At 70.6% G+C, this 47520-nt stretch carries 43 protein-coding genes (1 of these 43 cut by a window edge); 17 read left to right on the top strand and 26 right to left on the bottom strand.

Features of this window, described 5'->3' with window-relative positions; all coding sequences use genetic code 11:
* Positions 1-179: 179 nt before the first annotated feature.
* From fliJ to fliF, 5 genes are all read right to left on the bottom strand, one after another.
* Positions 180-632: a flagellar export protein FliJ gene (gene fliJ / locus NYP07_RS17825; RefSeq protein WP_268152840.1), complete on the bottom strand. Its 453-nt coding sequence runs from the start codon at positions 630-632 to the stop codon at positions 180-182.
* Positions 633-703: 71 nt separating this feature from the next.
* Complete coding sequence (fliI, locus tag NYP07_RS17820) at positions 704-2131, bottom strand: flagellar protein export ATPase FliI (RefSeq protein WP_268152838.1); 1428 nt, start codon at positions 2129-2131, stop codon at positions 704-706.
* Positions 2121-2912, bottom strand: a complete 792-nt coding sequence (locus NYP07_RS17815) for a FliH/SctL family protein (RefSeq protein ID WP_268152836.1) — start codon at positions 2910-2912, stop codon at positions 2121-2123. The genes fliI and NYP07_RS17815 overlap by 11 nt, the downstream gene beginning before the upstream one ends.
* A gap of 117 nt (positions 2913-3029) precedes the next feature.
* Positions 3030-4025 carry a flagellar motor switch protein FliG gene (gene fliG, locus NYP07_RS17810; protein ID WP_268152834.1) on the bottom strand — a complete coding sequence of 332 codons (996 nt, stop codon included), beginning with the start codon at positions 4023-4025 and terminating at the stop codon, positions 3030-3032.
* A gap of 14 nt (positions 4026-4039) precedes the next feature.
* A complete protein-coding gene (gene fliF / locus NYP07_RS17805) occupies positions 4040-5737 on the bottom strand; it encodes a flagellar basal-body MS-ring/collar protein FliF (protein ID WP_268152832.1) in 1698 nt (565 codons plus the stop codon).
* A gap of 147 nt (positions 5738-5884) precedes the next feature.
* Here fliF and fliE point away from each other — a divergent pair, with 147 nt between their 5' ends.
* Positions 5885-6211, top strand: a complete 327-nt coding sequence (gene fliE, locus NYP07_RS17800; RefSeq protein WP_268152830.1) for a flagellar hook-basal body complex protein FliE — start codon at positions 5885-5887, stop codon at positions 6209-6211.
* Between the two features lie 31 nt (positions 6212-6242).
* Here fliE and NYP07_RS17795 read toward each other — a convergent pair whose 3' ends face one another.
* The 8 genes from NYP07_RS17795 to NYP07_RS17760 all read right to left on the bottom strand — a co-directional run bounded on the left by NYP07_RS17795 (position 6243) and on the right by NYP07_RS17760 (position 13487).
* The gene (locus tag NYP07_RS17795; RefSeq protein WP_268152828.1) at positions 6243-6734 is read right to left on the bottom strand and encodes a pilus assembly FimT family protein; all 492 of its coding nucleotides are present in this window, start codon (positions 6732-6734) and stop codon (positions 6243-6245) included.
* Positions 6731-7471, bottom strand: coding sequence for a flagellar brake protein (locus NYP07_RS17790; RefSeq protein WP_268152826.1), 741 nt, complete (start codon positions 7469-7471; stop codon positions 6731-6733). The genes NYP07_RS17795 and NYP07_RS17790 overlap by 4 nt, the downstream gene beginning before the upstream one ends.
* A 72-nt stretch (positions 7472-7543) precedes the next feature.
* Positions 7544-7819, bottom strand: coding sequence for a hypothetical protein (locus NYP07_RS17785; RefSeq protein WP_268152824.1), 276 nt, complete (start codon positions 7817-7819; stop codon positions 7544-7546).
* 142 nt (positions 7820-7961) lie between these two features.
* Positions 7962-8261 (bottom strand): flagellar protein FliT, encoded by a 300-nt coding sequence (locus NYP07_RS17780; protein ID WP_268152822.1) that lies wholly within the window; start codon positions 8259-8261, stop codon positions 7962-7964.
* Position 8262: 1 nt separating this feature from the next.
* The gene (gene fliS / locus NYP07_RS17775; protein ID WP_268152820.1) at positions 8263-8715 is read right to left on the bottom strand and encodes a flagellar export chaperone FliS; all 453 of its coding nucleotides are present in this window, start codon (positions 8713-8715) and stop codon (positions 8263-8265) included.
* Positions 8716-8809: 94 nt separating this feature from the next.
* Positions 8810-10264, bottom strand: a complete 1455-nt coding sequence (gene fliD / locus NYP07_RS17770; RefSeq protein WP_268152818.1) for a flagellar filament capping protein FliD — start codon at positions 10262-10264, stop codon at positions 8810-8812.
* Between the two features lie 110 nt (positions 10265-10374).
* A complete protein-coding gene (locus tag NYP07_RS17765) occupies positions 10375-11811 on the bottom strand; it encodes a flagellin N-terminal helical domain-containing protein (RefSeq protein ID WP_268152816.1) in 1437 nt (478 codons plus the stop codon).
* 242 nt (positions 11812-12053) lie between these two features.
* Entirely contained in the window at positions 12054-13487 is a 1434-nt protein-coding gene (locus NYP07_RS17760; RefSeq protein WP_268152814.1) for a flagellin N-terminal helical domain-containing protein, read from the bottom strand.
* A gap of 493 nt (positions 13488-13980) precedes the next feature.
* Between NYP07_RS17760 and flhD the strand changes: the two genes are divergently transcribed.
* The 8 genes from flhD to NYP07_RS17720 all read left to right on the top strand — a co-directional run bounded on the left by flhD (position 13981) and on the right by NYP07_RS17720 (position 20223).
* Entirely contained in the window at positions 13981-14298 is a 318-nt protein-coding gene (gene flhD / locus NYP07_RS17755) for a flagellar transcriptional regulator FlhD (protein WP_268152811.1), read from the top strand.
* A 27-nt stretch (positions 14299-14325) separates the two neighbouring features.
* Positions 14326-14862 carry a flagellar transcriptional regulator FlhC gene (gene flhC, locus NYP07_RS17750; RefSeq protein WP_268152809.1) on the top strand — a complete coding sequence of 179 codons (537 nt, stop codon included), beginning with the start codon at positions 14326-14328 and terminating at the stop codon, positions 14860-14862.
* A 26-nt stretch (positions 14863-14888) separates the two neighbouring features.
* Entirely contained in the window at positions 14889-15641 is a 753-nt protein-coding gene (locus tag NYP07_RS17745) for a class I SAM-dependent methyltransferase (protein ID WP_268152807.1), read from the top strand.
* 89 nt (positions 15642-15730) lie between these two features.
* Complete coding sequence (gene motA, locus NYP07_RS17740; protein WP_268152805.1) at positions 15731-16588, top strand: flagellar motor stator protein MotA; 858 nt, start codon at positions 15731-15733, stop codon at positions 16586-16588.
* A gap of 117 nt (positions 16589-16705) precedes the next feature.
* Complete coding sequence (gene motB, locus NYP07_RS17735; protein ID WP_268152803.1) at positions 16706-17665, top strand: flagellar motor protein MotB; 960 nt, start codon at positions 16706-16708, stop codon at positions 17663-17665.
* Positions 17666-17820: 155 nt separating this feature from the next.
* A complete protein-coding gene (gene cheY / locus NYP07_RS17730; RefSeq protein ID WP_268152801.1) occupies positions 17821-18213 on the top strand; it encodes a chemotaxis response regulator CheY in 393 nt (130 codons plus the stop codon).
* A 25-nt stretch (positions 18214-18238) separates the two neighbouring features.
* A complete protein-coding gene (locus tag NYP07_RS17725) occupies positions 18239-18874 on the top strand; it encodes a protein phosphatase CheZ (RefSeq protein ID WP_378990306.1) in 636 nt (211 codons plus the stop codon).
* Positions 18875-19044: 170 nt separating this feature from the next.
* Complete coding sequence (locus tag NYP07_RS17720) at positions 19045-20223, top strand: EscU/YscU/HrcU family type III secretion system export apparatus switch protein (protein ID WP_268152799.1); 1179 nt, start codon at positions 19045-19047, stop codon at positions 20221-20223.
* A 6-nt stretch (positions 20224-20229) separates the two neighbouring features.
* On the opposite strand, the gene NYP07_RS17715 is transcribed toward NYP07_RS17720, so the two are convergent.
* The 3 genes from NYP07_RS17715 to NYP07_RS17705 all read right to left on the bottom strand — a co-directional run bounded on the left by NYP07_RS17715 (position 20230) and on the right by NYP07_RS17705 (position 22842).
* Positions 20230-21207, bottom strand: a complete 978-nt coding sequence (locus tag NYP07_RS17715; protein WP_268152797.1) for an NADPH:quinone oxidoreductase family protein — start codon at positions 21205-21207, stop codon at positions 20230-20232.
* 1 nt (position 21208) lies between these two features.
* Positions 21209-21673, bottom strand: a complete 465-nt coding sequence (locus NYP07_RS17710; protein ID WP_268152795.1) for a PaaI family thioesterase — start codon at positions 21671-21673, stop codon at positions 21209-21211.
* Between the two features lie 104 nt (positions 21674-21777).
* Positions 21778-22842 carry an alpha/beta fold hydrolase gene (locus tag NYP07_RS17705; RefSeq protein WP_268152793.1) on the bottom strand — a complete coding sequence of 355 codons (1065 nt, stop codon included), beginning with the start codon at positions 22840-22842 and terminating at the stop codon, positions 21778-21780.
* 181 nt (positions 22843-23023) lie between these two features.
* On the opposite strand from NYP07_RS17705, the gene flhA reads away from it, so the two are divergent.
* The 5 genes from flhA to NYP07_RS17680 all read left to right on the top strand — a co-directional run bounded on the left by flhA (position 23024) and on the right by NYP07_RS17680 (position 29744).
* Complete coding sequence (gene flhA / locus NYP07_RS17700) at positions 23024-25114, top strand: flagellar biosynthesis protein FlhA (RefSeq protein ID WP_268152791.1); 2091 nt, start codon at positions 23024-23026, stop codon at positions 25112-25114.
* 79 nt (positions 25115-25193) lie between these two features.
* On the top strand, positions 25194-26825 hold the full coding sequence (gene flhF, locus NYP07_RS17695) for a flagellar biosynthesis GTPase FlhF (RefSeq protein WP_268152789.1): 1632 nt from the start codon (positions 25194-25196) through the stop codon (positions 26823-26825).
* A gap of 9 nt (positions 26826-26834) precedes the next feature.
* Complete coding sequence (locus NYP07_RS17690; protein ID WP_268152787.1) at positions 26835-27614, top strand: MinD/ParA family ATP-binding protein; 780 nt, start codon at positions 26835-26837, stop codon at positions 27612-27614.
* A gap of 16 nt (positions 27615-27630) precedes the next feature.
* A complete protein-coding gene (locus NYP07_RS17685; protein ID WP_268152785.1) occupies positions 27631-28344 on the top strand; it encodes an RNA polymerase sigma factor FliA in 714 nt (237 codons plus the stop codon).
* A 53-nt stretch (positions 28345-28397) separates the two neighbouring features.
* Positions 28398-29744: a methyl-accepting chemotaxis protein gene (locus NYP07_RS17680; protein ID WP_268152783.1), complete on the top strand. Its 1347-nt coding sequence runs from the start codon at positions 28398-28400 to the stop codon at positions 29742-29744.
* A 61-nt stretch (positions 29745-29805) separates the two neighbouring features.
* On the opposite strand, the gene NYP07_RS17675 is transcribed toward NYP07_RS17680, so the two are convergent.
* From NYP07_RS17675 to NYP07_RS17665, 3 genes are read right to left on the bottom strand one after another with little or no spacing between them, the layout of a single operon-like run.
* A complete protein-coding gene (locus NYP07_RS17675; RefSeq protein WP_268152781.1) occupies positions 29806-31632 on the bottom strand; it encodes a GGDEF domain-containing protein in 1827 nt (608 codons plus the stop codon).
* Positions 31632-33854, bottom strand: coding sequence for a putative bifunctional diguanylate cyclase/phosphodiesterase (locus tag NYP07_RS17670; RefSeq protein WP_268152779.1), 2223 nt, complete (start codon positions 33852-33854; stop codon positions 31632-31634). Before NYP07_RS17670 ends, NYP07_RS17675 begins: the two co-directional genes overlap by 1 nt.
* A 10-nt stretch (positions 33855-33864) precedes the next feature.
* Positions 33865-34233, bottom strand: a complete 369-nt coding sequence (locus tag NYP07_RS17665) for an Hpt domain-containing protein (protein WP_268152777.1) — start codon at positions 34231-34233, stop codon at positions 33865-33867.
* Between the two features lie 140 nt (positions 34234-34373).
* Here NYP07_RS17665 and NYP07_RS17660 point away from each other — a divergent pair, with 140 nt between their 5' ends.
* A complete protein-coding gene (locus NYP07_RS17660) occupies positions 34374-35696 on the top strand; it encodes a sensor histidine kinase (protein WP_268152775.1) in 1323 nt (440 codons plus the stop codon).
* Between the two features lie 169 nt (positions 35697-35865).
* Here the strand turns inward: NYP07_RS17660 and NYP07_RS17655 are convergent, their stop codons facing one another.
* From NYP07_RS17655 to NYP07_RS17625, 7 genes are all read right to left on the bottom strand, one after another.
* Positions 35866-36450: a response regulator gene (locus tag NYP07_RS17655; protein WP_268152773.1), complete on the bottom strand. Its 585-nt coding sequence runs from the start codon at positions 36448-36450 to the stop codon at positions 35866-35868.
* A gap of 13 nt (positions 36451-36463) precedes the next feature.
* Positions 36464-38908, bottom strand: a complete 2445-nt coding sequence (locus NYP07_RS17650; RefSeq protein WP_268152772.1) for a PAS domain-containing sensor histidine kinase — start codon at positions 38906-38908, stop codon at positions 36464-36466.
* 22 nt (positions 38909-38930) lie between these two features.
* Positions 38931-40115 carry an EAL and HDOD domain-containing protein gene (locus NYP07_RS17645; RefSeq protein WP_268152771.1) on the bottom strand — a complete coding sequence of 395 codons (1185 nt, stop codon included), beginning with the start codon at positions 40113-40115 and terminating at the stop codon, positions 38931-38933.
* Between the two features lie 129 nt (positions 40116-40244).
* Entirely contained in the window at positions 40245-41468 is a 1224-nt protein-coding gene (flgL, locus tag NYP07_RS17640; protein WP_268152769.1) for a flagellar hook-associated protein FlgL, read from the bottom strand.
* A gap of 16 nt (positions 41469-41484) precedes the next feature.
* Positions 41485-43470: a flagellar hook-associated protein FlgK gene (flgK, locus tag NYP07_RS17635; RefSeq protein ID WP_268152767.1), complete on the bottom strand. Its 1986-nt coding sequence runs from the start codon at positions 43468-43470 to the stop codon at positions 41485-41487.
* Positions 43471-43484: 14 nt separating this feature from the next.
* Positions 43485-44357 (bottom strand): flagellar assembly peptidoglycan hydrolase FlgJ, encoded by an 873-nt coding sequence (gene flgJ, locus NYP07_RS17630; protein ID WP_268152766.1) that lies wholly within the window; start codon positions 44355-44357, stop codon positions 43485-43487.
* Positions 44357-45457 carry a flagellar basal body P-ring protein FlgI gene (locus tag NYP07_RS17625; protein ID WP_268152764.1) on the bottom strand — a complete coding sequence of 367 codons (1101 nt, stop codon included), beginning with the start codon at positions 45455-45457 and terminating at the stop codon, positions 44357-44359. Before NYP07_RS17625 ends, flgJ begins: the two co-directional genes overlap by 1 nt.
* A gap of 365 nt (positions 45458-45822) precedes the next feature.
* Here NYP07_RS17625 and NYP07_RS17620 point away from each other — a divergent pair, with 365 nt between their 5' ends.
* Positions 45823-46899, top strand: a complete 1077-nt coding sequence (locus NYP07_RS17620; RefSeq protein ID WP_268152763.1) for a glycosyltransferase — start codon at positions 45823-45825, stop codon at positions 46897-46899.
* A gap of 5 nt (positions 46900-46904) precedes the next feature.
* On the top strand, positions 46905-47520 hold the 5' portion of the coding sequence (locus tag NYP07_RS17615; protein ID WP_268152762.1) for a glucosamine inositolphosphorylceramide transferase family protein. Its footprint extends 305 nt past the window's final position; 616 of the gene's 921 nt are visible here — the first part of the coding sequence; it begins with the start codon at positions 46905-46907; its stop codon lies beyond the right edge, outside the window.

The raw sequence follows: 47520 nt of genomic DNA, 5'->3' as shown, positions 1-47520 counted from the left end.
GCCGCGGCGGCAGACGGCTTGGGGGCCGTGGCCGGCTGGGGCGCGGCGGGCGGCGGCGCCTGCACGGTCAGCATCTGCGCGAAGCTCGGGCCGGCGCCGGCGCGCGGCGCGGCGGGCGGGGGCAGGGCGGGCAGGGCGGGCTTGTTCGCGTTGGCGGCGGCTTGCGGGCTCAGCATGGCTCAGGCGTGGGCGTGGAGGCTGCGGTGCAGATGGGCGCGGGCCGCGAATTCGTCGGCGATGCGCTGCTCGCGGCGGTCGGCGGCGGCCTTGGCCTCGGCCTCGCGGCGCTTGATGAGCTGGCGCAGCGCGGCCACGCGCATCTCGGCCTGGCGCAGCGCGTCGCGGGCGCGCTCCTCGCGCTGGTCGGCGTGCTGGGCGACGTGGCCCTGCGTGTCCACGGCCTGGTTCAGGCGCTGGCCGAAGCTCTGGTAGCAGGCGACGATGTCCATCGCCGTCGCGCGCGCGAACTGCTCCGTCCAGCGCTGCTGGTATTCCTGGCGGTAGCCGGACAGCTCGCCATGCTGGGCGCGCGCGGCCTGGGCCTGCGCGTTGGCCGCATGCAGGGCCTGGGCGGCGGCGTCGCGCTCGGCTTCGGCGCGTTCGAGCAGCAGGCTCAGCGTGGATGCACTCATTCAAAACTCCAGCGTGCGCACGGGCCGGCGACCCGGCGCTCAGTCGTTATCGGCGCGCCCGACCCGGGGGTTTAGGCGCCCTGGACCACGGCCTGCAATTGGCTGACGCTGGCGTGAAGAAGTGCCGGGCTGTGCATGTCCTGCTGCAGCAGCCGCGTCATGTCGGCATGCAGGCGCACGGCCAGATCCAGCTCGGGGTCCGCGCCCGGGGCGTAGGCGCCGAGCTGGATCAGGTCGCGGGCCTTGTTGTATTTCGCCAGAAGCTGGCGGAATCGACGCGCGGAATCGACCTGGTTTTGGGGTGCAACACTGGCCATCACCCGCGACACGGAGCGCTCGATGTCGATGGCCGGGTAGTGGCCGGCCTCGGCCAGCTCGCGGCTGAGCACGATATGGCCGTCCAGGATGCCGCGCGCCGCGTCGGCGATCGGGTCCTGCGGGTCGTCGCCCTCGGTCAGCACGGTGTAGAAGGCCGTGATCGAGCCCTCGCCGGGCAGGCCGTTGCCGCTGCGCTCGACGAGCTGGGGCAGCTTGGCGAAGCAGCTCGGCGGATAGCCCTTGGTGGCCGGCGGCTCGCCGATCGCGAGGGCGATCTCGCGCTGGGCCATCGCGTAGCGGGTCAGCGAGTCCATCAGCAGCAGCACGTGCCGCCCCTGGTCGCGGAAGTATTCGGCGATGGCCGTCGCGTAGTGGGCGCCCTGCATGCGCATCAGCGGTGGCGCGTCGGCCGGCGCGGCGACGACGACGCTGCGCTGGCGGCCCTCGTCGCCGAGGATGTCCTCGATGAATTCCTTGACCTCGCGGCCGCGCTCGCCGATGAGGCCGACGACGATGACGTCGGCCTGGGTGAAGCGCGCCATCATGCCCAGCAGCACCGACTTGCCGACGCCCGTGCCGGCGAACAGGCCCAGGCGCTGGCCGCGGCCAACGGTCAGCAGCGCGTTGATCGCGCGCACGCCGGTGTCCAGCGGCGTGCGCACGGGGTCGCGGTCCATCGCGTTGATGGGGCGGCGCACCATGGGCTCGTTGTGGATGTTGCCGAGTTCGCCGCCGCGGTCCAGCGGATGGCCGTGCGGGTCGACGACGCGGCCGAGCAGGCCGTCGCCCATCGGCAGGTGCAGGCCGCGGTCCTCGCCGCGGCGCCAGGGGTGCAGGGGCTGGCCCAGCTGCGGCGCCAGCGGCGGCAGGTGGCGCGGCACGACGGTGGCGCCACTGGACAGGCCCTGCACCTCGTCGGTGGGCATCAGATAGGCGCGGTCGCCCGAGAAGCCGACGACCTCGGCGTTCACCGGCGCCAGGCCGCGGCGCGGCGCATTGCCGCTGCTGGGCATCTGGATGCGGCAGACCGAGCCCAGCGGCACGCGGATGCCGGTGGCCTCCAGCACCAGGCCGGCCACGCGCACCAGCTTGCCCTGGGATTCCAGCGGCGCGGCATTGCCGGCCAGCGTCTCCAGGTCGGCCAGATAGCGCTGCCAGCGCTCGGTGAGTTCAGTCGTCATCACCGTCACCTTCGCGGCGGTCTTCCCAGATGGACTTCTGGCCGATCGCCGACACGGCCTGCTGCCAGCGCGCGGCCAGCGTCGCGTCGACGCTGGCGATGTCGGCATCGACCTTCACGCCGCCGCGCGGTACGTCCGGGTCGGGCACGAGCTGGGCCTCGCGGGCCTGCATCTCGTTGCCGGCGCCCGCCTGCACGAGGGGGTAGTCGTCGGGGTGCACGCGCACGCGCACATGGCGGGCCGACAGCTGCAGGGCCTCGACCGCGTCATGGGCGACGCGCGCGATCAGCTCGGGGCGCTGCTCGATCTCGCTGCGCACGACCTGGCGGGCCAGCTCGACGGCGATGCGCGCGACGGACTGGGCCATCTCGCCCTCCAGCGCCTGCAGCTCGGCATCGAAGGTCTTCACCAGCATGCCGAGCTGGGCGCTGATCTGCTGCGCGAAGCTGTGCTTGAACGCATCCAGCGCGGCCATGCCGTCGCGGTAGCCGTCCTGGTAGCCGGCCTGGCGCGCGGCGTGCAGCTGCTCGTGCAGATCGGGTTGCGGGGCCGGCGCGGGCGGCTCCGCCGGTGCCGTGGCGGCGGGCGCGGGCGTCGCGGGCATGCCCGGGCGCATCGGCGCGAACGGCGACGGCGCGGTGTCGCCCAGGTTGTCGAGGTTCCAGGCCTTGGCGCCCTGGACTTCCTCGCCGGGGATGAAGCGCGCATAGCTGCCGCGGCGCTCGCCCTCGCGGCGGTCGGGCGGCGGCACCTGCCGCGGCGGTTGACGACTGGTGGCCATGTCGAATTTCAAATGCAACCACAGAGGCACAGAGACACAGAGAAACAGCCAAGCGTCTTGGCTTTGAATTCCTCTGTGTCTCTGTGCCTCTGTGGTTGCATTTCAGTCATTCGCGGTTCACACAAACTGGTCGTCACCGCCGCCGGCGAGCACGATCTGGCCTTCGTCGACGAGGCGGCGCACGATCTTGAGCATTTCCTTCTGCTCGGCCTCGACCTCGGACAGGCGCACCGGGCCGCGGGTCTCGAGGTCCTCGCGCAGCGTCTCGGCGGCGCGGGTGGACATGTTGCGGAAGATCTTCTCGCGCAGCTCGGGGCCGGCGCCCTTGAGCGCGACGACGAGGCTCTCGGTCTGCACTTCCTTCAGCACGGCCTGGATGCCCTTGTCGTCGATCTTGTTCACGTCGTCGAACGTGAACATGTTGTCCATGATCTTCTGGGCCAGGTCGGCGTCCGCCTCGCGCACATAGTCCAGCACCGAGGCCTCGACGCTGGAGCCCATCATGTTGATGATCTCGGCCGCCGTCTTGGCGCCGCCCAGCGAGCTCTTCTTCATGCGCTCGCCGCCGGCCAGGATCTGGCTCATGACCTCGTTGAGGTCCTTCAGCGCGGTCGGCTGGATGCCGTCCAGCGTCGCGATGCGGATCAGCACCTCGTTGCGGCCGCGCTCGGTGAAGAGCTTGAGCACCGAGGCGGTCTGGTCGAAGTCCAGGTGGGCCAGGATGGCCGCGATGATCTGCGGGTGCTCGTTGCGCAGCAGCTCGGCCACGCTGGCGGCGTCCATCCACTTCAGGCTCTCGATGGAGGAGACGTCGCTGCCCTGCAGGATGCGGTCGAGCAGCAGGTTGGCCTTGTCCTCGCCGAGGGCCTTGCGCAGCACGGCGCGCACGTATTCGTCGGTGTCGGTGACCAGGGTGCTCTGGGTCTCGGCGACGGCGTCGAACTTGTCGAGCACGGTCTCGACCTGGGCGCGCTTGATGACCTTGAGCTTGGCGATGGTCTCGCCCAGCGCCTGCACTTCCTTGGGCGACAGATGCTTGAAGACCTCGCTGGCCTCTTCCTCGCCCAGCGACATCAACAGGATTGCGGCGTTCTCTATGCCCTTGTCGTCCATGGTTCAGCTCTGAATCAGATCGTCTCTCCGGCCATCCAGTCGCGCACGATGTTGGCGACGGCGACCGGATTGTCGCGTGCCAGCGCGCGGGCGCGGTCCAGCTTTTCGCTGCGCACCGGGGCTTCGAGCTTGGGCATGCCGTCGGGGCCGGGCAGCAGTTCGGCGTCGTCCACGATCTCGTCCACGGTCTCGGGCTTCTCGGGCGGGGGCGGCGGGGCGGCGGCCTTGATGGCCGGGCGGATCATGCCGAACACCGCGATCAGCGCGATCAGCACGCAGGCCGCGGGCACGAGGGCGCTGCGCAGCAGGTCGGTCAGCCAGGGCTGCTTCCACAGCGGCAGGTCGGCGGGCTCGGTCTTGTCGACGACGAAGGGCGCGCTGACGACCTTGACCGAATCGCCGCGTTCGCTGCTGAAGCCCATGGCCTCCTTGACGAGCTCGGTCAGGCGGGTGATCTCCTCGTCCGGCACGGGCTGGGTCGTCGTCTTGCCCTTCGCGTCGGTCACCGTGCGCTGGTTGACGACGATGGCCGCGCTGAGCCGCTTGACGTTGCCGACCGCGCCGCGCGTGACGCGCACCGTCTTGTCGAGCTCGTAGTTGGTGACCTGCTCGCGGCGGTTGCCGTTCGTGCCGGCGCTGCCCTGGGCGGCCTGCAGCGGCGCGCTGGCGCCGTTGACGGGGGCCGTGGCCGGCACCGGCGGCTGGTTGGTGGCTGCGCCCGGCACGCCGGTGGGCTGGGCGGCGTTGGCATTGGTCTGCTCGCTGCTCTGGCTGGAGCGCACCGAGGCCTGGGTGTTGGCGCCCTGGTTGGGGCGGTATTCCTCGGCGGTGGCCTCGGTCTGCGAGAAGTCGACGTCGGCCGTCACCGTGGCGCGCAGGTTGTCGCGGCCGACGACGGGCTCCAGCAGTTCGAGGATGCGCTTGTTGTAGCCGGCCTCGACCTGCTGCTTGTACTGCAGCTGCTGGCTGTCCAGGCCGGTGGCGCCGTCGGCGCCGGCCTGGGAGAGCAGGGCGCCGGTCTGGTCGAGCACGCTGACGGCCTTGGGCGACAGCTCGGGCACGCTGCTGGACACGAGGTGGACGATGCCGGCGATCTGGGCGCGATCCAGCGTGCGGCCGCCGCGCAGCGTCAGCATCACGCTGGCGCTGGGCTTCTGCTGCTCGCGGAAGAAGCCGTTCTGCTGCGGGATGGCCAGGTGCACGCGCGCGTCGGCCACGTCGGACATGGCCGTGATGGTGCGCGTCAGCTCGCCCTCGAGGGCGCGCTGGAAGTTCAGCCTCTCGTTGAACTGGGTCTGGCCGATGCTGGACTTGTCCATCAGCTCGAAGCCGACCGTCCCGCCGCTGCCGCCTCCACTTGATTTGGGCAGGCCTTGCGCCGCGAGCTTCATGCGCAGCTCGTAGACCTGGCCGGCCGGCACGAGGATGGTGCCGCCGGCCTCGTGCTTGTAGGGCACGTTCATCGCGGCGAGCTGGCCGATGACGGCACCGCCGTCCTTGTCGGCCAGGCCGGTGAACAGCGGGCGGTAGTCGCCCTGGCTGGACCACAGCGTGATGGCCAGCACCGCGCCGGCCAGGGCCAGCAGGCCTGCGCCCATGGCCAGCTTGCTGCGCAGCGGCAGGCCGTTGATGCGCTGGACGAGGTTGGGCGCCTCGACGGGGGCGACCATCACCGGGGCTGCTGCTGCGGGGGCGCTCAGGGCTGTGTCCATGGAGGCGGCAAGGAACGGGAGGGGCCGGGAATCGGCCGATGGCGCAAATTATTCGTGCCGCCCCCCTCAAGAAAGCGTCGAAGTGGCCGACCGCGCCCGCGCATCTCCAGGCTTCGCGCCCGCGGCTTGCTGCCAAAGTGCCGCTCCATGGACATGAAGCTGCGCCCCTTCGACTTCGCCCAGGCCGCCGCGCGCGCGGGCCTGGCGGTCAACGGCCAGCCGCTTGCGCCCAAGCCGGCCGCCCCGGCGGGCGCGAGCTTCGGCGACGCGATGACGCAGGCGCTGAAGAACGTCAGCGCCCAGCAGAACGAGGCGACGCGGCTGCAGCGCGAGGTGCAGCTCGACAACCCCACCGTCAGCCTCGAAGAGACCATGGTCTCGATGCAGAAGGCCCAGATCGGCTTCCAGGCCACGCTGCAGGTGCGCAACCGCCTGGTCTCGGCCTATTCCGAGATCATGAACATGCAGATCTGAGCCTTGGGCTCGGCCCCGTCGGGCCTCTCGCTCAGCATCCGCTGCGCGAGTCGGCGCCGCAGATCTGTGGCCGGCCGAGTGGCCCCAGGTCCAGGTAGAGCTGCTGGTTCTGGTCGTTGGAGATGCCGATGCGCGTCCAGCCCTGGGCTCGGCCCAGGCCGGCTTCGAAGGTGACGCCGCGGCCGGCCTGCAGCAGCGTGCCCTTGTGCTCGTGCGCGTCGATGCCGCCGAGCTCGCAGCGCGGCTGGCCGGTGACGCAGTCGCAGGCGGACTGGCGGCTCGAACCCCAGCACCATTGCCGGCCGCTCTGGAAGCTCATGTAGACGCTGCGCCCCTCCTCGACGCTGAGGGTGCGGGCATGGCGCAGATCCTGCTCCAGCAGCTCGGCGACGTGGCGCAGGCGCTGGCGGGCCAGGTAGTGGGAATAGCTGGGCACGGCCGCGGCCAGGATGATGGCCAGCACGGCCATCGTGAAGACGGCCTCCAGCAATGTGAAGCCCGATGTCCGGCGGGACTTTTTCATAGGTCCAGCTTCAGCAGGCGGCGGCGCTTCTGCGTCTGGTCCACATAGACCTGCAGCGAGCGGCCGGCCGCGGCGTCGAGGTCGACGAAGGCGCAGCCGAGCTGGCGCGTGCCGGTGGCGTCGCCACTGATCGGGCTGTCGTGATGAGGCAGCAGGGCCACGCGCAGCGCGGTGAGGCGGTCCAGCTCCAGCACCAGGTCGGCGGCGACATGGCCGATCGGCAGCGGGGCCGGGTCCGCGTCGGTGGGCAGGGCCAGAGCCAGGCCGCCGATGCTGATGTCCAGCACGCGCAGCGCGCGCCCGGGCTGGGCACCGCCCGGCACGAGGACGCGCGGATAGACGCTGCCGGCCGGCTGCACGCGGAAGGACTGGCGGCGCTGGAAGCGGTAGAGCCGCGTCGGCAGCGTCGTGCGCAGCACGGCGCCCTGCTCGCCGCTGACGATGACGGGGGCTTCGAGCTCGAACTGCAGCTTGATCGTGCCGAGGTAGGCGACGGCGGTGATCTCGCCGCCGGCCACCAGGGCCTGGCTGATGCCTTCGGGATCGGTGCCGATTTCAAGGCCGAGCAGATCGGCCGCGGGGTCCAGCGCGACGATGCGGCTGGACAGGCTCGCACCGGGCGGCCCGCTGAGCGTCAGGCCAGCGCCTTCACGCTGCAGCTGCTGCAGGTAGGCGGTGATTTCGGCGGGGGAGGAAACGCGCAGCTCTTCGGGTGCGGTCTGTGTTGGGGCGGACATGCGGACGATGGTAGTGCAGCCATGCCGGTCAGGCCGGCGCTTCGCCATACACGCGTGGCCGCCGCGGGCGGGTCAGGCTGTCTTGTCGATGTGGTTGCCCAGTGTCGACGTGGGTGGGAACGTCGGCCGCTGCTTGGCGGCCGCTTCCAGCTCGGCCGTGAGCCGGCTCAACCAAGGGAAGCGGGGGACGATCGGCTGCTGCGTGAACTGGTCAATCTGGACAGTCAGGGTCGTGGTGAGCTCGGTCTTGCGCGCCAGGGAGGTTGCGTCCGGGATCGAATTGCTACGTGCATCCAAGTAATCCACCTTGTAGGAGGTGCCGGCTCCCACTCCGTTGATGCTGTTCATCAGAATCCCCTTCAGCCCAAATTGAAGGTCTCTCACGGCCCTATCGGCAGTTTGGCAAAGAACTTTAGGCCCCGAAACGTGACAAGCATCACGCTCGGGGGCCGGCGATTGTAGTTCTGCGCGACGTGGGCGAGCGGCCGTGTCAGTGCATCAGCTTGGTGTTGCCGGCCAATACGCGGTCGAGATCTTCGAGCCAGGGCTCGGCGAGATGGCGAATCTCGGCGTCGTTGATCAGGATGCGCTGCATGATGCGCGCCTTCAGCGTGGATTCGCCGGGGGCGAGCGACCCCTGATTTGCGGCGGCCTTGAGCTGGCAGATCAGCAGCACGCAGGCGCCCTCCAGCCGGACCACTTCATCCCAATTGCCGTTGCGGGCCGCCGACAGCATGTCGGCACTGGCCCGTTCGATCGCTTCGTAGTAGTTGAGCAGGGGGGCGTCCATATCAACCTGCGTCGGTAGCGGGGGCGGCCTGTGCGCCGGCATGCACCTGCGCGGCGATGCCCTCCCAGCCGTCCTTCATGGTGTCGACCAGCCCGGCGCATTCGGCCAGGGCAGCTTCGTCGTTGTGCAGGTTGGCGATGGTGAGGCGACGCACCAGGTAGTCGTAGAGAGCGGCGAGGCGCTCGGCGATTTCGCCGCCGCGCGGCATGTCGAGGACGCCGGCCAGGCCTTCGTCGACGATGCGCACGGCGCGGCTGATCGCCCGGGCCTTGGCAGGCATGTCGCCTCGCCGGATGGCGCCGCGAGCCGTATGGATGTCGCTCAGCACCGTGCTGTAGAGCAGTCCGATGAGCTTGTGGGGGCTGGCGTCGTCGGTCGCGGTGCTGGCGCCGATGTCGGCGTAGGCATTGGTGCGGGGGCGGTGTCCGCCGAAGGACTGGGGCATGCTGAACATCACGCTGGACTCCGGTTCACTTGTCCTTGTTTTCGGCCTTTGCGGCCGGTTCTTGAACCGGGATTGGCGCGTCAAACGCCATTACTTAACGCCGTCAGCTGCTCCTCTGGTTGTTCCAGAGCGTGATCTGCTGGTTCACGTACTTGGACAGCGCGTTGGCCTTCGACATCGTCGAATCCAGTGCGGAGTACTGGTCACGCAGCCGTTTTTCGGTCAGGCTCAGCCGGACCTGGAAGGCATCCTGATCCTTCTGGTTTGAAGCGACGCCCTTTTGCAGAGACTGCTGTATCGTCGGCAGCGAGCCCGTCGTGCCCAGCGCAATGGCCTCCCAGTCGGAGAGCTTCTTGAAGAAGCCGTTGTTGACCGGGCTGGTGAGGTCGACGTTGGACAGCGCCTTCTTCAGCTCGGTCGGGTTCTGTACGGCGGCGCTCAGCGCGGTGTCGTCCACCTGCAGCGAGCCGTCCTTCTGGAAGCGCAGGCCGATCGAGCTGAGGGTGTTGAACGTCGACGAGGCCGAACCGAAGCCGCCCAGGAGGTTGCGCAACTGGGTCTGCAGGCTCAGCGTGGTGCGGTCGCCCTGCAGCAACGCGCCTTGCTTGGCGACGGGGTCGTACTTGGTCGAGTCGCTGATGAAGCCGTTGAGTGCGTTGTAGGCGGCGGCGAAACTCTTCACCATCGCCTTCAGCGCATCGGTATTGGCGCTGACCGTCACCTGCACGGGCGCCGTCGTCACCTTGCCGAGGGTGAGGGTCAGGCCCTGGATGACGTTGCTCAGCGTCGTGCTGGAACTCGTGATCGCGATGCCGTTGACCGTCGCCTGGGTGTCGGCGGCCGCCGTGGTCTGCGTCATCTGCCTGATGTTGACCGAGGGGTCGAACGCGAGGCGCCCCAGGCCGGCCGCGCCGGTCTCCGTGACCGCCACCTTGAAGCCGTTGACGGCGCCCGTGCTGCTCGACTGCAGGGCCAGGCGGGAGCCGGTCGAGTCGGTGACGATGGTCGCCGTCACGCCGGCATTGGCCGCGTTGATCTTGTCGCGGACGCCGGCCAGCGTGTTGCTGGTCGAGTCGATCGTGATGCTGACCGACTGGGCGCCGGTCTTGGGCGTGAAGGCCGTCTGCCCGGCGTTCCAGCTGCCCAGGCTGATGGTCAGCGTGCCGGTGCCGACGATGTCGGTGGTCGCCGCGAACTGGCCGCTGGCGCTGACCAGGGTCTGCGACGCCGCCAGCGCGCTCACCGAGACGGCGTAATTGCCCGCGACCGCGCCGGTCGTCGTGGCAACGCCGACACTTGAGACGTCGGATGACGCGGCGGTCGTGAGCGAGTAGTTGGTGCTGGTCAGCAGCGGCGTCGTGGCGTCCTGCAGCGCCGATACCAGAGACTGCATCTTGCCGTAGGCCGACAGCTGCGTCTGCATCTTCTGCGCCGCTATCTGCATGAGCTTCAGCGGCTGGGATTCAACCGCCATCAGCTGCGTGACGATGCTGCTGACGTCGAGCCCGCTGCCGATGCCCGGGGACGACATGGTCGAGGTGCCGGTGATGGAGGTCATGGTCCTTCGTTTATCGGTCGACGCTGCCGAAATCTTAGGCGCTTTACCTTTTTGAAACCGCGATGGATTTCACGTTCTCGGGCGCGGCGGCGTGGCCGGCCCTCGCGGCCTCAGCCCTTCAGCAGCGACAGCACCTGCTGCGGCAACTGGTTGGCCTGGGCGATCATCGCCGTGCCGGCCTGCTGCAGCACCTGGGCGCGGCTCAGGTTGGCGGTTTCGGCCGCGAAGTCGGCGTCCTGGATGCGGCTGCGCGAGGCCGACAGGTTGTTGCTGGCCGTCGTCAGGTTGTCGATGGTCGAGCTGAAGCGGTTCTGGATGGCACCCAGCGTCGCGCGGTTGCTGTTCACCGTGGCCAGCGCGGCGTCGACGGCCGACAGCGCGGCGTTGGCGCCGCCCACCGTCGAGATGTCGATGGCGTTGACGGCCGTGCCGGTGGAGGCGATGGCGTTCGTCGAGTTGAGGCCGCCGGTCTGGGCGAACACGACGCTGCCGGATACGCCGGAAGGGGCGACATAGTTGATGTTGATCGTGCCGCCGTAGGTCGTGCCCGAGGTGGCGCCGATACCGAAGTCGGTCAGGCTGGAGCCGGTGAAGCCGCCGGCCGCGTAAGTGACGGTGATGTTGCGCCCGTCGGCGGCGGTCAGCGACACGCCGGTGCCCGTGTCGGTGGCCATCACGCCGGTGGCGGCCGACTGCGCGTTCAGCGCGGCGACGACGTTGGCACGGTTGGTGGACTGGGCACCGGCACCATTGACGCCGTTGACGTTGATGGCCACGCCGTTGACGGTGATCGTCGCCGCGCCGGAGGCGGTGGCGGCGTTGGTCTGGGCTGCGGCCGCGACGGTGGTGGCGTTGGCGGTGGCGGTCAGGCCGGCGATATTGCCGGAGGTGATCGCGGCGGCCTGGGCCTTGGCATCGACGGCGACCGTGCCGAGCGCGACGGCGCCGGCGCCGCCAACGTTGACGGTCAGCGCTGCGGCCGTGTTGCTCGCGGTGCCGATGGACTGGCTGGTGGCCGTGAAGCCCTGGTAGACGCCGAGGGCGCTGGCGCGGGAGCTGGCGATGTTGGCGACCGTGATGGTCTGGCCGGCGTTGGCGCCGACCTGGAACTGCTGGGCGGCGAAGCTGCCGTCCAGCAGGTTCAGGCCGTTGAACTGGGTCTGGGTCGCGACGCGGTCGATTTCGGCGGCGAGCTGGAGCACTTCCTGCTGCAGCGCGGCGCGGTCCGTGGCGCTGTTGGTCGCGTTGGCGGACTGCACGGCCAGCTGGCGCATGCGCTGCAGGTTGGCGCCGACCGAGCCCAGGCCGCCTTCGGCCACCTGGGCCAGCGAGATGCCGTCGTTGGCGTTGCGCGCGGCCTGGTTGAGGCCGTTGATCTGGGCGGTGAAGCGCTCGCTGATCGCAAGGCCGGCGGCATCGTCCTTGGCGCTGTTGATGCGCAGTCCGGAGGACAGGCGTGCAATCGCGGTGCTCAGGTCGTTCTGCGTCTTGCTGGCATTGCGCTGGGCAGTCAGCGACGACAGATTGGTGTTGATGGTCTGCGACATGAAATCTCTCCGTGAAAGCCTTGCATTCCTGGATCGATCTCGTCGATCCGAACGCCAAATGCCGAGCCGGGATTTGGTGTCCGAATTCTTCCGAGTGCGGCCGATCGGCCTAGCCCGGATAAGCGGCGGCTTTCGCGGTCAATTCAGCCTCGCCAAAAGCGGCGGGCCGGCCTCCTCGGAAGTCCCGAGGAGGGCCGGCCCGCCGGCGCCGCGCGTTGCGCGCGGCGTTTCAGGTGCGCGGATTAACGCAGCAGCGTCAGCACCTGCTGCGGCTGCTGGTTGGCCTGGGCGACCATGGCCGTGCCGGCCTGCTGCAGCACCTGGGCGCGGCTCAGGTTGGCGGTTTCGGCCGCGAAGTCGGCGTCCTGGATGCGGCTGCGCGAGGCCGCCAGGTTGTTGCTCGTGGTCGACAGGTTGTTGATGGTCGAGCTGAAGCGGTTCTGGATGGCGCCGAGGTTGGCGCGGCTGCTGTTGACCGAAGCCAGCGCGGCGTCGATGGCCGACAGCGCGGAGTTGGCGTTAGTCACCGTCGAGATGTCGATGGCGCTGACGGCCGTGCCGGTGGCGGCGATGGCGGTCGTCGAGTTCAGGCCGGCCGTTTGGGCGAACACCACGCTGCCGGACACGCCGGACGGAGCGGAGTAGCTGATGTTGAGCGTGCCGCCGTAGGTCGTGGCCGACGTGGCGCCGATGCCGAAGTCGGTCAGGCTGGAGCCGGTGAAAGTGCCGGCCGCGTAGGTGGCCGTGATGTTGCGGCCATCGGCGGCGGACAGCGAGACGCCAGAGCCGGTGTCCGAAGCGGTCACGCCGGTGGCGGCCGACTGCGCGTTCAGCGCGGAGACGACGGCGGCGCGGTTGGTGGACTGGGCGCCGGCACCGTTGACGCCGGCGACGTTGATGGCGACGCCGTTGACAGTGATCGTCGCCGTGCCGGAGGCGGTGGCGGCGTTGGTTTGCGCCGCGGCAGCGATCGTCGTCGCGTTGGCGGTGGCGGTCAGGCCGGCGACGTTGCCGGAGTTGATCGCCGCGGCCTGGGCCTTGGCGTCGACGGCCACGGAACCGAGCGAGACGGCCGGGCCGCCGCCGACGGTGACGGTCAGGGCCGCGGCCGTGTTGCTGGCCGTGCCGATGGACTGGTTGGTCAGCGAGAAGCCCTGGTACTGGCCGAGGGCGCTGCCGCGGGCGCTGGCGATGCTCGCGACCGTGATGGTCTGGCCGGCGTTGGCGCCGACCTGGAACTGCTGGGCGGTGAAGCTGCCGTCCAGCAGGTTCAGGCCGTTGAACTGGGTCTGCGTCGCGACGCGGTCGATTTCGGCGGCGAGCTGGGTGACTTCCTGCTGCAGCGCGGCGCGGTCGCTGGCGCTGTTGGTCGCGTTGGCCGACTGCACGGCGAGCTGGCGCATGCGCTGCAGGTTGGCGCCGACCGAGGACAGGCCGCCTTCAGCGGTCTGCGCCAGCGAGATGCCGTCGTTGGCATTGCGGGCGGCCTGGTTCAGACCGTTGATCTGGGCCGAGAAGCGCTCGGAAATCGCGAGGCCGGCGGCGTCGTCCTTGGCGCTGTTGATGCGCAGGCCGGAGGACAGGCGCGCGATCGCGGTGCTCAGGTCGTTCTGCGTGTTGCTGGAATTGCGCTGGGCGGTCAGCGAATTCAGGTTGGTGTTGATCTGCATGGCCATGAAAAACTCCTTCGATTTGAAGTGACTTCCGGCAAGAGCGCCGGCATCGCCGGAGCCTCGGGAGTCGGACGGACCTTCCCTGGGGCTCCAATCTGCCGCAGAGGGGCTGCCCCGCTCCGCTGCGCCCGGCGTGAGTCACCTCGGTGACGGTGCCGCATGGCACCGTCCGTCGGCCGCTTACTCCGGACCACGGTGCCGATTCCTCGGCCGCCGTTGGAGCGTTTATCGGAGGGGTGGCAGAGAACTTGAACCCTTTGTCGCAGGCTTCGCTCGGCAAGTGCGAAATCGCACGCCGAATTCGGTCGTTCGTGAACTTTGTCGCAGGGCAGGCTTCCCGGGCGGGTGCAGCGGGGCTTGTCGGGCAAATTCCTACAAGGGGGGTGGAATTAACGGGACTCAAGTTGCCGAAATGGCCTGATCCACGCCGCTAATCCGGCTCTCCACAATCCGTCGCACGTCGATACATCGCCTGACCTGCTGCCACGGAGCCCCCATGAAAGTCGAACAGATCCTTGCCGAAATCCGCGAAGCCAACCTGTCCTATCTGATGCTGGCCCAGGGCCTGATCCGGGCCGACCGCGAGCAGGCGCTCTACCGCCTGGGCATCAACGAGGAGACGGCGCTGTTGATCGAGACGCTCAGCCCGGCGCAGATCCTGAAGATCGCTTCGGGCAACACGCTGCTGTGCAGCTTCCGCATGTCGGACGATCTGGTCTGGGGCCTGCTCACGGGGCATGGCAAGACCGCGGGGGACGGGGTGGGCCGGCTGCACGCCGCCATCCTGATGGCCGGCCGCCACGAGCACGCCTGATCGCCCCGTTCTCAGCCGGAGTCCACCATGCGTGTGAAGAGCATCCTGACCGAAGCGAAGCAGATCGAGCGTGCCATCCAGTTGATCCACCTCGGCGCCCGCCTGCAGGTGCTGGAGTCGGAGACCGACCTGTCCTACGAGCGCCTGCTGCGCCTGTACAAGGAGGTGTCCGGCAGGTCGCCGTCCAAGGGGCAGCTGCCGTTCTCGACGGACTGGTTCATGACCTGGCAGCCGAACATCCATGCCAGCCTGTTCCTGAACATCCACGAGTACCTGAACAAGGCGGCCGAGATGGAGGAGATCGATACCGTCATCAAGGCCTACCAGCTCTATCAGGAGCAGGCCCAGGCCCAGGGCCTGGAAGCCATGCTGTCGGTCACCCGGGCCTGGCGTCTCGTGAAGTTCGTCGACAACGGCATGCTGACGCTGACCAAATGCTCGCGTTGCAACGGCCAGTTCGTGACGCATCCGCACGAGATCGCCCGCCACTTCGTCTGCGGCCTGTGCAACCCGCCGGCCCGCGCCGGCAAAGGGCGGGCCCAGGGCTCGATCCAGCTGCATTGAGGCCCGGCGCCGCTACGCTGCGCGGCATGTGGCTCTCGCGCTGGCCGTTGTCGGCCCTGTGGAGTTGGCTGGCGGCCTGGCTGGGCTATTCGGCATCGCTCGCGGCCGGCCTGACGGCGGGCCCGGCCTTCGCGCTGGGCGTTGCCATCGGGTGGGCTCTGAGTCGGCTGCAGCGCGAGCGCTGGCGCCGCCTGTTCGTTGTGCTGGGGTTCCCGGTCTCCGTGCCGGCGCTGGGCTGGCAGGGCGAGGCGTCCGGCCTGCTGTGGCTGGTGCCGCTGGCCTTGCTGTGGTGGCTCTACCCGCGTCGCAGCTGGACCGAGGCGCCCTTTTTCCCGACCCCGGCCGGTGCGCTGGAGCGGCTGCCCGCGCTGGCGCCTCTGCCGCCCCGGGCGCGCGTGCTGGATGCCGGCTGCGGTGCGGGCGATGGCCTGCGCGAGCTGTGCCGCGTCTACCCGCAGGCCTGCGTCGAGGGTGTGGAGTGGAGCCGGCCGCTGGCCTGGATCGCGCGCTGGCGCGCCCGCGGTGCGCGCGTGAGGCGCGGCGATCTGTGGGCCGACGACTGGGCGCCGTTTGCGCTGGTCTATGTCTTCCAGCGGCCCGAGTCCATGCCGCGTGTCTGGGCCAAGGCCTGTGCCGAGCTGGCGTCCGGGGCCTGGCTGGTCAGCCTGGACTTCGCGGTGCCGGACGCGGCGCCGGTGGCGAGCTGGCGGCTGGGCAACGGCCGGTTCGTGTGGCTTTACCGCCCGGGCCGGATTGCGCCGCCAAAGCCCGCCGAATGAAGGCTTCCGGGCGCCTTCTCCGGGGCATACTCGCTCAAGCCCCCCGGCAGCGGGCCGATATGGCCTGAACACCCCCAACTCGTTCGCGCATGTTCGTCCTCATCGGCTGGGCCATTTCCATGGCCTGTATCTTCGGCGTGTTCATCGCCCACGGCGGGAACATCGGCGTCATCCTGCATGCGCTGCCCTTCGAGATGATCACCATCTTCGGCGCCGCCATCGGCGCCTTCCTGGCCAACAACCAGATGAAGGTGGTCAAGGCCAGCGCGGCCGGCTTGGGCCTGTGCTTCAAGGGCAGCAAGTACAGCAAGGCGCGCTATATGGAGCTGCTGGCGTTGATGTACGACATCCTGCAGAAGGCGCGCAAGGAAGGCCTGATGTCCATCGAGAAGGACGTCGAGGATCCGCACAACTCGCCGCTGTTCCAGAAATACGCGACGGTGGGCAACGACCACCACGTCACCGAGTTCATCACCGACTACCTGCGCATGATGGTGTCGGGCAACCTGAACGCGCACGAGATCGAGGCGCTGATGGACAGCGAGATCGAGACCCACCACCAGGAGGAGCATGCCGCCGTCGCGGCGCTGCAGCGCCTGGCGGGCGGCCTGCCGGCCTTCGGCATCGTGGCCGCCGTGCTGGGCGTCGTGAACACCATGGGCTCGGTCGGCCAGCCGCCGGCCGTGCTGGGCGGCATGATCGGCTCGGCCCTGGTCGGCACCTTCCTGGGCATTCTGCTGTCCTACGGCTTCGCGGAGCCGCTGGCCGGCCTGCTGGAGCAGAAGGTCGAGGACGCCAGCAAGGAGTTCCAGTGCATCAAGACCACGCTGCTGGCCAGCATGCAGGGCTATGCGCCGCAGGTGGCCATCGAGTTCGGCCGCAAGGTGCTGTTCTCGGGCGACCGCCCGTCGTTCATCGAACTCGAAGGCCACGTGAAGAAGAAGTGATCCGGCCGATGAAATGCAACCACAGGGGCACAGAGGCCCAGAGGAAGCCGGAGCTGAATTTGCTCTGTGACTCTGTGCCTCTGTGGTTGTCTTTGGCTGTTTTGACGGGTTGCGCCCATGGCCGGTGACGCGAAGAAGCTTCAGCCCATCATCATCAAGAAGGTGAAGAAGGGCGGCCATGCGGCGCACGGCGGCGCGTGGAAGATCGCCTATGCCGACTTCGTCACGGCCATGATGGCCTTCTTCCTGCTGATGTGGCTGCTGGGCTCGACGACCGAGGGCGACAAGAAGGGCATTGCCGACTTCTTCCAGTCGCCGCTGAAGGTGGCGATGCTGGGCGGCTCGGGCTCGGGCGACTCGTCCAGCATCATCCGCGGCGGCGGCAAGGATCTGACGCGCGAGACCGGCCAGGTCAAGGAAGGCGAGAGCCAGGCCAAGAAGTCCAGCTACACGCTGCGCGCGCTGAAGGAGGAGCAGCGCAAGGCCGAGAAGTCGCGGCTGGAGCAGCTCAAGGCCAAGGTCGAGCAGGTGCTGGCCGAGAACCCCAAGCTGGCGGCGCTGGGCGGCCAGATCCGCCTGGACATGACCAAGGAAGGCCTGCGCATCCAGATCGTCGACGAGGGCAACCGGCCGATGTTCGACAGCGGCAGCGCCGTCGTGAAGCCCTATATGCACGAGCTGCTGCGCGAGCTGGGCAATGTGCTGACCGAGGTGCCCAACCGGCTGACGGTGGAGGGCCACACCGACGCCCAGCCCTTCCCGGGCGGCGCATTGGGCTACAGCAACTGGGAGCTGTCGGCCGACCGGGCCAACGCGTCGCGCCGCGAGCTGGTCGCCGGTGGCCTGCCGGAGGCGCGCATGCTGCGCGTGCAGGGCCTGGCCGCGAGCAAGCTGCTCGATGCCAAGGATCCCAACAGCCCCTTGAACCGGCGCATCAGCATCATCGTGATGAACCGCGATGCCGAGGACGCCGTGCTGAAGAACCTGCCCGACGACGGCGACGAGGCCGCATCGGCGCCCGTGGGCAACGCGCCCGCGGAAATGCCGCGCGGCGGGGGCACGCGGCTGCCCCGGTGACGGCATCGCGCAGCGGGGTCACGCAGGTGCCGCGCAGCGGGGTCACGCAGGTGCCGCGCAGCGGGAAAATGCCGCAAACTGAATCTCCCGCTCCGGCCCGCTGGAACTAGACTGCGGGCTGACCCCTGAATCCCGCCCCGAGAGAGAGGATCGCCATGAGCGCTGACATGAAATTCCTGGTTGTCGACGACTTCTCCACCATGCGCCGCATCGTGCGCGGCCTGCTGAAGGAGATCGGCTACAACAACTGCGAAGAGGCCGAGGACGGCGTCGAGGCGCTGAGCATGCTCAAGGGCTCCAAGTTCGACTTCGTCGTCAGCGACATCAACATGCCCAATATGACGGGCTTCGAACTGCTGAAGGCCATCAAGGAAGATCCCAACCTCAAGCATCTGCCGGTGCTGATGGTCACCGCCGAGGCCCGCAAGGAAGACATCGTGCTGGCGGCCCAGTCGGGCGCGGCCGGCTACATCGTCAAGCCCTTCACGAAGGCGACGCTGGAAGAAAAAGTCCAGAAGATCATGCAGAAGCTGGCCGCCGCGGCCTGACAACAAACAAAAAAGGGGAATCGCCATGTCGATGGAACAGTTGGACCAATTGGCCAAGTCCCAGGAGCCCTTGCTCGTCTCGCCCGAGGTGTTCCAGCAGCTTGGCACCATCACCCGCACCTTGCACGACACGATGCAGCGCCTGGGCGTCATGCCCAAGCTGCAGGTGGCCACCGACGGCCTGCCCGATGCGCGCAGCCGCCTGAACTACATCGCCACCAAGACGGCCGCCGCCGCCGAGAGGGTGCTGAACTCCGTCGACCAGGCCAAGGCCGAGCACGCCGGCATCAGCAAGGCCACGCAGGAACTGGCCGCCGCCATCGTGGCCGACCCGGTGCGCGCCGTGGCCAGCGGCGCGGTGATGAACTTCGTCAAGGACGTCGAGACCCGCACGCAGAGCATCGACGGCCACCTGACCGACATCATGCTGGCCCAGGACTTCCACGACCTGACCGGCCAGGTCGTCGCCAAGGTCGTGAAGCTGGCCAATGACCTGGAGGACAGCCTCGTCAAGCTGCTGGTGCAGGTGGTGCCGCCCGAGCAGCGCGAGAAGGTCGACCCCAACATCCTGCAAGGCCCCGTGGTCAACCCCGAGGGCCGCACCGACGTGGTCGCCAACCAGGGCGAGGTCGACGACCTGCTGGCCAGCCTCGGCTTCTGAGCCCGTCGCCGCCTCCCCGACGGCCGGCCTTTGCGCCGGCCGTCTGCGTTTCCGGCTGGTGACCGACCCGCGCGCGGCCGAGGCCGGATAAGCCGGCAATCCCGCCCGCTTTTCCCGCTCAAGTTCACGGGGCGGCCCCGAACAATTCGGCCCAGCGCTGCAGAACCGCCATGGCCGACCAAGACGCACAAGACCGCAACCTGCCCGCCTCGGCCAAGAAGATCGCCAGATCGCGGGCCGAGGGCCAGGTGCCGCGCTCGCGCGACCTGCCGCACTTCGCGATGATGGTGGCCGGCGGCGCCGTGCTGGCCGTGGGCGGGCCGCTGATCGTCGAGCGGCTGCGCCTGATGCTGGGCATCGGCCTGCATTTCGACGCCCGCCTGCTCGCGCGGCCCGGCTTCATGGGCGAGCGCCTCGTCGACATGACGCTGGCCTTCGCCGCCGTCATGGGGCCGGTCGCCGCGCTGCTGCTGCTGGCGGCCGTCGCCAGCAACCTCGCCAGCGGCGGCTGGAACTGGACGCTGAAGCCGCTGGCGCCCAAGTTCACGCACATGAACCCGATCGAGGGCCTGGGGCGCCTGTTCACCGGCCAGGGCTTCGGCAGCGCGCTCAAGGCCGTGCTGCTGGCCCTGGTGCTGGGCATCGTCGGCGCGCTGGTGCTGAAGGAGCGCCTGGCGGCCTACGTCGGCATCATGTCGGTGCCGCTGCCCTCGGCCCTGGCCTATGCCGGCCAGCAGCTGATGGGCGGGCTGATGCTGCTGGCCGTCGCGCTGGCCGTGTTCGCCGCCATCGACGTGCCGCTGCAGCGCCAGCTGTGGATGCGCCGCCTGCGCATGAGCCGCGAGGAGGCCAAGCAGGAACTCAAGGAGGTCGAGGGCAACCTCGAGATCAAGGCCAAGGTGCGCGCCAGGATGCGCGAGATGGCCAAGCGCCGCATGCTGGCCGCGGTGCCCCAGGCCGACCTCGTCGTCATGAACCCGACCCACTATGCGGTCGCGCTGAAGTACGAGGAAGGCCGGATGGCCGCGCCCAAGGTCGTCGCCAAGGGCGCCGACCTGCTGGCCATGAAGATCCGCGACCTGGCCAAGGACAGCAAGGTGCCGGTGCTGCAGCAGCCCGTGCTGGCCCGCGCCCTCTATGCCCACGCCAAGGTCGACCAGGAGATCCCCGCCGCGCTGTTCGGCGCCGTGGCCCAGGTGCTGGCCTATGTCTACCAGCTGCGTGCGGCCATGGCATCGCGCGCCGCGGCTCGCCCGGACATGCCGCACCCGTATGTGCCGCCGGAGCTGGACCCGCACAACCAACCGGGCTGGGCACCTCCCGACGACGGCGACGACGATCTGCCCTGAGCGGGGTCAGACCACCCGCAGCACGAGACGGCCCTGAACGGCCCGCGTGCCGAGCCGGTGCAGGGCCTCGGCGGCCTGCTCCAGGGCCAGCACCTCGCTGACCAGCGGCCGCAGTTGGCCGGCGCGGATCCATGCCAGTAGCTGGCGGTCGGCACGGGCACTCGGCTCGGGATGGCGCTGCGACCAGGCCCCCCAGAACGCACCGACCAGGGCGTAGTTCTTCAGCAGCGGCAGATTGGCCGGCAGGCTGGGGATGCTGCCGCTGGTGAAGCCGATCGGCAGCAAGCGCCCGCCCCAGGCCATCGCACGCGACAGCCCGCCGAACACCTCGCCGCCGACCTGGTCCACGCCGATATCCACGCCTCGTCCGCCGGTCAGCGCCATCAGCTGCGCCTTCAGGTCGCCCGGGCCGTAGACGATGACCTGCTCTGCGCCGCGGCTCAGCGCCACCGCGGCGCGCTCGGGCGAGCTGACGCCGGCGAGCACTCGCGCGCCCAGGTGCCGGGCCAGGTCCACCGTGGCGAGGCCCACGCCGCCTGCCGCGCCGCTCACGAAGACGGTCTCCCCCGGCTGCAGCCGCGCGCATTCGACCAGGGCGTAGTGCGCCGTCCCGTAGGCATAGCGCACGGTGCAGGCGGTCTCCAGATCCAGCCCGCCCGGCACCGGCGTGATCTGGCTCTCGGCCACGAGGCGCTGTTCGGCCCAGGCGCCGGTCCAGTCGCTGCAGATCACGCGGTTGCCGGGCTGCAGCCCGGTCACGTCGGGGCCGACCGCGTCGATGACGCCGGCCGCGTCGGTGCCGGGCACGAAGGGCAGGGGTGGGCGCATCTGGTAGCGGCCCTGGACCATCAGCAGGTCCATGAAACTCACCGCCGCGGCCTGCACGCGCACGCGCACCTGGCCGGCCGACGGGGCCGGGCAGTCCTGCGCGGCCACGGACAGCCGGGGCGGATCGGCAAACTCGGTGCACAGGATGGCGCGCATGTCAGTGCCCCTTCATGCGCACGGCGACCAGCTCGGCTGTCGCGCATTCGGTCTCGCCCTGCAGCACCCGGCAGGCCACGGTGCTGCGGCGCCCGTCCTGGCCGACCACGCGGGCGCGGAGCTGCAGGGCTTGCTCGATCGCGGCGGGGCGCAGGAAGTTGACGGCCAGTTGCCCGGTCACGAACAGCGGCAGCGCCGCGCCCGCAGCGGGGTCCAGGCTGAGGCTCTCGTCGCGGCAGCACTGGGCCAGGGCGGTCCAGATGCCGTGGCAGTCCACCACCGAGGCGATGGCGCCGCCGTAGACCACGCCGGGATGGCCGATGTAATGCGCAGGGGGCCGCCAATGGCAGACCAGCTCGTCGCCGTCCCAGCGGCTCTTGATCTGCAGGCCGCGGGCATTGAGCGCGCCGCAGCCGAAGCAGTGCACCTTCAACAGGTCCTGCAGCGCGGGTCCGGTGTCGTCCATGGTCAGCCTCCGTCGGTGACGGCGGGACTGTCCCGCGACCGAAGCGGCCGCGCCAGTCGGCGTCCTACGGTAGGCCCGCCCGGCGCTACCGGGCTTTTACGGGGTCAGAGCAGCCGAAGGCGCGCGGCACAGTGAACTGCCTCGGCGCGCGTGCGGCAGCCCAGCGCCTTCAGCGCCGAGCCGACATGCATCTCCACCGTGCGGGGGCTCAGCTGCAGCGCGGCGGCCACTTCCTTGTCGGTGGCCCCCGCGGCGATGCGGCCCAGCACGTCGCGCTGGCGGGCGGTCAGCCGTGCTTCTGCCACGGTGGCCGGCGCCGCATGACCGAGGAAGTCGCGCACTTCGCGCCGGAAGGCTTCGAAGGCGGGCTCGGTCGGGAAAGGGATGTGGTTGCGCCCTTCCAGCGGCACGAAGCGTGCGCCCGGCACCAGCGAGGCCAGGCGCCGGCCCTGGTCGAAGGACACCATCTGGTCGCCCTTGGGGTGGAGGATGAGGGTGGGGCAGCGCACACGTTGCGCGGCCTCCTTGACGTTGATGCCGTACAGGGTTTCCAGGTAGCGGGCCGCCACGTCCGGGGCGCAGGTCGTCCGCTGCAATTGGTCGAACGCGGCCCACTGGGCGGGCGTGGCGTCGGGCAGGAAGCGCGACACGAAGACCTGGCGGAAGGCCGGTGTGTCCTGGCCCCAGCCGACGGCGGCCAGCTCCCGCATCAGGTCGCCCTCGCGCCGCACGGCGGGATCGGGGTGGCCGGTGCTGTAGTAGGACGTCGCAAAGCCCCCGAACAGGATCAGCCGCCCCACGCGTTCGGGGTGGCGGGCCGCGTAAGCCACGGCCACGCCCGCGCCGCAGGTGAAGCCCATCAGCGTGAATGGCTGCTCGCTGCCGCAGCTGTCCGCCACGGCTTCCAGGTCGCGCACCCAGGCGTCGAAGGACAGGTCCTCGACCCGCCGCTGCGACAGGCCGCAGCCGCGGGTGTCGTATTCGACGTAGGTGTGGGCGGCCGAGAACTCGTCGATCAGCGCCTGCTGGACCGAGCCGGCGGCGACCTGATCGATGTGGGTGAGCCAGGTCGCGGCCTTGAGCACCAGCGGGCCGCTGCCGTAGCGGGCCGTGGCGATCTGGACGCCATCAGCCGACCTCACGAAACGGATCTCTCTGCGCGCAGCCATTCGGCCTCCTCGGGGGCGTTGATGAAGTCTACGACCGCTGCCGCGCAGCCTTGCGGCGCAGTGGGGCAGGCGCGCATTTGGCGGGTGTTCGCCCAGCTATTCCGGCTCAAGTTTGCGCGCGTGCGCAAGAACAATGCCCGGAAGCCTCGGCCTCCCTCGACCCCGCGTCGTCGCTCGTCGCATGAACGCCCTCCTCGCCAAACTCCAGTCCCTGCTCGGCCCGCGCGCCGCCATCATTGCCGCGCTCGGCGCGCCCGTCGCGGTGCTGCTGGTGCTGTCGATGATGGTGCTGCCGCTGCCGCCCTTCGTGCTGGACCTGCTGTTCACCTTCAACATCGCGATGGCCGTGATGGTGATGATGGTGGCGGCCCACATGATCAAGCCGCTGGACTTCGCGGCCTTCCCGACCGTGCTGCTGCTGACGACGCTGATGCGCCTGTCGCTGAACGTCGCGTCCACGCGCGTCGTGCTGCTGCAGGGCCACACGGGCACCGGCGCGGCCGGCAAGGTCATCGAGAGCTTCGGCCACTTCCTGATCGGCGGCAATTTCGCGGTCGGCCTGATCGTGTTCGCCATCCTCGTCGTCATCAACTTCATCGTCGTGACCAAGGGCGCCGAGCGCATCGCCGAGGTCGGCGCGCGCTTCACGCTGGACGCGATGCCCGGCAAGCAGATGGCCGTGGACGCCGACCTGAACGCCGGCCTCATCAACGAGGCCGAGGCCAAGCGCCGCCGCACCGAGCTGTCCGACGAGGCCGACTTCTTCGGCTCCATGGACGGCGCCAGCAAGTTCGTGCGCGGCGACGCCGTGGCCGGCATGCTGATCCTGGCCATCAACATCGTCGGCGGCTTCATCATCGGCGTGGCCCAGCACGGCCTGTCGGCCAGCCAGGCGGCCGACAGCTACATCCTGCTGGCCGTCGGCGATGCGCTCGTCGCCCAGGTGCCGGCGCTGCTGATCTCGGTGGCCGCGGCCATGGTGGTGTCGCGCGTGGGCACGGACAAGGACATCGGCAGCCAGATCGGCCGCCAGGTCTTCGGCTCGGCCAAGAGCATCGCCATCACGGCCGCCGTCATCGGCGTGCTGGGCCTGATCCCGGGCATGCCCCACGTCGTCTTCCTGCTGATCGCCGGCGGCCTGGGCTATCTGGCCTACTGGCTGCGCAGCAAGGAGCAGGCCCAGGAGGCCGCCAGGGCCGTCAAGCCCATCATGCCGCCCAGCGAGGGCGCCGGCGAGGCGAGCTGGGAGGATCTCGTGCCCGTCGACACGCTGGGCCTGGAGGTGGGCTATCGCCTCATCACGCTGGTGGACAAGACCCGCGAGGGCGACCTGCTCAGCCGCATCAAGGGCGTGCGCCGCAAGTTCGCGCAGGAGGTCGGCTTCCTGCCGCCGCCGGTGCACATCCGCGACAACCTGGAGCTGCGCCCCAGCCAGTACCGCATCTCGCTGCGCGGCGGCGTCGTCGGCGAGGCCGAGGCCTTCCCCGGCATGTGGCTGGCCATCAACCCGGGCCATGCGACGCAGAAGCTCATCGGCACCGCGACGACCGACCCCGCCTTCGGCCTGCCGGCCGTGTGGATCGAGGAGCGCCAGCGGGAGATGGCCCAAATGAGCGGGTTTACCGTCGTTGATTGCTCGACCGTCGTGGCCACCCACCTTTCACACTTGATGCAAGTGCACGCGGCCAAGCTGCTCGGCCGTGTGGAGACGCAGGCCCTGGTGGAACACCTCACCAGGCAGGCGCCGCAACTCATAGAAGACGTGATCCCGAAGATGGTCAGCATCGCCACCCTGCAACGCGTGCTCCAGCTGCTGCTGGAAGAGGGCGTGCATGTGCGCGACATGCGCTCCATCGTCGAATGCCTGGCCGAGAACGCCGCCACGGTCACCGACCCGGCCGAGCTGGCGCGCCGCATCCGCACCCATCTCGCGCCGGCCATCGTGCAGCAGATCTACGGCTCGACGAAGGAGCTGGACGTCATCGCGCTGGAGCCCGAGCTGGAGCGCCTCGTCACCCAGGCCCTCAATTCGCCGCATGGCGCGGCGCTCGATCCCGGCGTGGCCGACACGCTGGCCCGCAGCGCCGCCGAGACGGCCCAGAAGCAGGAGGACCGCGGCGTGCCGGCGGCCCTGCTGGTGCCCGACCTGATCCGCGCCCCCATGGCCCGCCTGCTCAAGCGCGCCGCGCCGCGCCTGAAGGTGCTCGGCCACAGCGAGATTCCCGAGACCCACACCATCCGCATCGGCTCCATCATCGGAGGGACTGCCTGATGTGCCCCCACGCTCACATTCGTTCGCTGCCCCCCACGGGGGCGTTCGCCTCCTTTGAGGCGGCTCGGCAGGAGGCTCCATGAACGTCCGCAAATTCACCGCGAGGACCTCGCGCGAGGCCCTGGCGCTCGTCAAGCAAGCCTTCGGCCCGGATGCGGTCGTGCTGTCCAACAAATCGGTGGCCGAAGGCGTCGAGGTGCTGGCCATGGCGCCGGAAGGCATGGGCCAGATCGAGCAGATGGCTGCCACCGCGCCGCGCGGCGTGGCCCGCCCGCCGCAGCCGGCCGAGCCGCAGCCGCGCGCCAGCTTCGCCGAGCGCTCGCAGCGCCTCGAGCCCGGCTTCGGCGGCCCCGACGTGCAGAGCGACGTGCAGCAGTTGGCGATGAGCACGCTGCGCTTCCAGGACTATGTGCGCGAGCGCGTGCTGCGCCGCCGCGAGGCCGAGCTGGCAGGCCAGCCCGACCCGCTGGGCCGGCCGGCCGCCCGGCCGGCGCCGCAGCCCTCTGCCGTATCGCCGGAGGCCGCGCGCGCCCAGCGCGAGCGTCGCGCCGCCGAGGCCATGGCCGCGCTGGCGCCCAGGCGCGCCGACCCGGCGCCGGCCCAGGCTCGCGCCGCGCCGCCGGTGCTGCGCGACGAGATCCGCCTGCCGTCGGCCATGCCCGCGCAGGCCCGCGCCGTGCCCCAGCTCGGCGATCTCGCCACCGCCGAGCCGCTGCCGCTGCCGGGCCAGCCCAATGCCACGCAGCGCAGCCAGATGGACATGGCCGCCGAGCTGCGCCAGATGCGCGGCCTGATCGAGGAGCGCTTCTCCTCGCTGGCTTTCATGGAGAAGCTGCAGCGCCAGCCCGTGCAGGCGCGACTGACGCAGAAGCTGCTGGAGCTGGGCTTCAGCCCGGCCCTGGTGCGCAAGCTGGCCGAGAGCTGCCCGTCCGAGTTCAAGGCCGGCTCGCCCACCGACCCGGCCGACGAGACCGCCTGGGCCGCCCACGTGCTGTCGCGCAATCTGCAGGCCGACGAGGCCGCGCCGGCCATCGAGGACCGCGGCGGCGTGTTCGCGCTGATCGGCTCCACCGGCGTCGGCAAGACGACGACGACCGCCAAGCTGGCCGCCCATTTCGCCACCAAGTACGGCGCCAGCCAGCTCGGCCTCATCACGCTGGACGCCTACCGCGTGGGTGCCCACGAGCAGCTGCGCGCCTACGGCCGCATCCTCGGCGTGCCGGTGCACACGGCGCACGACCGCGCCTCGCTGGACGACCTGCTGGAGCTGCTGTCCGGCAAGAAGCTGGTGCTGGTCGACACCGCCGGCATGGCCCAGCGCGACAGCCGCACCCAGGAGCTGCTGGAGATGCTGGCCCACCCCAGCATCAGGAAGCTGCTCGTCATCAACGCAGCCCAGCAGGGCGAGACCATCGAGGACGTCGTCGGCGCCTGGAAGGGCGCGGCCTGCGAGGGCGTGGTGCTCAGCAAGATCGACGAGGCCGTCAAGCTCGCGCCGGCGCTGGACACGCTGATCCGCCACAAGCTCAAGGTGCTGGGCGTGGCCAACGGCCAGCGCGTGCCGGAGGACTGGCACCGCCTGCCCGGCACGGCCCTGGTGCAGCGCGCGCTGAAGAGCCCCGCGGCCGGCGCCTGGCGCATGGACAACGCCGACGTCAACCTCATCTTCGCCGGTGCGCCGCTGACCGACGGCATGAGAGCCATCCACTGAATGGCCGCCATGCCTCAAGACCAAGCCCATGGCCTGCGCCGCCTGTTCGCGGCCTCCAAGACTCGCTTCGTGCCGGTCGTCAGCAACCCGTGCGTGATGGGGGCCGGCCTGCTGCTCGAAGGCCTGTGCGCGGCCTTCGCCGAGCTGGGCCTGCACACGCTGGTCGTCGACGCCGGCGAGCATTCGCCCCAGCCCTCGGAGCTGGCCCAGGTGGACCTGTCCAACTGCATCGAGCGGCTGTCGCCCCGGCTGTCCTACCTGGCCGCGCGCGGCCTGCCGCTGCGCCACATCAACGCCAATGGCTCGGCGGCGGCCTTCCTGGAGGCCGTGGCCGACGCGGCGCCGGAGGCCGACGTCATCCTGCTGCACGCGCCGGCGGCCGAGCTGGCCCGCGTCGTCGCCTTGCGCGAGGTGCGCCCGCTGCTGCTGGCCGATACCGACCCGCGCAGCGTCACCGAAGCCTATGCCGGCATGAAATGGCTCACACAACGGGCCGGGCTGATGGTCTACAGTCTGCTGATGGCCTGCCATCCCCAGCTGCGCGTGGCCACCCGCATCGCGCAACAGCTCCATTCCTGCGCCGACGGCTTCCTCGGCGCGGTGCTGCGCGACTGGGCCTGCCTGGACCCCAAGACCCCCCACCAGGCGCCGCTCACGCCCGAGCTGCGCCACCTGGCGCGCGAGCTGCTGCTCGCGGCGCCGCCCGGCGCGGCCATCGACGCCGCCTCCAACGCCACTCCGCTGCGCCCGGCCCGCACGGTGTCCTCTCCCTTCATCGCAGCGCACTGAACTGCCGGAGTTCACGATGTACACGCCCAAAGGCCGTCTCGACAACAGCACGCTGATCAGGCAGTACAGCCCGCTGGTGCGACGCCTGGCGCACCAGATGATCGCCAAGCTGCCGGCCAATGTGGAGGTGGACGACCTGATCCAGGTCGGCCTGATCGGCCTGACCGACGCGCTGTCGCGCTTCGATGCCGGGCAGGGCGTGCAGTTCGAGACCTTCGCGACCCAGCGCATCCGCGGCGCGATGCTCGACGAGCTGCGCGGCGGCGACTGGATGAGCCGCGGCACGCGCCGCCAGCAGCGCGAGATCGAGGTGGCCGTGCACAAGGTCGAGCAGCGCCTGGGCCGCGCGCCCAGCGAGACCGAGATCGCCGCCGAGATGGGCCTGCCGCTGGCCGAGTACCAGGAGCTGCTGGGCAAGGTGCGCGGCACCCAGCTCGTCTACCTGGAGGACATGAGCGGCGACGACGGCGACGAGAACTACCTCGACCGCCATGTGGCCGACGACGGCGCCAACCCGGTCTCGCTGCTGCAGGACCACCGCATGCGCGAGGCGCTGGTGGCGGCCATCAAGAACCTGCCCGAGCGCGAGCAGTTCGTGATGAGCATGTACTACGAGCACGACATGAACCTCAAGGAGATCGCGGCCGTGCTCAAGGTCACGGAATCGCGCGTCTGCCAGCTGCACAGTCAGTCCATCGCAAGGTTGAGAGTGAAACTGCGGGACTGGTAGAAACCGGGACCGCTGCCCGCCGTGGCCCCGACCGACAAGCAGGGGACAAATGCATGCTCAGGTGGCCCAAGTCAGGAGCTTCTCTTCCCGATACGTCGCGCGAGGAGCCCGGCCGTCGCGATGACGGCGCCTCGCTGAACCTCGTCAGGCGGCTGGCCCGCGCGATCTCCACGGTCGGCAAGGACGCAGCCGAGGTGCGTGGCGCCCTCGAGGACACCCAGCGCGTCGTCCAGGTCCAGGGCCAGGCCATGCAGGCCCTGGCCCGGCAGCTCCACCAGATCGGCCAGGCCCAGGCCGCCATCGCCAACGCCACCGCGCAGAGCGCCGCCGCCGTGCAGCGCGCGCGCGGCGCGCTGGGCGTCGTGGGCAGCGAAGTGGTCGGCATGGCGGCCACGCTGGCCCAGGTGTCCGATGCGGCCGCCGAGATCACGAAGATCTCGCTGCAGACGCGGCTGGTGGCCTTCAACGCGGCCGTCGAGGCCAAGCACGCGGGCGAGGCCGGTCGCGGCTTCGCCGTCGTCGCCGAGGCCGTGAAGGGGCTGGCCGGGCAGGTCGAGTCCTCGTCCAAGGCCATCGTCGGCGCCATCGCCAGCCTGCAGGAGCGCATCGACCGCTTCAGCGCCGAGCTGACCGAGAACGCGGCCAGGCCCAGCCAGATCCACGCCGCCTTCCACGAGGTCGAGCAGGACGTGCAGCGCATCTCAGCCTCCGCCGCCGACAGCGGCCAGCAGATGAACCTGCTGAACGAGCGCGCCCAGGAGCTGGAGCGCGAGGTGCTGGAGGCCACGCAGGGCCTCAAGGTGGCCTTCGACGGCAGCGACCGCTTCCTGCGCATGTCCGAGGAGCTGGTCGAGCAGATCGCCGAGAGCGGCGTCGAGGTCGACGACATGCCCTTCATCCGCGCCGCCCAGGACGCCGCCGCCGAGATCGCCGCGCTGCTGGAGGGCGCGCTGCGCGACGGCCAGATCAGCACCGCCGACCTCTTCGACGAGAACTACCGACCCGTCGACGGCACCCTGCCTCAGCAGCACACGACGCGCTTCTGTGCGCTGACGGACCGCCTCTTCCCCACCGTGCAGGAAAGGGCGCTGGCCTTCAGCGACAAGGTCGTCTTCTGCATCGCGGCCGACCGCAACGGCTATATCGCCACGCACAACCGCAAATACTGCCAGCCGCAGCGCCCCGGCGACACGGTCTGGAACACGGCCAACAGCCGCTACCGCCGCATCTTCAACGACCGCACCGGCCTGGCCTCGGCGCGCAACGCGCGGCCCTTCCTGCTGCAGACCTACCGCCGCGACATGGGCGGCGGCCGCTTCGTCGTGCTCAAGGAGGCCACGGCGCCCATCCACGTGGGCGGCCGGCACTGGGGCGGCCTGCGCCTGGCCTTCAACTTCTGACGCGGCTTCGCGCCTGTGATCACTTGGATCGCAGGCCCGCAGGGGCGCTGCGCGCAGCCGCTCACTCCGCCACGCAGGCCCGGTTCTTGCCGGTGTGCTTGGCCTCGTACAGGGCCACGTCGGCGCGGTCCAGCGCGGCTTCCAGCGTCTCGCCGGGCCGGTACAGCGTGACGCCGGCCGAGAAGGTCACGAACACATCCTTGCCCTCGTGGCTGAAGAGGGCCGCGGACAGCGAGCGCTGCAGCCGCACCAGCACGGCCTGTGCCTCGTCCAGCGGCGTGTCGGGCAGCATCAGCACGAACTCCTCGCCGCCGTAGCGCGCGACCATGTCGCCCGGGCGCAGCGAGGCCTGGGTACGCTCGGCCAGCGACTTCAGCGCGATGTCGCCGGCATGGTGGCCGAGGCTATCGTTGAGCTTCTTGAAGTTGTCGATGTCCAGCAGGGCCAGCGCGACGCGGGTGGATTCGCGCTCGGCCCTGGCCTGCTCGATGCCGAAGGCCTGGATCAGGCCGCGGCGGTTGGCGACCTGGGTCAACTGGTCGGTGTGGACCTCGCTGGACAGTCGGCGCAGCTCGCTCTCGAGCTCGTCCACGCGCTGCGTCAGCGCGGCGGCGCGGTCGTGCTCCAGCGTCAGCCGCGCCTGCGTCTGCGCCACCAGGCCCTGCACGCTGCGGCTCTCCTCGACCATCTCGCGCACCGTACCGGCCAGGCTCTCCAGCGAGTCGGCCCGCTCGATGACGTCGGCGTAGCGGCCGACGTTGTTCTGGAAGCGGTCGGTGTGCTGGCCCAGCTCGCCGAGCTCGGCCAGCATGCGCTGGATCAGGCCCTTGAGCGCATCGCGCGCCCGGGAGCGCTCCTCGCGCAGCGTGCGCTGGCGCTCGCGCGTGCCGGCCAGCAACTCGGACACGGTGCGCACGCCGCGGCCCGACAGGCCCTGGGCCAGCGTCTGGTTCATGGCCTCGGCCTGACCCTGGGCCCAGGAGTCGTCCTCGGCCAGGTCGACGAGGCTGGACGACAGCTCGCGGCACAGGCCGCCGAGCTCGTCGAAGAGATGGCGGCGGTGGTCCAGCAGGTGGCGGGCGCGCAGGCACAGCGCGGCCATCTGCGCCGCGCGCTCGGGCGTGGCGCCGCCGGCCTTGAGCTCGGCCTGCGCGGCCTCGAGCTCGCGCAGCAGCGCATCGGCCGGCGTGGCCTCGGTCTGCGGCGAGCGCAGTGCGTGGCGCAGCGTGCCATTGAGTTCGGCGCCGATCTCGGGCCAGTGCGTCGGCGCCGCGGCCGCGGTGGGTTCGCGCAGGCCGGTTCGGCTGCCGTCGGCGAAACCGGAGTCGGCGAAGCCGCTGTCGGTGAAGAACTGGCTGGGCGTGCCGCCGTCCTCGCCGGTCTCGACCTCGCTGCCTTCGACGTCCCTGTCCCAACTCTGGATCAGCTGGCCCAGGCGCTTGACGAGCTTGTGGCTGTCGGTGCGGGTCAGCTCCAGCAGGCGGGCGATGCCGTCCTTCTTGCGCGCCAGCGTCCAGTGCCTGCCGCCGCGCTCCAGGCCGCGCACCAGGCGCTCGATGGCCTGGGCCAGGGCCTCGGCCTGGGCGCCCGGGCCGGCGGTGTCGAGCAGCCTATCGACCTCGCGCAGCAGCTCGTCGTAGCGCTGCTCGCGCAGCGCCGTCTGCAGCTCCTGGCGCGCCGTGCCCGAAGGCAGGGCCAGGCTGATCAGCCGGGAGACCAACTGCTGCACGCGCTCCGGCAGGCCGGCATTGGCGGCCGGCTGGTTCTCGGTGCCGGCCTCGATGGCATAGGCGCGGGCATAGTTCTCGGGCGTCGGCTCCAGCCGGGCCTGGGCCAGGCGCTGCAGCGCCGCCTTGGCGAGCTGGGCCGGAGGGGGCTGCGAACGCATCAGCGTTGCCCGCGCGAGGCCAGGTCGGTGCTGGGGTCCGCCTGCGTGATCCACGGCGCCTTGCGCGGCAGCACGGTCTGGGCGATCCAGCGCTCCAGCTCGTCGGCCGGCAGCGGCTTGCTGAACAAAAAGCCCTGCATCAGCGAGCAGCCCAGGCGGTGCAGCACCTCCATCTGGCGCAGCGTCTCCACGCCCTCGGCGATGACGCGCAGGCCCAGCGCCCGCGCCAGCGCGATGATGGCCGTGACGACGGCCGAGCTCTGCGGCGTGATGCCGAGGTCGCGCACGAAGGTGCGGTCCACCTTGACCTCGGAGATCGGCAGCGTGGTCAGGTAGGCGAGGGACGAATAGCCGGTGCCGAAGTCGTCGATGGAGATCTCGACGCCGACCTCGTTCAGGCGATGCAGCGACGGGATGACGTTCTGCAGATCCTTCATCAGGTTGTTCTCGGTGATCTCGAGCTGGATGGAGCGGTGCGGCACGCCGTAGGCGCTGACGCACTGGTGGATGTGCTCGACGAGATCGGTGCGCTCGAACAGCCGGCTGGGCAGGTTCACGGCGATGGAGTCGCTGAAGCCGAACTGCAGCTGCCAGAGCTTGGCCTGGCGGGCGGCCTCCTTCAGCGCCCACTCGGACAGCGGCACGATGAGGCCGGTCTCCTCGGCCAGCGGGATGAAGTCGGCCGGCGGCACCAGCTCGTTGCCGCGCTGCCAGCGCATCAGCGCCTCGGCGCCGACCATGCGGGCCGCGCGCACGTCGATCTTGGGCTGGTAGTGCAGCACGATCTCGTTGCGCTCCAGCGCCTTGTGCAGCGCGCTCTCCAGCTCCAGCTTCTGCTTGCCGTGGCCGGCCAGCTGCGGCGAGTAGACCGCCGAGGCGTTGCGGCCCTGGCTCTTCACCGCATACATGGCCACGTCGGAATTGCGCAGCAGGTCGGCCATGGTCTGGCCGTCGCGCGGGTAGAGCGCGATGCCGATGCTGGCCGTCACGAAGCATTCCTGGCCGCCGACGAAGATGGGCTCGCGCAGCGCGTCCAGCACGCGCTGGGCCACGCGCTCGGCGTCGCGCTCGTCGGTCACCTCGGGCAGCAGCGCGACGAACTCGTCGCCGCCCAGGCGCCCGACGGCCTCCAGGCCGCGGTGGCTGCGGTTGGACAGGCCTTCCAGCACGCCTTCCATGATCTGGTCGGAATGGCGCACGCAGCCGCGCAGGCGGCGGCCGACCTCGACGAGGAGTTCGTCGCCGGCCGCGTGGCCGAGGGTGTCGTTGATGACCTTGAAGCGGTCCAGGTCGATCAGCAGCAGGCCGACCTCGTGGCCGCCGCGGCGCGCGCTCTCGATGGCGCGCTCGACGCGCCAGATCAGCTGGCGGCGGTTGGGCAGGCTGGTCAGCGCGTCGAAATGGGCCAGCTGGCGGATGCGGTCCTCGGCCTGGCGGCGGTCGGTCACGTCCTGCAGGATGCCGGTGTAGCCGTTGACGCCGCCCTGCTCGTTGAACTCGGGCTCGGCCTCGATGTGCACGACGCGCTGGCGGCCGTCGGGCAGGGTCAGCGGCAGGTCGGTGACGAGGACGGAGGTGTGGGCGATGACGTCGCGCAGCAGGCGCAGGAAGACGTGGCGGTCGTCCAGCGGCACCATGCGCATCACGCCGACGAAGTCGAGCCGGTCCTGCGGGCCGCGGCCGAACACGCGCAGGCCCTCGGCCGAGATCGCGAAGCTGGCCGTCACGCCGCGCCGCCACTCGAAGCTGCCCATGCGGGCCAGGTCCTGGGCGCGCGCCAGCCTGGCCTTGCTGCGCTCCAGCTCCAGCCGCGTGCGCGAGCTGCGCAGCAGATAGCGCAGCCGGCCTTCCAGCAGGCTCCATTGCGGCGACTTGACGAAGAAGTCCGTCGCGCCGGCCTGGTAGGCGCGGTTGATGGAGGCTTCGTCGTCCAGGCCGGTCAGCATCAGCACCGGCAGCGACTCGAAGCCGGGCGTGGCGCGCAGCAGCGAGCAGGTCTCGAAGCCGTCGAGCTCGGGCATCAGCGCGTCCAGCACGACGACGTCGGGCGTGCGCGCGGACAGGTGGGCGAGGGCGTCGCCGCCGCTGTTGGCTTCGGTGACGTCGAAGCCGCGCTCGCGCAGCGCGGCGGCGGTCAGCAGCAGATTGACTTCATCGTCGTCCACCAGCAGCACGCGCGGCGGGTGCGTCAGGTCGTCGAAGGCTTGACCGGATGGCAGCATGAGGCTGGGTTCAGAGCAGCGCGGCCAGCGCCGCGCGTACCTGTTGAATGTCTTGGAGCATAGCGTCGAGTTGCTCGGGCAGGCCCTCCCGGCGGCCGTCGCGCGCCATCGCTTCGATGTCGGCGCAGCGCAGCGACAGCGCCATCGCGCCCAGGCTGGCCGAGGAGGATTTCAGCGTGTGGCTGACGTGGCGGACGGCGGCGAGGTCCAGCTCGCTGCCCGCGCGGGCGCGGACCAGGTCGGGCAGCAGGCGGTCCAGCGAGTTGGAGAAGGCGTTGACGACGCGCTCCAGCAGCTTGTTGCCCCCGGTCGGGTCGAGCTCGCGCAGGCGGCGAACCGCCTCGGGGTCGAGCAGGGCAGGGGGCGGGGATGCGGTCATGTTGGGGCGGTGCACGAGCACCCCGCAAATGTATCGCGGCCACCCTGGGGGGGCCGCGCGACGGAATGCACAGATTCGCCCCCTCCCGGCCCCGGCGCGGCGCGGCGGCCGCCGCGCAGGCGCTGCCTACAATGCCGCGCATGAACAGCCTCAGCGACGACAGCGCGCTCACGCCGCGCCGCCAGGAGCGGCGCCTGCCGATGCGGCTGGTGGTGCTGGGCCTGGGCGGCGCGGCCCTGCTGATGCCGGTGCTGGGCACCTGGGTGGTGCTGGCGCTGATGCGGGTCTGGGGCGGCGAAGTCGGTCTCGTCCATGCGGCCCTGGTGCTGACGGCTTTCTTCACCGGCGTCATGGTGCTCGTGGCGGCGGCGCTGGGCTGGCATGCCGGCGTGCGCCTGACGCGCCAGCGCCTGGCCGAGCCGCTGCGCGACGCGCGCCAGCAGCTGCTGATGCAGGCCCAGCTGCAGCGCGACTGGCAATGGGCCACCGACGCCGAGCACCGCCTGGTGCGCTGGCAGGCGCCGCAGGGCGCGCCGGCGTCGAACTGGGTCGGGGCCGCGCCCGGCGCGCAGAAGCTGTGGGAGCGCTTCGAGGCGGCCGAGCCGGCGGCCCAGCTGCGCCAGCGCCTGGACGCGCGCCAGCCTTTCGCCGAGCTGCAGCTGGGCGCCGCCGCGGGCGATGCGCGCTGGCGCCTGCAGGGCCTGCCCTGCATCGACGCGCAGGGCCATTTCGCCGGCTACCTCGGCACGGCCCGGCCCGACGAACCCGAGGCAGCGCCCGCGCCGCAGGCCGACCCGGCCGCCGAGCACGAATCCTTCAGCTACACCGTCTCCCACGACCTGCGCGCGCCGCTGCGCGTCGTCGAGGGCTTCGCGCGCATCCTCAAGGAAGACTACGGCGCGCGGCTGGACCGCGTCGGCAACGACCACCTCGACCGCGTCATGAGCGCCGCGGCGCGCATGAACAGCATGATCGACGCGCTGCTGTCGCTGAGCCAGCTGTCCACCCGGCCGCTGGCGCGCCAGCCGGTCAACCTGTCCCAGCTCGCCGGCTATGTGCTGGAGGAGCTGAGGCGCTCCGCGCCGCAGCGCGAGCTGGTGCTGGACATCGAGCCCGACCTCGTCGTGCAGGGCGACCCGACGCTGCTGCGCATGTTGCTGGAGAACCTGCTGGGCAATGCCTGGAAGTACAGCGCCAAGGCCGAGCGCAGCGAGATCCGCTTCGGCGGCGCGCAGCAGGACGGGCGGCGCGTCTTCGTCGTGTCGGACAACGGCGCCGGCTTCGACATGCGTTTTGCCGAGCGCCTGTTCGGCGTCTTCCAGCGCCTGCACAGCGCCAGCGACTTCCAGGGCACCGGCGTCGGCCTGGCCCTGGTGCGCCGCATCGTGCGCCGCCACGGCGGCGACATCTGGGCCGAGTCGGCCGTGGGCGAGGGCGCCCGTTTCTACTTCACGCTGGCTTGATGGCCCCTCGCCCAGTCTCGCCGCGCTGAACGCGGGCGATTCTGGTCGGTCCCCCAAGGGGACGGCGATGCTTGCGGCATCGAGCCGCAAGCATCGCCAGACGGGCCGGCTTGGGAGCGGCCCGGCGCTCGGCCCGCGGACAGGCACTACGGCCGCCCGGATTCGTGAGTCAGCGCGTGCCCGGCCGGGACAGCAGCTCGACGGCGTCGACGATGCGCTGCGCCTGCTCGGGCAGGCCCTGGCCATCGGCGGCGGCCAGGCTGGTCAGCCGCGCCAGCGCCTCGCCGCGCGGCAGCGAGTAGCGGTGCATCAGCACGCCGACCGCCAGGGCCGTCGGGTCCAGCAGCGCCGGCGGTCCCGAAGGCGCGGCGGCGGCCGCGGCCGGCGTCGTCGAGCGGGAGAACGCGGCCTCGACGGCGGGCACGATCTGCGAGATGTCCAGCGGCTTGACGAGATAGGCCACGGCGCCGAGCTCCTTGACCTTGGCCACGGTGGCCTCGTCGGCGAAGGCCGACAGGAACATGAAGGGCGTCTGCAGGTATTCGCGCAGATAGGCGGCCACGTCGAAGCCGGTCAGGCCTTCCATGCGGATGTCCAGCAGGGCCAGCTCGGGCCGGTGTTCGCGGGCGAGCAGGATGGCGTCGTCGCCGTTGTCGGCGTCGATGACTTCGAAGCCGGCCTGGGTGAGCCCGTAGCTCAGCGTCGCCAACACCAGGCGGTCGTCGTCGACGACCAGGATCTTGCCCTTGCTCACCGCGCCCCCTCGATCAAGAACTTGGCTTTGTGGCCGGATTGTGAACCACGCTGGGCGGGATCAGCTCCAGCCGGCAGACGACGTCGCCGTGCTGCTGTTCCAGGCTGAGGATGGCGCTGCGCCGCGGCAGCAGCGCGCGCACCAGGCCCAGGCCCGACACGCCGCTCTTCACGTTCTGCAGCAGGAAGCCCTCGGGCAGGCGCCCGGGGTTGGCGATCTCGACCACGACGCCGGCCGTGTCGCAGATCAGCTGGCAGCGCACCTGGGCGCCATTGCCGTGGCGCAGCGCATTGCCCAGCAGCTCGTTCAGGCTGAGCGCGATGGGGATGGCCTCGGCCTCGGGCAGGCACCAGTCGTCCAGCAGCGCGCCGCCCTCGGCCGCGGTGGTGATGACGCGGCCCTGCATGCGCTGCACGGAGCCGACGATGGCGTCGAACACGCGCTTGAGCATCAGCGGCCCCGACGCGCCGACCTGCAGACCGTAGACCTGGGCGATGGCCTGGACCTGGCCGACGGCCTCCTTCAGCACCGGGGCCACCTCGGGGCGGCGCGCGGCGATCTGCTGCAGCAGGCCGGCCACGCCCTGCAGATTGTTCTTGATGCGGTGGTGCACCTCGCGCACCAGCAGCTCGCGCTGCGAGATGGCCGCCTGCAGCCGCGCCTGCTCGGCGGCGCGCTGCTCGGTCACGTCGCTGGCCACCATCAGCAGCAGCTCGGGCGCGTCGTCGTCGCCGACGCCGGCCAGGTGCAGCAGCCGCGCGTCCCAGATGCGCGTGGCCGGGCCGGCGGGCACGCGGTATTCGCGCTGCACGACGGCCTGGGACGCCAGCGCCTCGCGCATGTCGGCCACGGCCTGGGCGCCCTGCTCGGCACCGAACAGCAGGGCCGGCGTGCCGCCCAGCATGGCCGCCTCGGGCCGGCCGGCCAGCGCCGCGGCGGCCTGGTTGAGCTTGACGATGCGCAGGCCCTGGGCCTCGTGCAGCGTGATGGCCAGCGGCGCTCCCTCGATGATGCGGGCCAGCGAGGCCTGGGCCAGCCGGCTCTGGGCCTCGGCCTGGCGGCGGCGGTCGATGTCGAGCAGCGCATAGGTCAGCTGCATCGTGCCGTCCTCGCGCGGCGTCTGCACCGCGTTGCCGATGACCCAGAACTCGCGCCCGTCGCGGCCGCGCAGCCTGCATTCGAAGACCTCGGCGCCGGGCTCGGCGTGGAAGGGGTGGCCGTCGGCGTCCGGCGCGAGCACGCCCATGGGCCGGCCGCGCACGTCCTCCAGCTCGCAGCCGAACATGCGCCGGGCCGAGCGGTTCATCCAGTCGATGCCGTCGGGGCCGACGCTGACGATGCCGACCAGCACCGAGTCCAGCACGGCGCGTTCGCTCTCGGCGCGCAGCAGCAGCGCGCTCTCGGCCTGGGCCTGGGCGGTCACGTCGAGCGTGACGACCGAGGTCGAGCGCCGCCCGCCGGCCAGCAGGCCCGGGGCCACGCGGGTCAGCAGCCAGCGCCGGCCCAGCTCGGGGTGGCGCACGGCATAGCGCACCTCGACGGCATCGCCCTTCTTCAGGGCGCGCTGCAGGCGCTCGAACTCGGGCAGCGAGGCCGGCTCGACGAGGTCGCGGTTGATGCCCTGCAGCGAGCCGACGGCCTGCTTGGCGCCGGCCTTGAAGGGCGAGCCTTTGCGGTGGGCCTTGACCCAGCCGGCCTCGGGCTGGAAGGTGGCCAGGCCGACGGCGGCGGTGTCCATCAGCGCGTCGAGCTGCTGGTGGGCGAGGTCGCGCTCGTGCAGCGTGCTGTGGTCTTCCAGCACGGCCAGCAGCAGCGTGCGGCCGTTGCGGCGCCACAGGCGCAGCCGGGCCTGCAGCCAGCGCTGGCGGCCCTGCGGGTCGACGAACTCGGCCTCGGTGACGAGGGGGGCGTCCTGCGGTCGCTGGGCCGCCAGCGCCGGCAGCAGCGCGGCGCGATTCCAGCCCAGCAGGGCCTGCAGCAGCTCGGGCAGGTCGTTGAGGTGGCGCGGCGAGCCGGCGCACAGCGCGTCGAAGGCGGCGTTGCGGCGCAGCAGCGCGCCGCCGGCCGCATCGGCCAGCAGCAGCGGCAGCGGCGACAGCACCAGCCATTCGGCCAGCGGCGGCTCGCCGGGGTCGGCGGCGCTGAGGCGGGCATGCAGCACCCAGTGGGGGCGCTCGCGCAGCAGGTGCAGCGTGGCGCGCTGGCCGTCGGCGAGCTTGAGCGGCGGGGCGGGCGGCGCCGCTCGGCCGGCGTCGATGGCCGCGGTGGCCTCGCGCAGCCAGGTCTCCAGCCGCAAGCCGGCCGCGTGGCGCAGCAGCCGCCAGCCCTCGGCGGCGTCCTGGCCCAGCCATTCGCGCGCGGCGGGGTTGGCGCGCAGCGCGGACAGATCGGCCCGCAGTGTCAGCACCGGGTCGCCGACGAGGTCGAGCAGCGCAGCAGAGGCGGGCGGGCCGAACATGATGCTCAGCCTGAGGGCAGGCTCATTCCAGCTGGGTGGCCTTGTGCAAGGCCCGCAGCAGGCAGGCGTTGATCTCGCCGGCGCCCAGCATCAGCGTTTCGGCGCACTCGCGGTAGTCGAACACCGACTCGGCCTCGATGGCCCGTAGCAGCGCCAGATAGGGCTGGTAGGGGCCGCTGTCCTCCACCAGGGCCTGGCGCACGCGCTCGGGCACGGGGATGCTCTGCAGCAGCTTCTCGAAGGGCTGCCTGAGCATGTGGTCCAGCAGCGAGAACAGGCCGCAGATGAACATCTCGTCGCGCTGCTCGCGCTCGCTCATGCTTTGCGCGAACTCCTCCATCAGCAGGCCGCGGCGCAGCGCGCCGTACATGATGGGACGCATGCTGTGGTCCTTGCTGGCCGTCGTGAGCAGCAGGGCCAGCCAGCGCTTCATGCGGGCATAGCCGAGCAGCATGATGGCGTGGCGGAAGCTCGACACCTCCACCGGCAGGCCGAAGGCGGCGGAGTTCAGGTAGCGCAGCAGCTTGAAGGCCAGGCTGGGGTCGCGCTTCAGCGACTGCTCCAGGCGCTCGACGTCCTCGCCCTGGTCCAGGCGCGACATCAGCTCCATGATGACCTGCAGGTCGGTGGCGATCTCGGCCTTGCCCGCGCCGGGCGCGGCCTCGTAGGGGCCGTCCATGGGCCAGCCGATGACGGCATTGACGCCGGCGCCGAAGCTGGCGTTGATGGCTTCGGCGCCGCGCACGCCGGCGTGCATCGTGGGCACGCCGGCCGGGGCGGCCTGGCCGGGTTCGAGCACGACCTGCCTGAACACCTTGGCGACGTCGGCCGGCAGCGGCGACTGCGGCAGGCCCTTGAGCACGCCGGTGTGGCCGGCGGCCTTCAGCGCGGCGAGGGCCGGCGCGTGGGCGGCGTCGGCGGCGATGAAGGCGGGCACCTCGATCTGCACGGGCTGGGCCGGCGGCTCGTTGAGCAGCGCGCCGAGCAGGGCCTCGCCCTGGGGGTTGAGCAGCTCGCCGCCCTGGGGCCAGACGGCGGCCAGCGCGGCCAGCAGGTCGGCCTGGTCGACCTTGGCGTCGGCACGCAGCGGGATCAGCGTGAGCCGGGTGCAGGCGATGGCGCGCTGGCGGTCGATGACCGGCGCGTAGCCGAGGGCGACGCCGGGCAGGATGGCGTGATCGAGGGCGGCGGGGATGGTGTCGGACATGGCGCGGCGCGGGGCTGGCGGTGAATGCGGCAGTCTGCCACGCCGCCCCGGACGAGATGGCGGCAAATCGTGACAGCTTCACGGTGAACCCGCGCTTGCGGCGGCGCGGCGGCCGCCGTGGCGCCGGCCTCAGCCGTTGAGGTACTGGAACAGCGACATGCGTTGCACCATGGCGTAGGACTTGAGGGCCGCGTCGTAGCCGGTCTGCTGGTTCTGGAAGTCGGAGATGGCCCGCACCATGTCGACATCCTCGGCGGCGCTCTTCTCCTGGGTGGCGTAGAGCTTCAGGCCGGACAGGCGGCTTTCGCTGCCGTCGAGATTGGTCAACTGCGCGCCGATCTGGCTGCGCGCGCTCTGCATATTGCCCATCACCGCATCCAGGTCGCGCAGCCGGTTGGAGTTGCTCTGGGCGATCTGGTTGCCGCTGCGCAGCGGGGTCCTGAGTTCGGCGATGGCCTTGTCCAGCACGTCGAAGACCTTGAGCGAGTTGGTGGCCGGCGCGATGGAGAAGTTGTCGCCGTTGACCGGCGCGCCGCTGATCGTGACGGCCAGGCCGTCGAAGCCGATGCTGGTGCCCGGCTTGAAGCTGCCCGTGGCGGCGCTGCCGTCGCTGGGCGGGGGGCTGATGGTGTAGGTCTGGGCAGCCGGCGCCGTGCCGGCGATGCTGATGCTGTAGTTCAGCCCGGTGAGCTTGGAGGGATTGGTGACGCCGCCCGGGTCGATCCAGCCCTGCGCCGCGGCACCGGGCGGCGTGCTGGTGGGGTTGGTGCCGGCGTCGGTCACGAAAAAGCCGTTGCCGCTGCGCGCCTGTTCCCAGGCGGCGCGGCCGTCGACGCTCATCTGGAAGCGATCGAGGTTGCCGGTCTGTATCGTCCCGGGCGTGCCGACATAGCTCACGCCGCTGGCCTGGTCCAGGAAGGGCGGGTTGCTGGAGCCCTGGCCCGAGAACAGATAGCCTCCCGACCCGTCGGGCCGGTTGGCGATGGACAGCAGCTGATCGCGGATCCCACGCAGCTTGTCGGCCAGGCCTTTGCGCTCGGCATCGGAATAGCTGGCGTTGCCGGCGGCCACCATGGTTTCGCGCGCCTGCTGCAGAAGACCGTTCGCGTCGCCGAGGGCGGCCTCGCTCAGCGTCATGCTGTTGCGGCTGGCCTCCAGCGCGCGCTGGTTGGCGTCCACCCTGCCCATCTCGACCTGGGCCCGCTCCGAGCGGGCCGCGGCGGTCGGGTCGTCGCTGGCGTGCTGGACGCGCTTGCCCGACGTCAACTGCTGCTGCTGGGTCTGCAAGGTGTTCTGGCGGCGCTGCAGATTGGCGATCGACGTGTCGTAGAGGTTGGCGGTGGAGATTCTCATGGGCTGGCCCTGGGGTTCACTTGGAGGCAATCTGCAGCAGTTCGTTGAACAGGGCCTGGGCGGTCTGCAGCACCTTGGCCGAGGCCTGGTAGGCCTGCTGATACTGGATCAGCCGCGAGGCTTCCTCGTCGAGGTTGACGCCCGCCTGCGACGATCGGCTGGTTTCGGCATTGGACGCGACCTTGGTGGATACGCCCGACAGGTAGTTGGCGCCCTGCACGCGCGCGCCGACGTCGCTGAGGTCGTTGGCATAGGCGTCGTTGAGGGTCGCCCCGGCCGTGATGCTGCCGTCCGGCAGCAGCTTCTTGCCGACGAAGGCGTCGGTCTGGATGTCGAGGAAGGCCTTGGCGTTGCCGTTGTTGGTGCCCGGGTATTTCGTGGCCGCGATGGACAGCGTGTCGCCGGCGCGGGGCACGCCGTTGAGGCGCATTTCGAAGCCGAGGTTGATGGGCGGCGTGGCCCCCGGCTGGTTGCCGATGGGCTGGCCGGACTTCCAGACGCCGGTGAGCGGGGCGCCGACGGCCGGCGTCAGCGTGTAGTTGACGCTGCCGTCCGGGTTGGCCGTGCCGAAGGCGAGCGAGATCGGCAGGTTGGCGGCGCTGAAGCTGCCGTTGACGGCATAGATGCTGTCGACGCTGGCGGTGCCGGTGTTGTTGACCGACGTGACGGCCGTCACCGGCGACGCGGCGGCGATGCCGTTGGGGCTGTCGAGCACGCGGCGCATATTGACCGCGGCGGCTCCGACGGGCTCGATCACATAGCTGTCGCCGGCTGCCGGCGGCGACGGGCTGAAGCTGATCGTGAAGCCGTCGACGGTGGCGCCGGCGGCGACGCTGCGCACCAGGCCGTCGCTGAGTCGGGTGAGCTGGTAGGTGCCGGGCGCGGCGCCGGCGGACAGCTTGTAGGCGCTGGCCTGCAGCTGGCTGGCGTTGACGATGGTGGCCTGCACGCCGTTCGTGAAGCTGCCGTCGGGATTGCGCTGATTGCCCGTCGACGGCAGCACGCGCGGCGCGGCGACGTTGAAGATCGGGGCGCCCTGGCCCGGCGGCGTGGACAGGTCCAGGCCCAGCGCGTTCTGCGCATTGACGCGCGTGCCGAGCGCCGCCGCGAGCTGGCCGACCATATTGCGCGCATCCTGCAGGTCATGGTTCTGGAACTGCAGAAGCGCGCTCAGGCTGCCGCCGGTCAGCACGCTCTCGTCCAGCGGGCGGATGAGGCCGCCTTCGTCGAGGGCCAGCACGGAGCGCTGCGGGTCGTAGCTGTCGGCGGCGATCTTCAGCATCGAGGCCGAACTGCCGAGCACGAGGCGCTGCCCGCCGCCGATGAAGACGCCCACCGTGCCGTCGTCGGCCGGCAGCGTCGTCACGGCGACATGCTCGGAGAGCTGCGAGATCAGCTGATCCCGCTGGTCGAGCAGGTCGTTGGGCGCATGGCCGCTGCCTTTCACCTTGGCGATCTGGTCGTTGACGCTGGCGATCTGCCGGGCCAGCTGGTTCACGATGCCGACGCCGGCCTGCAGGTCGCTGGTGACGCCGGCCTGCAGGTCGGCCAGCTGCGATCCGGCACTGGCGAAGCGGGTGGCCAGTTGCTGGGCCTGGCCGAGCACGACCTGGCGCGCGGAGAGGTCGCTGGGCCGGCTGGCGACGTCCATCATGCTGTTGAGGAACTGGCTGACCGAATAACCGATGCCATCGTTGCCGGTGGGGAAGATCTTCTCCAGCCGCGTCAGCTGTTCGGCCCGCGTCGTGTCGCCCGACGCGGTGGCCTTGGTGCCGATGGCCTCCTTGGTCAGAAAGTCGTTGTGCGCGCGCTGGACCGTCTGCACGTCGACGCCGCGGCCGAAGAAGCCGGCGCCGGTGTACTGGCCCGGCGAGGTCGTCAGCACGACGGACTGGCGCGAGTAGCCGGGCGTGTTCGCGTTGGCGATGTTCTGGCCGACGGTCTGCAATGCCGCCTGATTGGCGAACATCGCGCGGGCGGAGATCGAGAGCAGGCCGGCCATGATTCAGTCGTGCGTCAGGCCATGGCGCGCTGGACGCGCATGGTGGTATTGATGGTCTTGGCGATCTTGTCGGCGTAGCCGGGGTCGGTGGCGTAGCCGGCCAGCTGCAGGCCGCGCGCAAAGCCGGCGGCGTTGCCGTTCTGGGCCTGGGCGACGACCTTGGCATAGCGGTCGTTGCTGCTGATCAGCCGGGCGTAGTCCTTGAAGGCCTCGTCGTAGCTGCCGTAGGCGCGGAACTTGGCGGTCACCTTGTGGGCCTGGCCGTTGATGACCTCGGTGGTCTGCACGTCGACGGTCTTGCCCGTCCAGCCCGGCGTGGCCTTGATGCCGAACAGGTTGTGGCTCTTGCTGCCGTCGGCACCGCTGATCTCGCGCCGGCCCCAGCCGCTCTCGTGGGCCGCCTGCGCGACCATGAAGCTGGCCGGGATGCCGGTGGCCGCCGAGGCCGCGCGGGCGGCGGCATCGTGCTGCTGGATGAAGCCCTGCACATGGCTGGGGATGCCCTTGGTGGCCAGCGCCGGCAGGGCCTGGGCCAGCGTCGTCTGACTGGCCTTCTTGACGCTCTCGGGCGACAGGTCCTGCACGCCCATCTGGCGCTGCAGCTGTCTTTGAATGGCATCCGACAGGCCGCCCGGCAGGCCGGCGAGCTTGCCGGCGAACTGCGTGTCCAGCATCTCGGTGCCGAGCTGGGTCGCGCTGTTGTCCAGCATGCCGCTGGACAGCGTGGATGCGCGCATGCTCTTCATGACCTCCTGCATGAAGAGGGTCTCGAACTGCCTGGCCGCCTCGCGCACGGCGCCCTTCGGGTCGCGCGAGGCCTGGGCCTTGAGCTGGTCGAGGCTCCCCAGGCTCTGGCCGGAGATGGACTGGAAGGACGGCGATGACATCAGATCACCTCGAGCTCGGCATTCAGGGCGCCCGCGCTCTTCATGGCCTGCAGGATGGCGAGCAGATCCTGGGGCGTGGCACCGAGCGAGTTCAGTGCCTTCACGACGTCCGACAGGCGCGCGCCGGCAGGCAGCTGGATGAGGCTGCCGGGCTCCTGGCGGATGGAGATGTCGGCCTTCTCGGTGACGACGGTCTGGCCGTTGGACAGCGCATTGGGCTGGCTGACGACGGGCGTGGAGCTGATCGTCACCGACAGGCTGCCGTGCGCCACCGCGCAGGCCGCCAGCGTGACGGCCTGGTTCATGACGACCGAGCCGGTGCGGGCATTGATGACGACGCGAGCAGCGGGCGTGGCCATGTCGACGTTCAGGTTCTCGACGTCGGCCAGGAAGGCGACGCGCTCGTCCGGCGTGCTGGGGGCGCGCACGCGCACGACGCGGCCGTCCAGCGCCTGGGCCGTGCCGGGGCCCTTGGCCCTGTTGATGGCCTGGGCCACGGCGCGGGCGGTCGCGAAATCGCTGCTGTTGAGGTCGAACTGCAGCGTGTCGCCCTGGGCGATCGGCGTGGGCACGGAGCGCTCCACCAGCGCGCCGCTGGGGATGCGGCCGGCGCTGAGGTGGTTGATCTGCACCTTGGAGCCGCCCGCCGACGCGCCGGCGCCGCCGACGACCAGATTGCCCTGGGCGATGGCGTAGATCTGGCCGTCCGCGCCGCGCAGCGGCGTCGCGATCAGCGTGCCGCCGCGCAGGCTCTTGGCGTTGCCGATGGAGGAGACGTTGATGTCCAGCTCCTGGCCGGGCTGGGCGAAGGGCGGCAGCTGGGCCGTCACCATGACGGCGGCGATGTTGCGCGGCTGCATCGTCACGCCCTGGGGCAGCAGCACGCCGAACTGCTGCAGCATGGCCGTCAGGCTCTGGCCGGTGAAGGGCGCCTGCGTGGTCTGGTCGCCCGTGCCGTCCAGGCCGACGACGAGGCCATAGCCCGTCAACGGGTTGGAGCGCACGCCGGCGACGGCCGCGACTTCCTTCAGGCGGACGGCCTGGGCGATGGGGGCCAGCACGATGGCGAGGCCGAGGAGGAGGGCTTGCAGGAACTTCACTCGGCCGATTCTGCGGATGCTTGAGCCCGCGAAGCCGACGAAAAGGCCGCGGACCACCCGCCATTTCCAGGCCCCGGGGCGGTTGCCCGCGCGGCAAGCTTGCGCTCAGGTTGTTTGCCGGCCGGCATGCGAGGCTGTGCCCCTGTCCCAACCGGGCGGGTCCGGCCCCGATCTTGCTGGAAAACAGGGCTCTGGCCGGCTGGCCGCCCGCGTTTTCCGGGTCATCGAGCGGTTGGCCGCCTTTTTTTCAGGTCGGATGCCCTCCTTATCACCCAGTTCGGGGGAGGGTATGACAGGTTTCTGAATATGTTCGTCGGTAAAGTTTTTATAACCACTCCGACCCGCGCCCCGTCGCACGACCCGCCATGCCACCGCCCTTCGAGCCCTTGACCCTGGTCCATGTCGTCTTTTCGTCCCGGCTCGCCGGGGGTGAGTTGCATTGCGTCGACCTGGCCAATGCGCAGGCCGCCCTCGGCCACCGGGTGCACGTCATCGGCGTCGCCGGCTCGGCCGTCGAGGGCGCGCTGGCCCCGGCGGTGCGCTTCCATGGCCTGAAGCTGCCGCTGCTGCGCGGCTGGCGGGTTGCCGCACTGGCCCGGCGTCTCGGGGCCGACGTCTGCCACGGCCATCTCGGTCCGGCCTGCAAGGCGGTCGCCCATGCGCGCAGCGCGGCCCGTGTCGGCACGCTGCACGTCGGCTACAAGGCCCACCATCACGAGCGGTTGGACGGCCTGGTCTGCGTGAACCGCGCCCAGCGCGAGAGCCTGCCGCGGACGCGTGAGGGCCTGGCCCGGCTGATCTACAACTGGGCGCCCGAACGCGCCGCATCGCCCGCCACCGACCTGCGCGCCGAGCTGGGCCTGGCGCCCGGCCAGCTGCTGGTGGGCAGCGTCGGCCGCCTGCAGCAGGCCAAGGGCATGGACCTGCTGGTGGCCGGCTTCAAGGCCCATGCGCCGGCCGACGCGGTGCTGGCCATCCTCGGCGAGGGCCCGGACCGCGCGCTGCTGGAGCAACTGGCCGCCGGCGACCCGCGCGTGCGCCTGCTGGGCTTCCGCCGCGACGTCGACCAGGCCCTGCAGGCCTTCGACCTGTTCGTGTCCGCCTCGCGCGAGGAGGCCTTCCCGCTGGCCATCCTGGAAGCCATGCGCGCCGGCCGGCCGGTGCTGGCCACGGCCACCCAGGGCCCGGTGGAGATGCTGGCCGGCCAGCCGGCCCGCCTCGTGCCGGTGGGTGATGCCGATGGCCTGGGTCGCGCGCTGGCCGAGGAAGTCGCCCGCCTGCGCCTGCTGCCGCAGGAATTGCGCCGCGTGCGCTACGCGACCGCGGCCTACGACCGCAGCCATGCGGTGGCCAAGACCCTGGCCTTCTACCGCGACGTGATGCTGCACCGCGCCGCCCAGGCCCAGCGCCTCGAGGACGAAGACGAAGCCTTCGCCGGCTGAGTTTGATGCTGAGCAGGCCGCGGACCGACTTCTGGCAGGTCGGCATCGTCCCCGTGCGCATCGAGGATCTCGATGCCTGCAGCCTGGCCGCCGCGCGCGACCGCATCATCTGGCTGCCCGAGGCCGGGCGCTGGCGCTACCTCGCCGACCCCTTCGGCCTGGTGCGCGGCGATGCGCTGCACGTCTTCGTCGAGGCCTATGACTACCGCGTCAAGCGCGCCCATATCGAGCGCCACGAGTTCGCGCTGGCCGACCTGGGCTGGCGCGGCCAGGCGACCGTGCTGGAGCAGCCCTTCCACCTGTCCTACCCCCAGGTCTTCGAGCACGAGGGCGAGACCTGGATGGTGCCGGAGAGCCACCAGGCCGGCGAGATCGTGCTCTACCGCGCCAGCGACGATTCGCTGAACGACTGGGAGCGCGAATGCGCGTTGCTGCGCGGCCTGCCCGGCGCGGATGCGTCGCTCATCGAGCATGACGGGCGCTGGTGGATGTTCTACACGCTGGTCGGCCCGAACGCGCGCGACCAGCGCGAGCTGCATGTCGCGCATTCGCCGGCGCTGGCCGGCCCGTGGACGCCGCTGGCCGACAACCCGGTGCGCGTGAACCGCGATGGCGCGCGCC

The organism is Pelomonas aquatica (assembly GCF_026712205.1).
Lineage (GTDB): Bacteria > Pseudomonadota > Gammaproteobacteria > Burkholderiales > Burkholderiaceae_C > Pelomonas > Pelomonas aquatica.
The sequence above is the reverse complement of the archived record's forward strand: the minus strand, read 5'-3'. Positions and strand labels throughout refer to the sequence as shown.

Coding starts and splice junctions, on each gene's coding strand:
- NYP07_RS17785 (WP_268152824.1), bottom strand. CDS start 7,819: ATGAACAGCATCAACGGAGTGGGAGCCGGCACCTCCTACAAGGTGGAT.
- NYP07_RS17795 (WP_268152828.1), bottom strand. CDS start 6,734: ATGAAAAAGTCCCGCCGGACATCGGGCTTCACATTGCTGGAGGCCGTC.
- flgK (WP_268152767.1), bottom strand. CDS start 43,470: ATGGCCGGCCTGCTCTCGATCTCCGCCCGCGCGATGTTCGCCAATCAG.
- NYP07_RS17650 (WP_268152772.1), bottom strand. CDS start 38,908: ATGTTCGGCCCGCCCGCCTCTGCTGCGCTGCTCGACCTCGTCGGCGAC.
- flhC (WP_268152809.1), top strand. CDS start 14,326: ATGCGTGTGAAGAGCATCCTGACCGAAGCGAAGCAGATCGAGCGTGCC.
- fliD (WP_268152818.1), bottom strand. CDS start 10,264: ATGACCTCCATCACCGGCACCTCGACCATGTCGTCCCCGGGCATCGGC.
- NYP07_RS17745 (WP_268152807.1), top strand. CDS start 14,889: ATGTGGCTCTCGCGCTGGCCGTTGTCGGCCCTGTGGAGTTGGCTGGCG.
- fliJ (WP_268152840.1), bottom strand. CDS start 632: ATGAGTGCATCCACGCTGAGCCTGCTGCTCGAACGCGCCGAAGCCGAG.
- NYP07_RS17765 (WP_268152816.1), bottom strand. CDS start 11,811: ATGTCGCAGACCATCAACACCAATCTGTCGTCGCTGACTGCCCAGCGC.
- NYP07_RS17705 (WP_268152793.1), bottom strand. CDS start 22,842: ATGGCTGCGCGCAGAGAGATCCGTTTCGTGAGGTCGGCTGATGGCGTC.
- fliS (WP_268152820.1), bottom strand. CDS start 8,715: ATGTTCAGCATGCCCCAGTCCTTCGGCGGACACCGCCCCCGCACCAAT.
- flgJ (WP_268152766.1), bottom strand. CDS start 44,357: ATGTCATCGCCGTCCTTCCAGTCCATCTCCGGCCAGAGCCTGGGGAGC.
- NYP07_RS17720 (WP_268152799.1), top strand. CDS start 19,045: ATGGCCGACCAAGACGCACAAGACCGCAACCTGCCCGCCTCGGCCAAG.
- fliF (WP_268152832.1), bottom strand. CDS start 5,737: ATGGACACAGCCCTGAGCGCCCCCGCAGCAGCAGCCCCGGTGATGGTC.
- NYP07_RS17780 (WP_268152822.1), bottom strand. CDS start 8,261: ATGGACGCCCCCCTGCTCAACTACTACGAAGCGATCGAACGGGCCAGT.
- NYP07_RS17660 (WP_268152775.1), top strand. CDS start 34,374: ATGAACAGCCTCAGCGACGACAGCGCGCTCACGCCGCGCCGCCAGGAG.
- flhF (WP_268152789.1), top strand. CDS start 25,194: ATGAACGTCCGCAAATTCACCGCGAGGACCTCGCGCGAGGCCCTGGCG.
- NYP07_RS17760 (WP_268152814.1), bottom strand. CDS start 13,487: ATGGCCATGCAGATCAACACCAACCTGAATTCGCTGACCGCCCAGCGC.
- NYP07_RS17665 (WP_268152777.1), bottom strand. CDS start 34,233: ATGACCGCATCCCCGCCCCCTGCCCTGCTCGACCCCGAGGCGGTTCGC.
- NYP07_RS17670 (WP_268152779.1), bottom strand. CDS start 33,854: ATGCTGCCATCCGGTCAAGCCTTCGACGACCTGACGCACCCGCCGCGC.
- NYP07_RS17790 (WP_268152826.1), bottom strand. CDS start 7,471: ATGTCCGCCCCAACACAGACCGCACCCGAAGAGCTGCGCGTTTCCTCC.
- NYP07_RS17675 (WP_268152781.1), bottom strand. CDS start 31,632: ATGCGTTCGCAGCCCCCTCCGGCCCAGCTCGCCAAGGCGGCGCTGCAG.
- NYP07_RS17685 (WP_268152785.1), top strand. CDS start 27,631: ATGTACACGCCCAAAGGCCGTCTCGACAACAGCACGCTGATCAGGCAG.
- NYP07_RS17645 (WP_268152771.1), bottom strand. CDS start 40,115: ATGTCCGACACCATCCCCGCCGCCCTCGATCACGCCATCCTGCCCGGC.
- motB (WP_268152803.1), top strand. CDS start 16,706: ATGGCCGGTGACGCGAAGAAGCTTCAGCCCATCATCATCAAGAAGGTG.
- flhA (WP_268152791.1), top strand. CDS start 23,024: ATGAACGCCCTCCTCGCCAAACTCCAGTCCCTGCTCGGCCCGCGCGCC.
- NYP07_RS17715 (WP_268152797.1), bottom strand. CDS start 21,207: ATGCGCGCCATCCTGTGCACCGAGTTTGCCGATCCGCCCCGGCTGTCC.
- flgL (WP_268152769.1), bottom strand. CDS start 41,468: ATGAGAATCTCCACCGCCAACCTCTACGACACGTCGATCGCCAATCTG.
- NYP07_RS17815 (WP_268152836.1), bottom strand. CDS start 2,912: ATGGCCACCAGTCGTCAACCGCCGCGGCAGGTGCCGCCGCCCGACCGC.
- fliG (WP_268152834.1), bottom strand. CDS start 4,025: ATGGACGACAAGGGCATAGAGAACGCCGCAATCCTGTTGATGTCGCTG.
- motA (WP_268152805.1), top strand. CDS start 15,731: ATGTTCGTCCTCATCGGCTGGGCCATTTCCATGGCCTGTATCTTCGGC.
- NYP07_RS17725 (WP_378990306.1), top strand. CDS start 18,239: ATGTCGATGGAACAGTTGGACCAATTGGCCAAGTCCCAGGAGCCCTTG.
- NYP07_RS17620 (WP_268152763.1), top strand. CDS start 45,823: ATGCCACCGCCCTTCGAGCCCTTGACCCTGGTCCATGTCGTCTTTTCG.
- flhD (WP_268152811.1), top strand. CDS start 13,981: ATGAAAGTCGAACAGATCCTTGCCGAAATCCGCGAAGCCAACCTGTCC.
- NYP07_RS17680 (WP_268152783.1), top strand. CDS start 28,398: ATGCTCAGGTGGCCCAAGTCAGGAGCTTCTCTTCCCGATACGTCGCGC.
- fliI (WP_268152838.1), bottom strand. CDS start 2,131: ATGACGACTGAACTCACCGAGCGCTGGCAGCGCTATCTGGCCGACCTG.
- NYP07_RS17690 (WP_268152787.1), top strand. CDS start 26,835: ATGCCTCAAGACCAAGCCCATGGCCTGCGCCGCCTGTTCGCGGCCTCC.
- NYP07_RS17710 (WP_268152795.1), bottom strand. CDS start 21,673: ATGGACGACACCGGACCCGCGCTGCAGGACCTGTTGAAGGTGCACTGC.
- fliE (WP_268152830.1), top strand. CDS start 5,885: ATGGACATGAAGCTGCGCCCCTTCGACTTCGCCCAGGCCGCCGCGCGC.
- cheY (WP_268152801.1), top strand. CDS start 17,821: ATGAGCGCTGACATGAAATTCCTGGTTGTCGACGACTTCTCCACCATG.